Source organism: Mycobacterium sp. NGS34 (genome assembly GCF_059812845.1).
In genome coordinates this window covers 337,807-395,477 of the sequence record NZ_JCALDM010000006.1, presented here as the reverse complement: position 1 = coordinate 395,477, position 57,671 = coordinate 337,807, and the positions used below count along the sequence as shown (strand labels likewise).

Genomic DNA, 57,671 nt, shown 5'->3' with positions numbered 1-57,671 from the left:
GAGCACCGCGGTCAGGCGGGTGATGTAGTTCTCGGGGGCGAAAAACCGCCAGCCCCCGCCCAGATGCAGCCAGAACCGTCCGTCGATCTGAGCGCGCAGCTGCGCCAGATGGGCGGCGGGCTTGTCGCCGGATCTGCGACGGGCGAACTTGAGAAATTCGTAACGTTTCCGCAGCTGTGCACGGTCGGGAGCGGACAGGCCCGCATCGAGCACCAGGAAGCGCCCGACGCGTGACACATCGAGGCAGCAGTTCAGAAACGAGTTGATGGCCTGCTCGGTGGTCACGCGATCTGGTCCGGCGATCAGGCTAACGGTGACCTCGAACCCCTCAGCGGGACCTGCGGCCACGGACTGAACCAGGGCTTCGGGGTACGCTGCGGCCGCCTCGAGCATGGCCGGCACCGAAAAATCGCGGTTGGCCGCAATCCGTTGCCGATCAGGCTCGGGCAGGTCGGGCCGGGCCAGCAGGCGCCGACACAGGGTAAATGCCTCATCGTGCTTACCGATCCAGGATGCGCACACCGCCTGCTCATCGCTTGCGCGCCACGCGTAGACGTTCGCGTATCTGGGAACAAAGAGGTCCTCTTCGGGAAAGGGGATCTCGGCGGCGCGCTGGGCATACAGGTACGCGGACTTGTAGCACTGCTCGACGCGATACCGAAAGGCGATGGCATGCAACGCCTCAGCGCGCGTCGGCCGAAACTCCCACGCCTTGAGATAGGCCTCCTCAACATCCGGCCACGGCTCGCCGAGGTTCGACATCGACTCCGCGAGCCGATACATCGCCCAGTAGACCTCCTCATCGCAGCCGCCCATCTCGACCCGCCGCTCACACCACCGGCGCGCGTCGTCGAAATCCTCCATACGCGAGCAGGTCTCGGCCAGGAAAAAGACCGACCGCACATCCTCGGGGTTGCGTTTAACCTTGTCCAGCAACCAATCGCGCTCCTGCGCAGCCTTATGCATGAACAGGCTGTGGGTGAACAGTTGGCGGTCGCGGAGCTGATCATCTGCGCTGCGGTCTTTGCCTTCGTGGCGCGAAGGGATCCGCGGGGCATCGCGCGCAGCGGTCTGGTGGGTCTCACCCTCGAGGCCTTCTGACAGCGCGCGGTCCACGATCGCCGCCTGGTCGCGAGCAGAGAAAGCCTGGTAGCCCCGCTCGGCGAGGTCGCGTCGCGCGCGCTCGTCCCCGACGAGCTCCACACAGCGATCGACCAGTTCGTCGTAGTTGGCGAACGCGATGCCCGACTCTAGGTCGCGCTCCACTGTGGGATCGGCACCACGCTCGGAGACCACTGCGCGTCTATTGGCGAGCAGGTACGAAACACGCGTGATTTCAAAGATTTTCGCTTCCCAGTAGTGGATGTTGAGGACGACCTTCGAGCGTGCGATCCAGGCATCACGGCTCGCGCCATAGACCGCCGACAGCCATTTGACGCGAAGACCGCGGTCGTGCAGATCCCTGAGAACGGCGTATCGGCGTCCGTTGAGCGCGCCGTAGAACAGGACGTCGATGTCCTCGGCGGCTGGGGCGATCCGTGTCAGCTCGGGGACGTATCCGATCGGAACGTAGGTTGGTCGGGGCAGCCCCAGGGCCGCGAGGTACTCGATGTTGGCTTGGCTGTAGTCCCACGCCGGGTAGTGCCGGAAAAGGTCGACGAATGCAGGCATCGTCATCCACGGCAAGTCGTCACCGAGTTGCTCGAGGTTGTAGAAGATGGGGTTTTTTGGTGGCGCTAATGCGTACTGGACGAGGAGGTTTCCGCCGAGCACGATGGTGCAGCGCTCGTCGAGGTCTAGACGGTTGGTCAGCACCGAGTCATGGCCAAGCGCCAAAAGACCGTGGTGCAATGCCTCGGCGATCTCGTTGAAAGCTCCGCCGCTGATGTCTTGGTGGGAGGGAGGTGACACGATCGCGACCGCGACACGCATGGGTGCAAAGTACAGCACGAGGATTACGCTTGACCCCATTTAGTCAATAGGTATCGAACATCGCCGAGCCTCGATCCGCTCACTGAGAAGGTGTTTTCGCCCGACGTCCCTTCGCGGCCCGGGCCGAGGCTTTGGGCTGCTGCTGCACCGGTCGGGCCGCGGCCTTCTTCGCCACCCGCCCCGGAGCCTTGGGCTGCTGCTGCACCGGACGCGCCGCGGCCTTCTTCGCCACCCGCGCCGGAGCCTTGGGCTGCTGCTGCACCGGTCGGGCCGCGGCCTCCTTCGCCACCCGCCCCAGAGCCTTGGGCTGCTGCGCCGGAGCCTTGGGCTGCTGCACCGGACGCACCCCGGCCTTCTTCGCCACCCGCCCCGGAGCCTTGGCTTGCCGCGCGGCCCGGACTGCGGCCTTCTTCGCCACCCGCCCCGGAGCCTTGGCTTGCCGCGCGGCCCGGACTGCGGCCTTCTTCGCCACCCGCGCCGGAGCCTTGGCTTGCCGCGCGGCCCGGGCTGCGGCCGTCTTCGCCGCCCGGGCTGGAGCCTTGGGCCGCTGCCGGGGTGGGACTGCGGCGATGCAGAGAACCTCGTCGAGGCTGGCGGTCTGTAGCCCGAAAGCGGCCGCCCGCCAACCGAGTTCGGCGATGGGATCTGGGTCGCTGCCTCCAATGCTGCCGGCCCGATCCAGGCGTGCCGTGTGGAACATCGCCGGGCCGTTTGCCACCGCATCGGTGAGGACGTAGCGGCCGCCATAACTTTCCCGGCGGACCGCTGCCTCGGCCGCGCAGACGCCGGTCAGCTTGTCCGCATCGGCGAAGTTGATTCCCACCTGGAATACCTGCGGTTCGGATTCGAGCACCGCGATCAGGCGGGTGATGAGATTCTCGGGCGCAAAGAACCGCCAGCCCTGGCCCAGGTGCAGCCAGAACCGTCCCTGCGCCTGAGCGCGAAGCCGCGCGAGCTGTGTGGCGGCCGCGTCGCCGGGGCTGCAATCAACAAACTCGAGGAACCCATAGCGCTCACGCAGCAGCGCGCGGTCGAGGGCTGACAGGCCGGCGTCGACCACAAGAAAGCGCCCGAACCACAGTGGCAAATCGAGGCAGCAGTTCAGAAACGAGTTGATGGCCTGCTCGGTGGTCCCGCGGTCTGGCCCGGCGACCAGGCTAACGACCACCTTAGCCTCGCCCGGAGCGGCGGCCAGACGCTGCACCTGCGCGTCGGGATACGGTGACGCGGCCTCGAGCATGAACGGCACGCTGACGTCGCGGTTGACCGCGATCCGTTGCCGCTCAACGTCGGGGACGGCGGAGAGGGCCAGCAGGCGCCGACATAGCATGAACGCCTCCGCATGCTTACCGAGCTGGGCGGCACACACCGCCTGCTCGTCGATGGCACGCCAGGCGTAGACGTCTGCGCCGATGAACAAGAGGTCGGTATCGGGAAATGGGATTTGGGCGGCGCGCTGGGCAAACAAGTGGCCGGGCAGGTAGCGCTCATCTTCGCGATACCGCCGAGCGATGGCATACAGCGCCTCGGCCCGGGTCGGTCGAAATTCCCACGCCTGTAGGTAGATGTCCTGGACGACCTGCCACGGCCATTCGAGCCTCGTCACCGACTCCGCGAGCCGGAGCATCGAGTAATAGACCTCCTCCTCCCGGCCCTCCATCTCGATCCGTCGCTCATACCACTTGTGCGCGTTGACGAAATCTTCGAGATCGAAGTAGCTCTGCGCTAGATAGAACACCGCCCGCGCATCCTCGGGGTTGCGTTCGACCTCGGCCAGCAACAGGTCACGGTCACGCGCATACTTGTGCGCATCCCGACTACGGGCACCGAGGCGCCGAGATTCGACGTAGTAGTCGCCCTCGAGGCGCCCAACGACGCAGTCAGACTCCCATACGGCCGTCTCGTGGACGACGCCTTCGTAGCGGACGCGCACCCCGTCGCGGAACAGCTGCGGGCGCCAGTAGATGAAGGAGGCGTCTCCGAGGCGCATGCGGTAAATGTCGGCGCTTAGTTGCGCGAAGTCGGGTGTGCCCACGACGATGTCGTCGGCGTCGATGACCCAGATGTAGTCGCCGTGGCCTTGGGCGAGGCTCAGTGCCTCGGTGCGGTTGTGGCCGAAATTGCGCCATGGTCGTTTGTAGAGCACGCCTGGAATGCCCAGGCGTGCCATGTGTTTGCGGATCACGTCCTGGGTTCCGTCGGTGGAGCCGGTGTCGACGATCACCCACGAGCTGATGTAGGGAGCGACCGAATCAAGCGTCTCCGTGACGATGTCGGCTTCGTTTTTCACGATCATGTTCAGGCAGATCGTGGCGCGCACAGTCACTGGTCTGGACACCGCTCAGAGTTTACAGAGCAATCGCGTGTCGCGGATCGGGTTGCACGCGAAATAGCAGCGGCTGTAAATCATTGGTCGTGCTGTTGGGCGAACAGTGCACCGGATCCCAATCGATGTTGATGTTGCGGTTTTCTTGGCCTGGTCGAAACCGTCACCGTGTCCCCACGGTCCGGCAGGGTTGACACCAAATGCGATCCGATGAAGCTGTAGCCGCCCCCCACGACGACATTGGACGTATTGCTCCTTCGTTTCTATGGACGGATCGCTTTCCATTGCCGACCAACTACCGGCCAATGCCTTTGTAGACGAAGCCGGCGGCGCGCACCGCTGCCGGGTCGAAACTGTTGCGTCCGTCGAGGAATACGCAGTCGGGTGTCGCCAGATCCGCAAGCCGCACCAGCGGGATCTGGTGGAACTCCCGGTGCCCCGCAAGGACCACCAGGGCGTCGGCATCTTTGACCGCTGAATCGATATCTGCAGACAACGGGATCTTCGTCACCGTATGGGCCTCCTCGTCCGGTACCCGCGGATCGTGGACCGACAGCTGGCAACCGGACTCTTCGAGCAAGGCGACGACGTGCTTGGTGGGCGTGAGCCGGCAGTCGCCGGTGTTGTTCTTGAACGCGATACCCAGAACCGCGATCTTGCTGGTCTCGATGACCTTGTCCTGCTCGGCAAGGAGCTGTGTGAGCAACCCGTACGTGTACGCCGGCATCGTGTCGTTGACGGTCCTCGAAGTCCGCGGGATCACCAAGTCCAGACCGACGGACTGGCCCAGATGATTCACAAACCACGGATCCTTGGTCAGGCAGTAGCCGCCGACGCCCATGCTTGGTCGCAAGATGTTCGCATCGCGGCCACCCTTGGGCATCGTATTGGCCGCCTCGATCACTTGAAGGGCGTCCATCCCGAGTCGGTCGCACACCTTGGCCAGCTCGTTCGCTAGCGCGACGTTGAGGTCGACCCACAGGTTGTCGGCGAGCTTGACCATCTCGGCGGTCCGCGGATCGTCGACGACGACCGAGTCCACTCCGAGAGCGTGCCGCCACAGTGTGGAGCAGGCACGGGCGCTGCGCTCGTCGACTGCACCGACCACGACGGGGATCGATGTCAGCTCGCGGATGGCTTGCCCTTCGGCGAGCCGCTCGGGGCAGAACGCCAACCCGAAGTCGACGCCGGCCCGCAGCCCAGAGGTCTCCTCAAGGATCGGCCGAACGAGGTTTTCGGTGGTGTCCGGCGGCACCGTGCTCTTGAGGATGACGAGGTGGCCGGCACGCAGGTGCCCCCCCACGGCCTTCGCCGCCGCCTTGATGTCGTCGACGATGGGCTCGAAGTCCGGGCCTAGCGGCGTGCCCACGGTCACGATGACGAAGTCGTTGTCCGCGAGCGCACCAAAGTCGGTCGTGGCGCGAAGCCGACCGACCCGCACGCTGTTGGCGACGAGTTCACCGAGGCCCGGCTCAGGCACGGTGGTCTTGCCCAGGTTGATCTCGTCAACGACGGCCTGTCGCACGTCGATACCTGTCACGGGCCAGCCGCGATCGGCCAGCACCGCACCGATCACGGTGCCGATGTAGCCGAAGCCCACCACCGCGACGCCCGACCGCCTGCCACGCACCAGTAAGTCGATCTCAGCTTCGCTGCGCCCGAACACGCCTTCAGCCATCGCAGAACACGGCCCCTCAGCCACTCAAGTCACAGCCGCACCGGGTGAATAGCTACCCGGTCGCGCCGTGAGCGCCCTGAGCACCCTGTGCGCCCTGAGCACCCTGGACACCCAAGACGCCGCCGGGACCGCCGGGGCCGCCTTGACCGCCGATGCCGCCGGTACCGCCGGGAGCGTTAAGACCGCCGGGACCACCGGCGCCGCCCTGCCCGCCGGTACCGCCGTCACCGCCAGTGCCCGCGAAGAGCCCGCCGGCACCACCGGCACCGCCGGCACCACCCGAGCCACCGGGACTCCCGGCAACACCGGGACCAGTGCCGGCCGCACCGGCGGCGCCCGCCCCTCCGGGACCACCGGGACCGCCATGGCCCATGAAGAACCCGCCGGCACCGCCCATACCACCGGCACCACCAGTCGCACCAGCGAGAATGGCCGATCCGCCGGCACCGCCGGCCCCGCCGACACCGAACAACCACCCACCGCGGCCGCCGGCACCACCGGCACCGCCGGGACCGCCGAGGCCGCCGGCCCCGCCGTTACCGATCAGGCCTGCCGCCCCGCCAGCACCGCCCGCGTTGCCCGCTCCCGTGCTATTACCGCCGGCACCGCCATTGCCCAACAACCACCCGCCGGCACCGCCGGCAGTCCCCTGCACCCCCGAGGTCCCATTCGCGCCGTTACCGATGAGCGGACGCCCGGTCGCCGCCGTGCTCATCGCATTGATCGCAGCACCCGGCGCGCGGATCGCAGCTTCCACCATCTGGGCCGCATTGGCAGCCTCAGTACCCGAATACGCAGCCCCGGCGGCGGCCATCGTGCGTGTGAACTGGTCATGGAAGGCCGCTGCCTTCGCGGCCAGTGCCTGATACTCGTCCCCAACCTCGCCGAACACTGATGCGATCGCCGCCGACACCTCATCAGCCGCCGGGCCCGTCACCCCGGTCGTCGGAATTGCAGCCGCCGCATTGGCGCTGGCCAAGTTCGCGCCGATGTTGTCAAGATTTGCAGTCACCCACTGGACGACGGCGGGGTCAATGTAAAAAGGAGAGCTCATGGCATTCCACCCTCATTTTCATCGCCAGCCCTGCGGAAAGGCATAATGCGAGATCGCATTCGAGCAACCGAGTCGAAACGCTACCGCAGTCGGTCGGTCATCGAAATAGATTCCGTAACACTGGAAATGGTCGGGTTTAGGAACTGGATTGGGTCGGAATAATAAACTAGATTCGGTCCGAATTATTAACTGGATTCGGTCGGATTTATACCTAAAAATCTGGAATCTATCGCAATTATGAACTGGATTCGGTCGGCTTTATAACTGGACTCGGTCCGTTTAACGCTTCTTCCAGACCCGTTCGTCACTGTTAAACCTCGGAAGAGTAGGCGGGCCGGGCAAACAGCCTCAGCACGCCGTCGCGACAGTCCCGTCAGCGACATAGTTCAGTGCATGGCACGAACAACGTTGTCGCGCTGCGCTATTCGGTCGCGCTGTTGTCCCAACTGTTCGGCAATAGGGGGATGGCCGCGGCACCGTTGCATCCGTCGTCGGCCAGTGTTACCAGCCCGGCCGGACGGCCGGCGGCGGGCGTGACCGTTCCACCGACGAATCCGACTGGCCCGCCCCCTTGGCCCGAAGCCTCCGAGTCGTCGAGGTCCATGAACTCGTAGCGATGGGCGCGATCCTCGATCGTTGCGCCCCGGCGCCGGCGCCACCGTGTTCGGCCGTTCACCGCGGCCGCGGATGCCGCCGGCTCGTCGGCGCCCTCGGGCGCCGGTTCCTTCGAGCGACGACGCGCGCGAGCGGTGTCGCTGCCGCGCGCCGACAACCCGGACAGGCCGACCGCGTAGAGGACGTCGGAGAGGCCCGCGCTAACGCCCGTTGACGCCGACGGACCGAACCCCACCCCTGGCCCGCCAGTGGCCGGTCCCCCGCCGAGGGCGGACGTTGGGCTCGGCGCCGCGGGACCGGACACCGACGCGGCACTGCTCGCGCTCGCCGGGGCGGCGGCGGTCGCGGGGGCAGGCATCGAGCCAACCGGCGCCGCCACGGCCGTCGGCATGGAGCTGGCCACCGACACGGGGATCGCGATGCCGGTTGCCATCGCGGCGCCAGCCGCCACGCCCGCCGCGCCGGCGGCCGGAACGACGGCGGCCAGCGCCGGGGCAAGCGACACCGCCAACTGGATCGCCTGTTGCCCGAAGGGCCAGAAGATCATCAACGTGTGGAAGGTGGCCCAGGCGAGCGCGGAAGCCAGCGCCGGTGACATCCCGGGGATCTGCATCAGCGCCGAGGTGACGCCGTTGGCGAACGGGACGGCGGGAATCGGCCACCCCGCAGGATTCAGGTCCTTCGATACCGGCCACGCGAAATTTTTTGTGTATTGCTGCAGGAGCGCCGCGAGCTGGTCCTGCCAAGACACGCTGGTATTGGCCGCCGCTGCGGCGCTGTTCTCGCCGCCGGTCGCGACGACCTGCGGCGCCGGGGTCGCCGTCGGGACGGCGGCCAGGGCCGAGTCGGTGACGGCTTGGTAGGTGGTCATGGTTTCGGCGGCCTGTATCCACATCCGCGCGTAGTCCGCCTCGTTGACCGCAATCGGGATGGTGTTGATGCCAAAGAAGTTGGTTGCCACCAGCGCCGCGTGAACGGCGTGGTTTGCGGCGAGCTCGGCCATCGTGGGCATCGCGGCCAGAGCGGTCGTGTAGGCGGCGGCCGCCGTGTGATGCAGCGCGGCGGCGGCGGTGCTCTTCGCGGCGTTCTGCAGGAGCCAGCTCAAGTACGGCACATGGGCCGCCACGTACCGTTCGGCGCTGGGCCCGTCCCAGGCGCTTTGCGCGGCGCCCAACATCCCGATGACTTCGTCTGCCGCGGTTGCATATTCGGCGCCCATCGACGTCCACGCCTCCGCAGCGGCAAACATCGACCCGGGACCCGGTCCGCTGCTCAGCAATGCCGAGTGCACCTCAGGAGGCAAGGCGATCCAGATCGGGGCGGTCATCGGTGGGAGCTTTCGGGCAGGAACACGAATACCTCTTCAGTCGGCGGCGTGGCGGCAGGGGCTTGCCTCCAGTGGTCGGTTTGCCGGACGGTTTGGTTCCCAGCGTCTGTTCCGCCCAGGCCTTTGCGCACCGATCGGGCATGCGCAACGATGCAGGGATGCGGTGTGACGTTGCGCGTGAGGCGCTTTCTGCGCGGTTGGACGGAGAGCGTCCGCAGGTGCTCGCGCAGCAGGTCGATGCCCACCTGGATTCGTGTCGCTCCTGCCGGACGTGGTTGATCGGCGCGGCGGTGCAGAGTCGCCGGTTGGCGTCGATCGAGCCGGGCGAGGGGCCGGACTTGGTCGCAAAGATCATGGCCGGCCTCGATCAAGATTCTCCCGCGTATCACCGCTCGATGCGATGGCTGCGGTCGCGCTACCGGCGCTGGGGACTGATCGGCGTCGGTTTGTTCCAGGTGGCGATCGCCGCGGCCCAGATCGGCGGGATCGATTTCGGCATGGTGTCGAGCCACATGCACGGGGTGATGTCGGGAGAACACCTGATGCACGAGTCGACCGCGTGGTTGCTCGCGTTGGGTCTTGCCATGGTCGCCGCGGGGATATGGCCAATCACCGCGATCGGCGTGGCCGCGATCACCGGCGTGTATTCGGTGGCGCTGCTCAGTTACGTGGTGGTCGACGCCTTCGCCGGCGAGGTGACCGCGACGCGCATCGCCAGTCACATGCCCCTGCTGTTGGGTTTGGTGTTCGCGTTGCTGGTGGCGCGCGAACGCGCCCGGTCGGGCCGGAACCACGCGTCCGGCGCCGACGCGGACGATGACCGTCCGTCTCAGCCCGCGGAGTCCGGTCGGCGACACCGGCATCTCTGGCCCATCAACCGAGCCATCTCTACGACGACCCGTCGTAGACGAGGCGTGCCTGCCCAACTAAGGTGGTTGGCTATGACCGCGTCAAGCGACGACGAGGCCGTCACCGACCTCGCGTTGGCCGCCGCACGCGGGAACGAGCGAGCGCTCGAGGCATTCATCAAGGCGACCCAGCAAGACGTTTGGCGTTTCGTCACCTACCTGTCCGACGCGAGCGCCGCGGACGATTTGACGCAAGAGACCTTCCTGCGGGCGATCGGGGCGATCGAGCGGTTCTCCGGACGATCCAGCGCCCGGACGTGGCTGCTGGCCATCGCGCGCCGTGTCGTGGCCGATCACATCCGGCACGCTCAATCGCGGCCGCGGACCGCGTCCGGCGCCGACCCGGCTCAGTTCCTCAGAGGCGATCGCCACGCCCGGGGATTCGAAGACCTGGTCGAGGTGACCGCGATGATCGCGAACCTCACCACCGAGCAGCGGGAGGCGCTGTTGCTCACGCAGCTGCTCGGGCTGCCCTACGCCGACGCCGCGGCGGTCTGCGGCTGCCCGGTGGGAACTATCCGATCCCGCGTCGCCCGCGCTCGGGACGCGCTGCTGGCCGACGCCGAACGCGAAGACCTCACCGGCTAGTCCAGCCCCGCAACCCATTCGGCGGCCTCTTCCGCGGTGCCGACGGTTGCCACGCCGGCCGGAATTTGCGGTCTTGCAATCATGATCACCGGAATGTCGAGCGCGGCAGCCGCGTCCAGCTTGGCGCGAGTCATGTCCCCGCCGCTGTTCTTGGTGACCAACGCGTCGATGCGGTGCTCGCGCAACAGCGAGAGTTCGTCGTCGTAGCGATACGGCCCGCGCGACAGCAGCAGCCGGTGGTGACGCGGTAGCCCGGTGGTATCCGGCGCGGTGACCACCCGGATCAGAAACCATGCGTCGCTGTCGGCGAAGGCCGGGACGCTTGAACGGCCGGTAGTGAGGAATATCCGCGAATATTGTTGTTTGGCAACGACTTCTGCTGCTTCGACGTCCGAGTCGACGACGTGGGCCGCGCCGGTCGCCCAGGCCGGGCGCGCCAGCACCAAGTGCGGTAACCGTAATGCGGCGCACGCTTCGGCCGCGTGGGCCGTCATGGTCGCCGCGAACGGGTGGGTGGCGTCGACGACGGCGTCGATGTGTTCGTCCTGCAACCAGCGTTTTAATCCGTCCACGCCACCGAAGCCCCCGACGCGCACTGGGCCGACGGGTAGGGCGGGGTCGGGGACGCGGCCGGCGAGCGAACTGACGATGTCGACGCGCGGGTGCAGCGCTCTGGCCAGCGCGCGAGCCTCGCCTGTGCCGCCGAGCAGCAGGACCCGCATCAGTGCCGGCTCCCCCGGGTCCGCCCGGTGGAATACAGGTAGCTGTCGGTGAATCCCTCGGCCGCCAGGACATCGCCGACGATGATCACGGCGGTTTTAGTGATGTTGGCGTCGTGCATCTGGCCGGCGATGTCGCCCAGCGTTCCGCGCAGCACCGTCTGCTGCGGCCAACTCGCGAAAGCCACCACCGCGGCGGGTGTTTCGGGGCCGTAGCCGCCGTCGAGCAGTTGCGGGACGATGGCGTCGATCTGGGCGGCCGCCAGGTGCAGCACGAGAGTGCCGCCGGATTGAGCGAGGGTTTGTAGCTCCTCGCCGGGCGGCATGGGCGTCGAGAGGGTGGCGACCCGGCTTAGCGTCACCGTCTGCGCCACCCCGGGGACGGTGAGCTCGCGCTTCAACGCGGCCGCGGCGGCGGCGAAAGCCGGTACGCCCGGTACGATTTCGTAGTCGATGCCCAGCGCGTCGAGTCGGCGACATTGCTCGGCCAGAGCGCTGTATAGCGACGGATCACCGGAGTGTAGGCGTGCCACGTCATTGCCCGCCGCGTCGGCTTCGGCGATTTCGGTGACGATCTCGTCCAGCGTAAGAGGGCCGGTGTCAATGATTTTCGCGTCGGGCGGGCACAGCGCCAGCAGATCGTCGGGCATGATCGAACCGGCGTAGAGGCACGTTGCGCATCGTTGCAGCAGCCGCTGGCCGCGCACCGTGATGAGGTCGGCCGCGCCGGGGCCAGCGCCGATGAAGTAGACCGTCATTTCGTCATCGCCCATTGAGTGACCGGAAATTGGGGTCGCCATCCGGTGAAGCCGCCAACCGGCTCGCCCTGATAGTGCTGGAGGCGTCGCAGCTGGCCGCCGAATTGTGAATAACATTGTGTGAGAAGAGATTCTGACTCAGCGGTCACCGCGTTGACGACGAGCCGCCCCCCGCTTGGCAGTTTCTCGAGGCAGGCATCGAGCAGACCGGGTTGGGTCAGTCCGCCGCCGATGAAGATCGCCGACGGAGCTTCGGCGCCGTCGAAGCCCTCCGGCGCCTCGCCGCGGACGTCGATGTTGACACCGAATGCCGCGGCGTTGGCGACGATGTTGAGACGGCGCCACTCGTGGCGCTCGAACGCCAGCGCGCTGCAACCCCGCCAGCTCAGGCACCACTCGACGCTGATGCTGCCCGAGCCCGCGCCGACGTCCCAAAGCCGTTCCCCGGGTCGCGGCGCCAAGGCGGCCAGGGTCACCGCCCGCACGCCGTGTTTGGTGATCTGACCATCGTGGGCGAAAGCGTTGTCGGGATACGACGACATGCGTTCGTCGGGCAGGTAGTGGACGGCGATCACGTTGAGGTCGTCGACGTCGTGTGGCGCGGCAGCGGCCCATTGGCGCGCGGTGCCGTCGCGGCGGCGTTCGGTTGGGCCGCCGAGGTTTTCGAGCACGCTGAATTCGGAGTCCCCGCGTTCGTGCGCGTTGAGCAGCGCGGCCAGTTCCTTGGGGGTGGAGCCGTTTTTCGACAGTATGATTGCTCGGCCGCCGCGGCGCACCGCGGTGTGCGTCTGCGCCGTGACCAAGCTGATCACTTCCATTTCGTGTGCGTTCCAGCCCATCCGCGCGCACGCCAGCGTCACCGACGACACGTGCGGCAGCACCCTGACTTTTTCGGGCCCGTGCAACCGGATCAGCGTGCCGCCGATGCCGCGCAGGAGCGGGTCGCCGCTGGCGACGACGTGGATCTCGTCGTCAACGGGGAGAGTTTGCAGGGCCGGCATCATCGGTGACGGCCACTCCCGGCGCGGTGCCGCCACCGTGTCGTCGAGCAGGTCGAGCTGGCGCCGGGACCCGTAAATGACTGTGGCCCTGCGTAATTCGGCACGCGACGTTTCGGCGAGCCCGGCCATGCCGTCGGCGCCGATGCCGACAACGACGATCATCGCGGCATCCTGCGCCAGACGAACTGCGGCAGCAGCCGCATCACGAAGAACATCGGCCGTAGCGACCACGGGATCCACACGGTTCGTCGCCCTTTGGCCAACGCACGCGCGGTCGCGGCGGCCACTTGCTCCGGAGTGCTCGACAGCGGTGCGGGCCTCATGCCCTCGGTCATGCGTCCGATGACGAATCCAGGGCGCGCGAGGAGCAGCTTGACGCCGCTGCCATGCAGCGCGTCGGCCAGCCCGCTGGCGAAGCCATCCAGCCCGGCCTTCGCCGAACCGTAGACGTAGTTCGCGCGGCGCACCCGGACCCCAGCGACCGAGGAGAACACCACCAGCGAGCCGCGGCCGGCGGTGCGCATGGCCGCGGCCAGATGGGTCAGCATGCTGACCTCGGCGACGTAGTCGGTGTGCACGATGGCGACCGCGTGCGCGGCGTCGGTCTCGGCGCGGGCCTGGTCGCCGAGGATCCCGAAGGCCAGCACCGCGGTGCCAATGGGTCCGTGGTCGGCGATTATCGAGGCGACCAGCGGGCCGTGGCAGGCCAGGTCGTCGGCGTCGAACTCTGTGGTCTGCACCGACGCGGCGCCTGCGGCTTTGAGGGTGGCTATCTGGCCGTCGAGTTGGTCGGACCTGCGCGCGGCAAGCACCACCGTCGCCCCGGGGGCCAGCCGCCGCGCGAGCTCGATGCCGATTTCGCTGCGGCCGCCCAGGATTAGTACCGGACCGGCGCCCGTGTCGTCCACGGCTGCGATTATGACCTGCGCTAGCGTGAGCGGTGATGGCGAATACCACTACGCGGCTCACCGACGATGCGCTGGCTTTCCTGTCAGAACGCCACCTGGCCATGCTGACGACTCTTCGGGCCGACAATTCCCCGCATGTGGTCGCCGTCGGTTTCACCTTCGATCCCAAGACTCACATCGCGCGGGTGATCACGACCGGCGGCTCGCAGAAGGCGGTCAACGCCGACCGCGCCGGGGTGGCCGTGCTCAGTCAGGTAGACGGCGCGCGGTGGCTGTCGCTGGAGGGCCGGTCGAAGGTGAACAGCGATGCCGACGCCGTGCGTGACGCCGAGCTTCGGTACGCCCAGCGCTACCGGACCCCGCGTCCAAACCCCCGACGGGTCGTCATCGAGGTGCAAGTGGAGCGGGTGCTGGGGTCATCGGATTTGCTGGACCGGGGCGAGTAGTTTCGCTGGTGTCACTCAACCTCTTTCGGCATTAGCCCGCGAGGTGACGCTCTCCGGAAAACCCTCCAGAAGTACCGCATCCAGTTCGTCGTAGGACATCGGCAGAAGGTGGCTGTAAGGCATATCACCGAGTGTCATGATGAAGTAAGCGTCGGGATTACTGCGCAGCACATACTTAACCACCTGATCGCTTTCAACTTGCATATCTACGCGCGGATCAAGACCTACGGCGCGCCACTTGGGCCCGATCATTTCCATCCGATGCGCGCTTCTAAGATATGTTCCTACTTTGTAAATTATGAATTTACCAGCATCCTGAAACCGAGAAAAAATACCCTGTACGGATTCCGCTGGAGTTAAACGACGCTCGGTCGACGCATAAAGAACCCGATAGCCACCATTTTGTCCGGCTTCAATGACGTAAGCCCACCAGTCAGGATGCGGATACCCATATCGGAAATGGAGTCGTCCGTCCTCCCTGTCTGGCGGGTCCCAAGGCGCATTTCCCGTGTAGCTGCAGATCCACCGCCAGTTCTCGTAGCGTCTCAGCAACTCATCGATTTCAGGGCCTGCAATGTCCGTATCCATGTTGACTAAATCTTACACATTTAAAGTGACGGTGTCAGTTCGGTTCATCAGGCTCATCCGTTTCAGGTGGGGGCACATCGTCGGGCAGCCTGTCGGGTTCTGAAAGCATGCCAGCGTCTTTGAGCTCATCGACTGAGACGGGGAGACCAGTCGACTTGTCAATCACCACCCACTGCTCGCCTCCGCCCGGCTGCCCGAACGCATCCTTAGCGGGCCCGAATTGCACTTCCCAATTCTTACCCGGTGGGATTGGTTCACCCGTCCCCTCAAAGATATGGTACTGGTTTGCCAGGCCGGGCGGCGTTGCCCGTTCTGACAATGGGGTACCTTCTGGCGACAAGAACCCTCCGCCGTTGGGACCTAGACGGTCAAGTCGGAGATCCGTAGGAATGCGATCGGTCGTCATTGGTTCTGCCGCGAACCCATTGTCCGGTGCCTGAACATCCCAATCCCAACGAATATTGCCGTTTGGATCCCTGACAGTGAATTCTCGTTCAAAATCATCCAAAGTTCGTCCGGCCAGAGGTTCATAGCCATCCAACAAATTGTGCGGGACGCGCCCGTTCACCAATCGGTCAATCTCGGCACCTGGATGCTCTAGTACGCGTAACGCGTCCGCGGCAGGCAACGCATAATCGACACCCGGAACTTTTGTCCGGATTGGTGGACCCGGCGCATCGGCGTCAGCGTCAGGAGTTTCCCCGATAGCGTCATCTCTTTCGTGACTCCCGTGTTCGTTCATGGAGCCGTCATCAAGTCCATGTGGGCTTGGCCGACCCTCGCTGGGACCGTCGGAGCTGACGCCGCGTGGCGGACTCACATCACCCGGTCCATGGGGTGGCCCGCCGTCGGGTGGCGTCCCGTGTGAAGGTCCGCCCGGCGCTCCGCCCTCCCCCGGCCCGTGCCAGCCGCCCCCAGGCAGTTCGCTCGGATGACCTCCCGGAAGCGTTGAATGAGGCGTCGCAGACGAAAGCGACGGCGCCGGTGCCGATGAGTGCGCCGCGGCGGGTGCAACTTCAGCGGGTGCCCCACTAGGCGAGACCTGCAACGGAGCCGGCGAGTGATCCGCCAGTTGTGGAATGGTCGACGGCGCGCGTTCGGCCACTGCAGCGGGAACAGCTGGCGGATGCGATGCGGGTGCTGTTGCCGGTATGGGCTCACGTGGACCGCTGGCAGGCACCGAGACCGGATCATGCGGACCACTCGCCGGCGCTGATACCGGTTTGCGCGCACCGCCAGCGGGCTGGGGCAGCGGATCATGCGCGCCACCCGCAGGATCGTGCGGACCGCCCGCCGGTGCCGGCGCTGGCGGCGGTGGGCCACCGGGATCGTGCGGACCGTCCGGCGAGGCATGGGCCGGCGCCGGCGCGGCACCTGGCTCGCGAGGCGCACCCGGCGCGCCTTCCGGCGCGCGCGGCGCCGGCGCGACCGGCACGTCAACCGGCTTCGGAGGCAACGCGACGGGCTGGCCACCCAGAGGGGGCTCGATCTTGGGCAGCTTCCCGGTCACGCCTTCGAGGTCTTTGGCGAGGCTGCTGCCCGTCCCGGCGATATCGGCCAACGCGCTGCGAGGTCCCGCGACACCCGCAATCCCATCCACGGCCCGCCCGGCCGCACGTTCCGCCTGCGCTGCGGCCTCGGCGCCGCGCGCGGCGGTCCCGGCCCCATCGACCGCGGCGGCCGCTTCGCCACCTCCCGGTATCAGCAACGTTGCGACGTCGAAGACGTTCTCACCGAGCCCTAAGCCCGGCCGGGCCGTACTCCAATCATCAAGGTGCAGAAGGCCTTTGATCTGCTGCCAGTTCGACTCGACAAACTCCTGCGGGTTGGCCAGGCCATTGATCACGCTGCCTTTCCACATGCCCTTCCCGAGGCCCGCCCAGGTCTCGGCCGCGCCGTGCGGATCTAACGCGAACCACCGCGGGTCGAGGTCCGCGATCGACAGCGCCATCCCGACGGCGCCCTTCAACACCCCCTCGTTCGCATTGGCGAAAACGTCGAAAACCGTTGCCACCTGGTTGCCGACGGCATCACCCAGATATTGCTTGAGCTCCCCGCGCACGTACTTCTCGAGCTTGACGACCAGGCCGTCGACGACCCCCAAACCGATCTTGATCGCCTGTTCGGAGGCCCGGGCTTCTCCGCCGAGGTGGTGAAGCACGTCGTTGACGTCCTTGGCGATCTTCTTGATCTCATCGAGCGCATCGCCTTTGACGATCAACATCAGATCGTGCCCCAGGTCGGTCAGTGACCCCAGCCGGTTCAGCAGGTCGCGGATCGCGTTCTGGGCCCGACCCACCTTGTTGGCGAAATTGTCCAGGCCCGCGGCCAACTCTCCGCTCGCGTCGCTGATCTTGACAATGCAGTCGCGGATCTGCGACAAAGCGACATCGATCTTGCCGCCTTCGGGAATCTGATGCGCATCCATCAGCACCATGGCGGCGTTGAGGGAGTCGCGCATCCCTGCAGCCCCCGCGCTGAAGCCCCGCCACCGGGCCGCGGCGGCATGCATCCCCGCCACGTCACCGTCAGGCCACACGTCGTCGACGAACGACTGCACCACCGCCCACAGCAGCGGCGGCGGCTGGCCCGGCCCGAGCGTCCCGGGCGGGCCAGGCGGCGAGATGTTGGCCGGGTCGGGTGGCGCCTGTAAAACGCCCTCGCCGCCGCGAAGGTTAGATGCGGCTTCGGCATTCGAATAATTGGCCGCGCCTTGTTGAATCTTGGCGCCGCTCTGGCGGCACGCGTTGACCGCGGCGGCCGCGGCCTGCAATAGCTTCTCGGCCGCGTCCTGATACCCGAGGCCGAACACCTCGCCGGCCGCGTCATGGCCGGTGTTGGCCGCGAAACCCGCCGTCAACACCGTCAGATTGGCGGCCAGACCCTCTCCGGCGGCGACCACCACGCTGCCCACGGCGAACAGCGCCTGGGGATCGACGACCAAGGGCACCACGCGCCAAATTCTCGCCCAGGCCGACCTGTGCCGCTATTCACCCAGGTCAGCTCACTCGTCGATACGCAACGTGATCCGGTGCCGCCCCGCGGGCACCGCCACGGCGGACCCGGCGGGCTCACCGTCGAGTTGCACCGCCACCCCGTCGGGCAACCCACCGAGCGTGATCCGCGCGGCAGTGTCGCTGACCACGGTGATGGTCGACGACGGCAGCGCGGCCAGCCCGGCGCGCGCGACGTCGACGGTGAGGCCGCCGACCCCGATCAGGCGCAGCGTCAGATACGGCAGCGGCGCGACGGGCCGCCCGACTTGCCAGTCAAGCTCGCTGTACAGCCCCGGCGTCGGCTCGAAGTTCAGCACCACGCCTCGGTGGTGGCGAATCGTGTGCGTCGGGTCCGGCCGCGCGTACGACCGCGCGTCGACCTCGGCGACGGCCCCGCGCCGCGCGGTTACCGAGGGATCGGCGGTGAGCTCCGAGATCCACCACACCTGGTGCGGCCCGATACCCAGATCCGCCCGCACCAACTGCGGGTACCACGCGAACGTGATGTGTCCCGGATCGGCTTGGCGCAGACCGGTTCCCATGTGCGCGATCGGGTCCTCGAACTTGTCCTGCAGCACCCAGGCGATGTGATCCTCGAGCGGATACACGGTGAACCGATGGCGGTAACCCAGCCGGTCGAGTTCGAGCACCTGCTCGGCCGCCGACGCGAACGGCACCAGTTCGTCGACCAGCCCGTGGGCGATGACGTACGGCAGCCAACGGGCGTTCACCAGCAACTTCCACGTGTCGCCCTCCCGGGCGCAGTGCGAATCCAGGTCGAGGTCCGCCGGGATGTCGACGTCGGGAATCAGCCGCACCCCGCACGCCGGCGGCCCGGCCAGCACCACCGCCTGCGAGAACACCTCCGGATAGCTCAACCCGAGCTTGTAGGCCGCGTAGCCGCCCATCGAATAGCCCGATATGACAGTGCGATTGGGGTCGGTGCCCAGCTGCTCGGCGACCCGAGCCCACACCTCCCACACGTCGAGTTCTCCCGTGTCGAAGTACCAGGTCGACGGCCCCCGCGCCAACGGCGTGACCACCACCGAGTTGCGGCCCTCGCACACCTCGTGCAACAGCCGGGGGTCGATCGCCGCGAACTGGCTCTGTCCCAGCGCAAGCGAGTGCAGCAACAGCGTCAACGGCAGCGCGCGGCCCGGCGCGTACGTCGACGGCAGGCAGATCGAATAGGGCTGCACCCGGCCGAGGAACTGGGGCTTGGTGCTCAGGATGTCGTCGGCCGCGATGCCTTGTCCGAGCTCGACCGAGGACACGTACCACCTGGTCGACGGGCCGGTGACCACCGGCTCGGGCTCGGTTTCGCGCGCCGCGAGCCGGGCCCACGGCACCGTCACCGCGAACGCCGACACGTCGCCACCAGTCAAAGCCGCGGCCTGGGCCGAGTCCGACCAGAAGTTCAGGTGCGGCGGCTCCTGCTCATTGGTGCGAAACGCGACGTTGTAGACGTTGGGCTGCCCCGGCAGCGCACCCCGTTCGGCCGGCACGTCGGCGAACGCGTCCCCCGCCGAGTTGGCCAGCCCGGCGACCAGCCGCACCGTCCAGCTGCCAACAGGTTCCACCAGCGACCGCGGGACCTGCGCCAGAAACGATCGCGATTGCATGTCGACGCTGTGCTCGACCGGCGTCCTCACCTGGGTGGTCAGGTCGATCAACGCGGCGCCGCGCCCGGACACCAGCAGCGCGGTGTCGATGCCCGCCGAGCGCACGCCCGCGCCGGCCGGCCAGTCCGGGGCGGCCTGGCGGGCGGGGTCGGTGTCGAAGGTGAACAGCGCGATGGGCACCGCCGCGTCCACCAAGGTGTTCCAGTCGACCCGCCACCAGGTGTGCGTGTCGGTGAGCCCGATGGCGACGCGGAAGATGTCGGCGCCGTTGCGGGCGGCGGGCCCGTCGGGGTAGACGTAGGTGCCCCGCGGCGGCGCCTGGATTTTCAGGTCCCCGACCGGCACGCCCGTCGCGCCGTGGTCGTCGTAGAGGAAGTCGGTCCAGAACAGGGCCCCGTCGGCCAGCCGCCCCGCGCCGCAGGTGCGCGGAAACTGCTCCCCGAACGGCCAATTCGACGGCGCGGGCAGCCGCGGCTCGGGACGCCGGGCGGCCGGCGGCGCGCCCTCGGGCATCCCGTCGACGACGACGAGCTCGCCGGGCGGTGCCGGCGCGGGGGCCGGCGGGTGCAGCACCGCATCGGCGACATGGCGCGCGATGCGCAGCGGAAGCAGCGTGAGGTCCAGGATCGACACGCCGCCCAACCTACGCGGCGGCACCGTCATGCCAGCTAGGACGCGGGCACGACGATCAGTTCGTGCGGCCGGTTGTTGACGGCCAACGCGCCGTCCTCGGTGACAACGACGATGTCCTCGATCCGGGCGCCCCACCGGCCGGGAAAGTAGATGCCGGGCTCGACGGAGAAGGCCATGCCCGCGGCCAACGGCAGGTCGTTGCCGGCGACGATGTACGGCTCCTCGTGCACCGACAGCCCGATGCCGTGCCCGGTGCGGTGCACGAAAAACTCGGCCAGCCCCGCCTCGGCCAGCACATCGCGGGCGGCGGCGTCGACCTGCTCGGCGGTGACGCCGGGGCGGATCGTGTCGAGCGCGGCGCGCTGGGCTCGTTGCAGCACCGAATACTGTTGCGCCACATCGTCACTGGGCTCGCCGATGCTGTAGGTGCGGGTCGAGTCGGAATTGTAGCCGGGCTCGTAGGCTCCCCCGATGTCGACGACGACGACGTCGCCAGCCTGCAGTTCCCGATCCGAGTAGCCGTGATGCGGGTCGGCCGCGTGCGGTCCGGAGCCGACGATGATGAACGCCACCTCCGAATGCCCTTCGGCCACAATCGCTTCGGCGATGTCGGCGGCGACGTCGGCCTCGGTGCGGCCCGGCCGCAGAAACTCCGGCACGCGGGCGTGCACCCGGTCGATGGCCGCGCCGGCCTTGCGCAGCGCGTCGACCTCGCATTCCTCCTTGACCATCCGCAGCTCGCGCAGCACGTCGGTGGCCAGCACCGGCAGCACCCCGAGCACGCCGGCCAGCGGCAACACGTGCAGCGCGGGCATGGAATCTGTGACGGCGGTCGAGGCGGGCCCGCCGCCCAGCGCCTCGCTCACCAACCGGTACGGGTCCTCGCCGTCGACCCAATCCCGCACCGCCAGGCCCAGTTCCGCGATCGCCGACTCCTTGAGGGACGCCAGCTCCAGCCGGGGCACCACAATCGAGGCGTCCCCGCCGGCCGGCACCACCAGCGCGGTGAGCCGCTCGAGGGTCTGTGCCCGCGAGCCGACGAGGTAGCGCAGGTCGTAGCCGGGGGTGATCACCAAGCCGGTCAGGCCGGCGTCGGCGGTCGCCGCGGCGGCCGCGGCCAGCCGGCGCGCGTATACCCCCGCGTCGAATCGGTGAGAGTCCATGGCAGCCAGGTTAACGGCGCTGGCAGGATAGCCGGCATGCCTGCACCCGTCCTACTCCTCGACGGCGCCAGCATGTGGTTCCGCTCGTACTTCGGGGTGCCGTCGTCGGTCACCGCGCCCGACGGCCGGCCCGTCAACGCCGTGCGCGGCTTCCTCGACGCGATGGCCGTCGTGATCGGCCAGCAGCGGCCGGGCCGGCTGGCGGTGTGCCTGGACCTGGATTGGCGGCCGCAATTCCGGGTGGACCTGATCCCGTCCTACAAGGCGCACCGCGTCGCCGAGCCCGAGCCGCCAGGCCAGCCGGACATCGAGGAAGTGCCCGACGACCTGACCCCGCAGGTCGACATGATCATGGAGCTGCTGGACGCGTTCGGGATCCCGACGGCGGGCGCGGAGGGTTTCGAGGCCGACGACGTGCTGGGCACGCTGGCGGCGCGGGAACGCACCGACCCGGTCGTCGTGGTCAGCGGCGACCGCGACCTGATGCAGGTGGTCGCCGACGACCCCGTCCCGGTCCGGGTGCTCTACCTGGGCCGCGGCCTGACCAAGGCCACGTTGTTCGGGCCGGCCGAGGTGGCCGAACACTACGGCGTGCCGCGGGACCGGGCCGGGCAGGCCTACGCCGAGCTCGCGCTGCTGCGCGGCGATCCGTCCGACGGCCTGCCCGGAGTGCCGGGCGTCGGCGAGAAGACGGCGGCCACGCTGCTGGCCCAGCACGGTTCGCTGGAAGGGATCCTGGCCGCCGCCCACGACCCAAAGTCGAAGATGGCCAAGGGTTTACGGGCGAAGCTGCTGGGCGCGACCGACTACATCGAGGCCGCCGGCAAGGTGGTGCGGGTGGCCACCGACGCGCCGGTCACGCTGTCGACGCCCACCGACGCGCTGCCGCTGGCCGCGGCCCATCCGAAACGCACCGCCAAGCTGGCGACCGAGCTGGGGGTCGGGTCGCCGGTCGCCCGGCTGCAGAAGGCGCTCGACGCGTTGCCCGGCTGACCGTCCTACTGGGGCCGGCCGACCTCGTAAGTGCCTTTGTTGTCCTGGAACGTCACCGTCACGTGCTTCTTGGCGCCGTCGATGTTGACGTCGCAGTCGAACGTGCCGCCCTTCTTGACGACGGGGTCCTGGCCGTGGTTGCAGGAGACGTCCTTGACGTTCTTGGCGCCGTAGCCGTTGGTCTCGTCGGTCAGCACCTGCTGGACACCGGCCTGCGCCTTGTTGACGTCCAGCTTGGTGGTGACGAAAAACCCGGGCTGCCAGAAGCCGAGCACCAGCACGACGGCGATCAGCAGGAAGGCGATCACGCCGACCACGCCGCCGATCAGCGCCATCGAGCGCTTCTTCGGGGGCTGTTGGTCGTAGGGGCCGTACTGCTGCGGGTATTGGCCGGGCTGACCGTACTGACCCGGCTGACCGTATTGGCCGTACTGGCCCGGCTGGGCGGGCTGGCCGGGCTGGCCGGGCTGTCCATACTGACCCGGCTGGCCATAAGGGGTGTACTGGCCGGGCTGGGCGTATTGCGGGGGCTGCTCGCCGTACTGCTGGGGCTGGCCGTAGCCGGGCTGCTGGGGGTACTGCGGGTAGGCCTGCTCGGCCGGCGGCTGCTGATATTGCGGGTACTCGGCGGGCGGCGTGTAGGCCGGGGCCTGCCAGGTCTGCTCCTGGCCCGGCTGCTGCTGCGGCGGTTGCCAGGGGGTCGGCGCGACCTGGGTGGGCTCCGAGGACTGATCGCCGCTCTGACCGGGCGGTTGCCACTGGTGACCCGGGTCCGACCCCTGCGGTCCGCTCATCGTTTCTCCTCAGTTGCCTTGTGTCTCGCGCTATTAGCGCCTGTCAGCGCCCTGTAACGGTAGCTCGGGCCCAGCCTACCCGGCGTCAACTGCAACGACGCCGCGCCGAACGTCATTGATGGCGCGCTTGGCGGCCGCGCGCAGCTCCGGATCCGGCGCGGCGTTGCGAACCTGGTCCAACAGGTCGAGGACCTGGCGGCACCACCGCACGAAGTCCCCCGCCGATAAGGGCGAGCCGGCGCCGGCCACATCGGCGACGGCCAGCGCGGCGGCCAGGTCTCCCGTTCGGGCCCACCGGTAGATGACGTTGACGAAGCCGTCGTCGGGTTCGCGGCTGGGGGCGATCCGATGCGCCTGCTCGTCGGCGCGCAGCGCCATCGACAACCTCGAGGTCTGCTGCAGCGCCTGCCGCAACCGCTGAGTGGGCACCTCGGCGGCCAACGCCGCACCTGCGCCGTCCCCGCGGGACTCGTACAGCACCGACGAGACCACCGCCGCCAACTCGGCCGGCTTCAACCCCGCCCACGCACCGGTGCGCAGGCATTCGGCGACCAAGAGGTCGCTTTCGCTGTAGATGCGGGCCAGCAGCCGCCCGTCGTCGGTGACGTGGGGATCGGTGGCCGGACCCTGGATGAAGCCGCGCTCGGTGAGCAGCCCGACGATCCGGTCGAATGTCCGGGCCAACGAGTTCGTGGCGGCGCCGACCTTTTTCTCCAGTTGTGCGTTGTCGCGTTCGACGCGCAGGTAGCGCTCGGCCTCCCGCATCCGGGGCTCGAGGTTGGGCGCGCTGTGCGTCGGATGCCGACGCAGCTCGGCCCGCAACGACGCCAGCTCCGGGTCGTGAAACTCCCCGTCCCCGTCGCCGCGACCGCCGCGGCGGGTGGCCGGAACGGCCAGCCCGGCGGCCGCCGACCGCAGCGCCGACGCCAGGTCGCGGCGCACCCGCGGCTGGCGGTGTTCGACGCGCTTGGGCAACGGCATCGAGCCGACGGGCGCCGTCGCGCCCGAATAGTCGGCCGACGAAATCCTTCCCGCCCAACGGTTTTCGGTGAGGACCAGCGGGCGCGGATCGTCGCCGTCGCGCGCGGACTCCAGCACCACCGCCAGCCCGCCGCGCCGGCCGTGGGTGATCGTGATGATGTCGCCCCGGCGCAGCGCGGCCAGCGCATCGCTGGCGGCCTGCCGCCGCTGCAGCCGCGACGCGCGGGACTGCGCGCGCTCCAGCTCGGAGATCCGCGCGCGCAGCCGCGCGTATTCGAAAATCGGCGCGTCGCGACCGCCGAGCTCGGCGGCGATCTCGTCGAGCATCCGCTCGCCGCGCTCGATGCCGCGTACCAGCCCGACGACCGAGCGGTCGGCCTGGTACTGGGCGAACGATTGCTCGAGCAACTGGTGCGCCTGCTCGGGGCCCATGTGCTGCACCAGGTTGATCGTCATGTTGTACGACGGGGCGAACGAGCTGCGCAGCGGGAAGGTTCGGGTGGAGGCCAGCCCGGCCACCGCGGACGGTTCGGTGGTTTCCTCGCTGGGATTCCACAGCACCACCGCGTGGCCCTCGACGTCGATGCCGCGCCTGCCGGCGCGCCCGGTCAGCTGCGTGTACTCCCCCGGCGTGAGCGGCACGTGCTGCTCTCCGTTGAACTTGACCAGCCGCTCGAGCACCACCGTGCGGGCGGGCATGTTGATGCCCAGCGCCAGGGTTTCGGTGGCGAACACCGCCCTGACCAGGCCCGCGGTGAACAGCTCCTCGACCGTGTGCCGGAACGCCGGCAACATCCCGGCGTGGTGGGCCGCCAACCCGCGCAGCAACCCCTCGCGCCACTCGTAATAGCCGAGCACCGCCAGGTCGGCGTCGGCGAGGTCACCGCAGCGGTGCTCGATCACCTCGGCGATCTGCGCGCGCTCCTCCTCGGTGGTCAGCCGCAGCGGCGATCGCAGGCACTGCTGCACTGCGGCGTCACAACCGGCGCGGGAGAACACGAACGTGATCACCGGCAGCAGCCCCTGCGAATCCAGGATCCCGATCACGTCCGGCCGCGGGGGCGGCCGGTAGAAACGAGGCCGGCCGGAACCGGCCCCCCTTCGCCGGGGCTGCCAGTCCGACATCCGGTCCGCCTCGCGGCGATGGGCGATGTGGCGCACCAGGTCCGGGTCCACGCGCGGCTTGGCGGCGGCGTCCGGTGCCGCGTGCGAATAGTCGAACAGGTCGAACAGCCGCTTGCCGACCAACACGTGCTGCCACAGCGGAACGGGGCGGTGCTCGTCGACGACGACGGTGGTGTCGCCGCGGACGGTCTGGATCCAGCCCCCGAACTCCTCGGCGTTGCTCACCGTCGCCGAGAGGCTGACCACGCGCACCTCGTCGGGCAGGTGCAGGATCACCTCCTCCCACACCGGACCCCGCATCCGGTCGGCCAGGAAGTGCACCTCGTCCATCACTACATAGGAAAGCCCTTGCAGCGCAGGCGAATCGGCGTAGAGCATGTTGCGCAGCACTTCGGTGGTCATCACCACGACGGGCGCGTCGCCGTTCACCGACATGTCGCCGGTCAGCAGCCCGATCCGGTCGCGGCCGTAGCGCTCGCTCAGGTCGGTGTGCTTCTGGTTGCTCAGCGCCTTGAGCGGCGTGGTGTAGAAGCACTTGCCGCCCGACGCCAGCGCCAGGTGCACGGCGAATTCGCCGACCACGGTCTTGCCGGCCCCGGTCGGCGCGCACACCAGTACGCCGTGGCCGCGTTCCAGCGCCTCGCACGCGCGCCGCTGAAAGTCGTCGAGCGTGAAGCTCAGTTCGGCGGCGAACCGCGCCAGCTCGGGAAGCTCGGTCACGCCGCTGCCATGCGACGCCGACATCTAGGTGACGTCGTCATGTTGCCCGGCCGTGAAGGACGGCTCCGGTATCGGCCCCGGTATCGGCTCGGGCGGCTCGATGACCGACGCCTCGTCGTCGGGAATCGTGACCTGGGCTTGGCGCTTGGCCTTGCGCCTGTCGTGCAGGCGGGAGATCTGGATGGCGAACTCGAGCAGCACCGACAGCGCGATCCCGAGCGCCGTCATCGAAAACGGGTCGGACCCGGGCGTGAAGATGGCCGCGAAGGCGAACATGCCGAAGATCAGCCCGCGCCGCCAGGACTTGAGCCGCTCGTAGCTCAGCACGCCCACCGCGTTGAGCATGACGATCAGCAGCGGGAACTCGAAGCTGACACCGAAGACCACCAACAGGTTGATCAGGAAGCCGAAATACCGGTCCCCGGACAGGGCGGTCACCTGCACGTCGCTGCCGACGGTCAACAGGAATCCGAGCGCCTTCGACAGCACGAAGTAGGCCAGCACGGCGCCGACGACGAACAGCACGGCCGCGGGCACCACGAACCCGACCGCGAAACGGCGCTCCTTCTGGTAGAGCCCGGGCGTGATGAACGCCCACAGCTCGTAGAGCCACACCGGGCAGGCCAGCACCAGCCCGGCCGTCAGCCCCACCTTGAGGCGCAACATGAATTGGTCGAACGGGGCCGTGGCCAGCAGCCGGCACTGCCCGTCGGCGCTGATGCTCGCCCGCGCGGATTGCGGCAGCGAACAATACGGATGGCGCAGCCATTCGCCGAGGCTTTCCAGGCCGAAGAGCGAGTGCGAGTACCAGAAGAACCCGAAAATCGTGGTGATCAGGATGGCTGCCAGCGAGATCAGCAGCCGGGTGCGCAGCTCGGTCAGGTGGTCGACCAGCGACATCGTCGCGTCCGGGTTGGTGCGGCTGCGCCTGTTACGAGGGTTGAGCCGTTTCAGCAGGCCAGCGGTGCGCGCTGAAACCTTGAAACCTTTCACGGTGGTCTTTGCGGTCGGTCAGTGGCGCTCGGGCACCGCGGCGGCGCGGCTAGGCCGGGCGCGCTTCGGTGTGCCCCTGCTCGGTGGCCGCCGGCGGGTCGACCCGCTGCGACTGCACGGGCTGGGGGGTCTCGATCGAGGGAGTTTCAGACTTGCCTTCGGTCTGCATTTCCCGCATCTCGGACTTGAAAATGCGCATCGACTTGCCCAGCGAGCGCGCGGCATCGGGGAGCTTCTTGGCACCGAACAACAGGATCACTACGACAGCGAGGATCGCCCAGTGCCACGGACTAAGACTGCCCACTTTGATTACCTCCAGACGTCCACCCGATGCTACCGCAGCGACGGTCCCAGCTAGTCGGGCCGCGCCGCGACCTGGTAGGACTCCAGGGCCGCGGCCGCGGCATCCCGTACACGTCGGGCCAGCGACTCCGGTTCAAGCACCCGCACGGCCGAGCCGAAGCCCAGCACCAGGCGCGTCATCCAGTCCTCCGAGGCGTAGGTCATGACCGCCTCGCACGACCCGTCGGCCAGCTCAAGCACCTCCCGCATCGGGTAGTACTCGAACATCCACGAGGCCGCGGGCGCCACCCACAGCCGGGCCGCCGGCAGCGACGGATCGCCGTCGAACAGCGACGTGTCCGGCGGCGCGTGCAGCACCGGTTCCGGCGGGGCGGCCGGCTCGCCCAGCTCGGTGGCGTCGACGATCCGGTCGAAGCGGAACAGCCGAACCCCCTCGGCCTCCCGCGACCAGGCCTCCAAGTAGCTGTGGCCCCCGATCAGCAGCACGCGAATGGGGTCGACGACCCGGCTGGTCAGGGTGTCGTGCGAGGCGGAGTAGTAGTCGATGGCCAGCGCGCGCTTGTACTGCACCGCTGTGCGGACGGCGGCCGCGGCGCGGCTTTCGACCGGCGCCGGCTCCTCCACCGCGGCCACGGCCGCCGAGGCGTCGTGCCCGACGGCGCCCGCGGCGGCCTCGATCTTGGCGATCGCGCTGCGCGCCGCCTCCGGGTCGACCACGCCGGGGATGTCGGCCAGCGCCCGCAACGCCACCAGCAGGCCGGTGGCCTCCGGGGACGTGAGCTTGAGCGGCCGGTCGATGCCCGCGGAGAACGTCACCTCGATGGTGTCGCCGGAGAACTCGAAGTCGATGAGGTCACCCGGGAAGTAGCCGGGAAGGCCGCACATCCACAGCTGGTTGAGGTCCTCCTCCAGCTGCTTTTCCGACACCCCGAGGTCAGCGGCGGCCTTGGCCCGGGTGACCTTCGGGTTGGCCTGGAAATACGGGACCATGTTGAGCAGCCGAATTAGGCGCGTGGAAACGGGGGTCATATCCCGCGGACCTCCACATGCGCGCGCAACCGGGCCAGCACCTCGTCGCGCAGGGACTGCGGCTCGAGCAGCACGGCGTCGGCGCCATAGCCGGCGACGTCGCGCGCCAGCTGGTCGGCGGAGCCGATGCCGAGTTCGATCACCTCGCCGTCGCGGCCGGCCAGCTGTTGGGCCCCGATCGACGTCCCGGCGCGCCGCAGCGCGGTGGCCCGCCCGTCGGCGACCCACACCCGGGCCTGGCCCCCGGCCGGCCACTCGCTGACCGTCTGGGCCACGATCTTCCGCAGGTCGGCGCCGTCGGGCACGGTGACCGCGCCGGGCGGGCCGAAGGACGTGATGTCTGGCCCGATCCGGGACAGCCGGAAGGTGCGGGTGGCGTCGCGGTCGCGGTCGTGGCCGACTAGGTACCAGCGGCCCTTCTCGGTGACCACGCCCCACGGCTCGACCGTGCGCGTCGTGTAGGGCTCGGCCCGCGATGGCCGGTGCGGAAACTGCACCGCCTGCCGGGAACCGATGGCGGACAACAGGATTCCGAGCACCTCCTCCGATCCGCGCAGGCCCGGCACGCCCGCCGGCGACGCGATGGCCACCGGCGCGTCCGGGTCGACGTCCACGCCGGCGGCGCGCAGCTTGAGCAGCGCGCCCTGGGTGGCGGTGATCAGTTCGGGCGACTCCCAGAGCTGCGTGGCGACGGCCACTGCGGCCGCCTCGTCCGGGGTGAGGTCGACCGGCGCCAGCGCGTAGGCGTCGCGGTTGATCCGGTAGCCCTCGGTGGGATCCATGGCCGACACCCGGCCGACCTCCAGCGGGATGCCGAGGTCGCGCAATTCGTTCTTGTCGCGCTCGAACATCCGCGAGAACGCCTCGGCGCTGGGGCTGTCGGAATAGCCGGCGACGCTGGACCTGATCTTTTCGGCGGTGACGTAGCCGCGGGTGGACAGCAGGGCGATGACGAGATTAACCAGCCGCTCGACTTTCGAGGTCGCCATTTGTCCCAGGTTATTCGATGGGCCGCGGCGGGCGCTTCCGGCGCGCGCCGCTCGGCTACATGCTGGCGATCAGCCGCTTGACCCGCTCGTCGACCGCGCGGAACGGGTCCTTGCACAGCACGGTGCGCTGCGCCTGGTCGTTGAGCTTGAGGTGCACCCAGTCGACGGTGAAGTCGCGGCCCGCGGCCTGGGCGGCGCTGATGAACTCCCCGCGCAGCCGGGCGCGGGTGGTCTGCGGCGGGTTGTCGACCGCCTCGGCGATGTCCTCGTCGGTGGTAACGCGCGCGGCCAGCCCCTTGCGCTGCAGCAGGTCGAAGACGCCGCGACCGCGCTTGATGTCGTGGTAGGCCAGGTCCAGCTGGGCGATCTTCGGGTCGGACAGCTCCATGTTGTAGCGGTCCTGGTAGCGCTGGAACAGCTTGCGCTTGATCACCCAGTCGATCTCGGTGTCCACCTTGGCGAAGTCCTGGCTCTCGACGGCGTCCAGCTGCCGGCCCCACAGGTCGACGACCTGCTCGATCTGTGCGTTGGGCTCCCGGGTCTGCAGGTGCTCGACGGCGCGGCTGTAGTACTCGCGCTGGATGTCCAGGGCGCTGGCCTGCCGCCCGCCCGCCAGCCGCACCGGCCGCCGGCCCGTGACGTCGTGGCTGACCTCGCGGATGGCGCGGATGGGGTTGTCCAGCGAGAAGTCGCGGAACGGAACGCCGGCCTCGATCATCTCCAGCACCAGCGCCGCGGTGCCCACCTTGAGCATGGTGGTCGTCTCGCACATGTTGGAGTCGCCGACGATGACGTGCAGGCGCCGGTACTTCTCGGCGTCGGCGTGCGGCTCGTCGCGGGTGTTGATGATCGGGCGGCTGCGGGTGGTGGCCGACGAGACGCCCTCCCAGATGTGCTCGGCACGTTGGGAAAGGCAGAACGTGGCGGCCTTGGGGGTCTGCAGCACCTTGCCGGCGCCGCAGATCAGCTGCCGAGTGACCAGGAACGGCAGCAGCACGTCGGAGATCCGGGAGAACTCGCCGGCCCGCACGATCAGGTAGTTCTCGTGGCAGCCGTAGGAGTTGCCCGCGGAGTCGGTGTTGTTCTTGAACAGGTAGATGTCGCCGCCGATGCCCTCGTCGGCGAGCCGCTGCTCGGCGTCCACCAGCAGGTCTTCCAGCACCCATTCACCGGCCCGGTCGTGGGTGACCAGCTGCACCAGGCTGTCGCACTCGGCCGTGGCGTACTCGGGATGGCTGCCGACATCGAGGTAGAGGCGGGCACCGTTGCGCAAGAACACGTTGGAGCTGCGGCCCCACGACACCACCCGCCGGAACAGGTACCGGGCGACCTCGTCCGGAGACAGCCGCCGATGGCCGTGGAACGTGCAGGTGACACCGAACTCGGTCTCGATGCCCATTATTCGTCGCTGCACGTAATCGAGGGTACTGGTTGTCGCGCCGCAAAGGTGCAGAAGCCGCGCCCGGGGATGTAATCGGCGGATCTAGTCCGAGGACTCGCCCGTCGTCTCCGGCCCTTCGCCGCCCGACTTTGCGTCCTTGGATTTCGCGCCGCCCGACTTCTTCAGCAAGTTCTCCAGGGTCGGGCGATTGATCCGCCGAAACGCCCGCCGCGGCCGGTTGGCATCCAGGATGGCCACCTCGAGGCTGCTCACGTCGAGCCCGGGCTGGTCACCGTTGGATGCTTCCGCGCTGCCCGCCCGCAGCGCCGCGACCGCGATGCCCAAAGCCTCACGCAGGTGGGCGTTTTCGGCGTAAGAGTCCTTGAGCGCGGTGACGATCGGCTCGGTGGTGCCGCCCATCACCACGAAATGCGGTTCGTCGGCGATCGACCCGTCATAGGTAATGCGGTACAGCTCAGGCGATCTCGTCTCGCCGTAGTGCGCCACCTCGGCGACGCACAACTCGACCTCGTAGGGCTTGGCCTGCTCGGTGAAGATGCTGCCCAGGGTCTGCGCGTACACGTTGGCCAGCTGCCGGCCGGTGACGTCGCGGCGGTCGTAGGCATACCCGCGGGTGTCGGCGAACTGGATGCCGCCGCGGCGCAGGTTGTCGAATTCGTTGAACTTGCCCGCGGCCGCGAAGCCGACGCGGTCGTAGAGCTCGCTGATCTTCTGCAGCGAGCGCGACGGGTTCTCCGCGACGAACAGCACGCCGTCGGCGTAGGCGAGCGCCACCACGCTCTTGCCCCGGGCGATGCCTTTGCGCGCGAGCTCGCTGCGCTCGCGCATCGCCTGCTCGGGCGAGATGAAATACGGGAAGCTCACTTCTTCTTACCCCGCGGTTCGGCGTCGGGTCCGAAAGTGTCCGCCCGCGAGCGGCTTTCGATGACCTCCCGGGCCAGTGCGGCGATGCGGCTCTCCGGAACTTCGGCCGCTCCCTCGGCGCCGATGGTGACCGCCGTGGGGTAGATGCCGCGGACCAGGTCCGGGCCTCCGGTGGCCGAATCGTCGTCGGCGGCATCGTAAAGCGCCTCCACGATCACGCGCAGCGCCGAATCGACGTCGGACACTTGCGAATACAGCTTCTTCATCGACGACTTGGCGAAGATCGACCCCGATCCCACCGCCTGGTACCCCTCTTCCTCGATGTTCCAGCCGCCGGCGGCATCGAAAGACACTATGCGGCCGGCGCTTTCCTGGTCCGCCGCGTGGATGTCATACCCGGCCAGCAGCGGCAGCGCGACCAGCCCCTGCATCGCCGCGGCCAGGTTTCCGCGCACCATGATCGCGAGCCGGTTCACCTTTCCGGCAAACGTCAGCGGCACGCCCTCGAGCTTCTCGTAATGCTCGAGTTCCACGGCGTACAGCCGGGCGAACTCGACGGCGATCGCCGCGGTGCCGGCGATCCCGGTGGCGGTGTAGTCGTCGGTGATGTACACCTTCTTCACGTCGCGCCCGGCGATCATGTTGCCCTGCGTCGAGCGACGGTCACCCGCCATGACGACGCCGCCCGGGTATTTCAGCGCGACGATCGTGGTGCCATGCGGCAGCTGGTCCCCGGCGACGCCGCCTTGCGCGCCCCCGCTCAGGCTGGCCGGCAGCAACTCGGGCGCGTTGCGGCGAAGGTGGTCAGCAAACGACGACAGGTTGATAGCCGGATTCCCGGAGAGTGGGGAGTTGATGGACAGTCGATCGGCGAACGGCCAGGTCACTGTCCGCCCTTTTGGACATACGCGCGGACAAAATCTTCGGCGTTTTCCTCAAGGACGTCGTCAATCTCGTCAAGCAGGTCGTCGGTGTCTTCGGCTAGCTTTTCGCGACGCTCCTGGCCCGCGGCCGTGGCGTCGCCGAAGTCATCGTCGTCGCCGCCGCCACCACCACGCTTGGTCTGCTCCTGAGCCATCGCCGCCTCCTGCTTAGTTATCGGCCGCTCACACGCCCGTTGGTTCTCTCTACAGTACCGGTCAACACCGACATTGCCCGGTCGAAGGTCCGTCAGCTGGTCAGTTGTTCCACCAGTTCCACCGCGCTGTCCACGGAGTCCAGCAACGCCCCGACGTGGGCTTTGCTGCCGCGCAGCGGCTCCAGCGTCGGGATGCGCACCAGCGAATCGCCCCCGAGATCGAAGATCACCGAGTCCCAGCTGGCCGCGGCGATGTCGGCGCCGAACCTGCGCAGGCATTCACCGCGGAAGTAGGCGCGGGTGTCCGTCGGCGGGTTGTCGACGGCCTCGAGCACCTGGTGCTCGCTGACGAGGCGCTTCATCGAGCCGCGCGCGACCAGCCTGTTGTACAGGCCTTTGTCCAGCCGCACGTCGGAATACTGCAGGTCGACCAGGTGCAGCCGGGGCGCGGACCAGTTCAGGTTCTCGCGCTGCCGGAAGCCCTCGAGCAGCCGCAGCTTGGCCGGCCAGTCCAGCAGCTCGGCGCAGTCCATCGGGTCGCGCTCGAGCTTGTCGAGCACGTCGGCCCACGTCTCGACGACGTCGGCCGCGCGCGGGTCGGGGTCGCGGCTGTCAACCAGCTTGGCCACCCGGTCGAGGTAAATCCGTTGCAGCGCAAGGGCGGTCAGTTCGCGCCCGTCGGCCAGGGCCACCGCCACCCGCAGCGACGGATCGCGGCTGATGGCGTGGACCGCATGCACCGGGCGCGCCAACGCCAGGTCGCTCAGGTCGATCCCGTGGGCGGGGCCGTCCTCGATCAGATCGAGCACCAGCGCCGTGGTGCCGAGCTTCAAATACGTCGACGTCTCGGCCAGGTTCGCGTCGCCGATGATCACGTGCAGCCGGCGATACCGGTCGGCGTCGGCGTGCGGCTCGTCGCGCGTGTTGATGATGCCGCGCTTGAGCGTGGTCTCCAGCCCCACCTCGACCTCGATGTAGTCCGAGCGCTGGGACAGCTGGAAGCCGGGCTCGTCGCCGGCGGGCCCGATGCCGACCCGGCCCGAACCGGTGACCACCTGCCGGGACACCAGAAACGGGGTCAGGCCGGCGATGATCGCCGAGAAAGGCGTCTGCCGCGACATCAGGTAGTTCTCGTGGGAGCCGTAGGAGGCGCCCTTGCCGTCGACGTTGTTCTTGTACAGCTGCAGCTTCGCGGCCCCGGGCACGCTGGCGACGTGCCGCGCGGCGGCCTCCATCACCCGCTCACCGGCCTTGTCCCAGATCACCGCGTCCAGCGGGTCGGTGCACTCGGGTGCGGAGTATTCCGGATGCGCGTGGTCGACGTAGAGCCTCGCCCCGTTGGTCAGGATCATGTTGGCCGCGCCGACCTCGTCGGCGTCGACCACCGGCGGGGGCCCGGCCGAGCGGCTGAGGTCGAAGCCGCGGGCGTCGCGCAGCGGCGATTCCACCTCGTAGTCCCAGCGGGTGCGCTTGGCACGCTGGATGCCGGCAGCGGCCGCGTAGGCCAGGACCGCCTGCGTCGAGGTGAGGATCGGGTTGGCGGTCGGGTCCGACGGCGACGAGATGCCGTACTCGACCTCCGTTCCGATAATCCTTTGCATTACTTCAAGATAGGCCCGGTGACGATGTAGCCCCCGAGGCGGGGCCACGACGGGCCGCGCGATCCACTGCGGGCCAGCGACAATGCGGCCCGAATCGGGTGCGATAAGCGCCGTTTGGCGGCGCGATGCCACTAGGGTTTGCCCGCATGGGGCTTTCCCTTCGCCCGGCGCGCGGGACGGCGAACGCCGCGGCCGAAAGCTGGTTCCTGAACCGGGGTTTGCCGTCGGTGCTGACGAGGCGGTCGCGCTGGCGTCGGCTGTGGCCGCGGTCGGCGCCCATGCTCGCGGCCTACGCGACGCTGCAGGCCTGCGTGCTGCCCGTCTACCTCATCACCGGCGGGCGCGACGTGCACATCAACGGGGAGCCGACGACCTCCGAAGTGGTTCTCCTGACGATCATCGGGCTGGCCCTGCCGCTGATGACCATCGTGGGCTGGCTGGTGTCGCGGTCGCGCAGCGGCCGCACGCGCGCCGCCGTGTCGACCGTCGCGGTGCTGGTCGTGGCGTGCGTCGGGGCCATCGTCGGCGGGGTTGCGCAACTGGTGTCGGAAGCCGTCGTGGTGGCCGCGGTGCTGGTGCTGACCGGCTGCGGCGTCGGCTCGGTTGTCGGGTGGGCGGTGCGCATGATGCTGTCGCACCTGACGACGGTCGGCGCCCTGGCGGTCCGAGCCCTGCCCGTCGTGCTGCTGACCGCCTTGGTGTTCTTCAACACCTACGTGTGGCTCATGGCGGCGACGATCAGCGGGGAACGGCTGGGGCTGGCAATGGCGTTCCTCGTCGCCATCGCCGCGGCCTTCGTCGTCTCCGCCACCCACGATCGGGCCAGGCCGATGCTGCAGTCGACAGCGGCGCTGCCCAGGGACGCCGAAGGGCTTGCCGCCACACCCTTCGCGGCCATGCCGGATACGCCCGACTGCGCGCCGCTGAAACGATCCGAACGCCTCAACGTCGTCTTCGTCCTGGCGGCGTCGCAGCTGGCACAGATCCTGGTGGTGGCGGTGGTCACGGCCACCATCTACCTGATCCTGGGGCTGATCGTGCTCAGCCCGTCGCTGCTCAACGAATGGACCCACACCTACACCAGCACCGCGACGGTGCTGGGATTCACGCTGCCGGTGCCCGATTCGCTGATCCACATGACGTTGTTCCTCGGCGCGTTGACGTTCATGTACATCAGCGCCCGCGCGGCCGGCGACGCCGAGTACCGATCGACGTTCCTCGACCCCCTCATCGCCGACCTGCACACGACCCTGATCGCGCGCAACCGCTACCGCGGAGCAGTGGCCGCCCCGGCGTGTGAAGTTGACGCCGACCAGGGCAGTGATTAATTTCACAGGGTGTCTCGCCACCGCGCCGAAGAGGCCGAAGAGGAAGTGCACGAACCGGTGAGCGACCTGGCCGGGAAGCGTTACGGGGAAGTGCTTCTCGTGACTCCCGGCGAGGCCGGCCCGCAGGCTTCGGTTTACAACAGCTTCCCGCTCAACGACTGTCCCGCCGAGCTGTGGTCGGCCCTGGATCCGCACGCGATCGCCGCCGAAAACGGCGCGGCCGCCGCGCTGCTCAACGGCCCCCGCTACTGGCTGATGAACGCCATCGAAAAGGAGCGCCAAGGCCCGCAGGTGACGAAGACCTTCGGGGGCATCGAGATGATCCTGCAGGCCACCGTCCTGCTGTCCTCGATGAACCCCGCGCCCTTTTCCGTGAACAAGGTGAGCCGCCACACGGTTTTCGTTTTCAACGCCGGCGAAGAGGTCTACGAGCTCATCGATCCGCACGGGAAGCGCTGGGTCATGCAGACGTGGAGCCAGGTCACCGACCCCAACCTGAAGCGCGAAGACCTGCCCGGGTTGGCCAGCCGGCTCGAGCTGCCCGACGGGTGGAGCTATCAGGCGCGCGTGCTCACCGACGAACTGCGCGTGGACACCAGAAGCCAAGCCGCCCAGGTGTTGCAGGACAACCTGACCAACAGCTATTCGCTGGAGACCGCCTGACGGCTGCCGGCGTCGCGAACTGAGCGCCTACAGGTACTGGCCCAGGTTCGACTCGGTGTCGATGGCCCGGGACGCGCTCGACGACTTGCCCGTGACCAGCGTGCGGATGTAGACGATCCGCTCGCCCTTCTTGCCCGAAATCCGTGCCCAGTCATCGGGGTTGGTGGTGTTGGGCAGGTCCTCGTTCTCGGCGAACTCGTCGACGATCGAGTCGAGTAGGTGCTGAATGCGCAGCCCGGGTTGACCGGTCTCCAGCACCGACTTGATCGCGTTCTTCTTCGCCCGGTCGACGACGTTCTGGATCATCGCCCCGGAGTTGAAGTCCTTGAAGTACATGACCTCTTTGTCACCGTTGGCGTAGGTGACCTCCAGGAACCGGTTGTCGTCGATCTCGGCGTACATCCGCTCGACGACCTTTTCGATCATCGCCTTGATGCAGGCGGTGCGGTCGCCGTCGAACTCGGTGAGGTCGTCGGTGTGCAGGGGCAGCGACTCGATCAGGTACTTCGAGAAGATGTCTTGCGCCGCTTCGGCATCCGGGCGCTCGATCTTGATCTTCACGTCGAGGCGCCCGGGCCGCAGGATCGCGGGGTCGATCATGTCCTCGCGGTTGGAGGCGCCGATCACGATGACGTTCTCCAGCCCCTCCACGCCGTCGATCTCGGACAGCAGCTGGGGAACCACCGTCGTCTCGACGTCCGAGGAAACCCCGGTGCCGCGGGTGCGGAAGATCGAGTCCATCTCGTCGAAGAAGACGATCACCGGCGTCCCTTCCGACGCCTTCTCGCGGGCCCGCTGGAAGATCAGGCGGATGTGCCGCTCGGTCTCGCCGACGAACTTGTTGAGCAGCTCCGGGCCCTTGATGTTGAGGAAGTACGACTTCGCCTCGCGGGCGTCGTCGCCGCGCACCTCGGCCATCTTCTTGGCCAACGAGTTGGCGACCGCCTTGGCGATCAGGGTCTTACCGCAGCCGGGCGGGCCGTAGAGCAGCACACCCTTGGGCGGGCGCAGCGCGTACTCGCGGTAGAGCTCCTTGTGCAGGAACGGCAGCTCGACGGCATCGCGGATCTGCTCGATCTGACGCGTTAGCCCGCCGATGTCCTGGTAGCTGACGTCGGGCACCTCTTCCAGGACCAGGTCTTCGACCTCGGCCTTGGGGATGCGCTCGAACGCGTAGCCGGCCTTGGTGTCGACCAGCAGGGAGTCACCCGGGCGCAGCTTGCGCGGCTTGGTGTCGTCGTTGAGGGCGTCCGGAACGCCGTCCGGCAGGTCCTCGGCGACCAGCGGCTCGGCCAGCCACACGATGCGCTCCTCGTCGGCGTGGCCGACGACCAGGGCACGGTGACCGTCGTTGAGCACCTCGCGCAGGGTGGAGATCTCGCCGACGGATTCGAACGTGCCGGCCTCGACGACGGTCAGGGCCTCGTTGAGCCGGACCGTCTGGCCCTTGCGCAACGAACCGACCTCGATGTTGGGCGAGCACGTCAGGCGCATCTTGCGGCCCGAGGTGAACACGTCGACCGTGTCGTCCTCGTGCGACCCCAACAACACGCCGTAGCCGCTGGGCGGCTGACCGAGCCGGTCGACCTCTTCGCGCAGCGCCAACAGTTGCTGACGGGCCTCTTTGAGGGTTTCCATTAACTTCGAGTTACGCGCCGCGAGGGAATCGATGCGGGCCTCGAGCTGATGAACGTCGCGTGCGGATCGAGTGCCGCCGGCCGAACCAACCGCATGGTCCAGTTGCTCGCGCAGCACCGCTGCCTCACGGCGTAACTGTTCCAATTCGGCAGCATCGCCGCTGGACATGCCAGTTTCACGGGCATTGCCGAATGCTTCAGAACGCTCTGAGTCACCCATGTTGCGCTCCTTTCCCGCCCCGAAATGTGCGGTGGTACTTCAACGCTACCGGCGATTGCCGGTTGATGTGCGGAGTCAAATGCTCACGAAAAGTTAAGACTTTGGTTCCACTGGTAATCTCGGCCACGAATCTTGCCGAGCGAAAGGACGGCCGTGGCCCTAAAAGCCCTTGCCATGGGCTCCGCCGGCACCGTCTTCTTCGGCATGGCAGGCCCGGTGTGACTTCCATTGCACCCGTTGGCCCGACGGCGGGCGCGAACGCCTAGCCCCAGAACGAACCGGATGCCCCGACGGGTGTTCGTTGCGCTGAGCGCCGCGGTGGTGACGGCCGCTCTCGCCGGATGCGCGCACACCGGACCCAAGGTCGTGTCGTCCTCCTCCTCGGTGGTCCCGGTGACGTCGACCCCGCTGATCGTCGCCGCGCCCCCGACCGCTCCGCTGCCCCCACCCGATGCCCTGATCGACGTCCTGACCCGGCTCGCCGACCCTAACGTGCCGGGCGTCAACAAGGTGAACCTCGTCGAGGGCGCGACCGCCGACGGCGCGGGCACCCTGGACAAGTTCACCAACGCGCTGCGGGACAACGGCTACCTCCCGATGACCTTCACGGCGAACGACGTCGCCTGGTCGGACAAGAATCCGTCCCACGTGATGGCCACCGTCGCCGTCAAAACGGCGCAGGCGAACAACGGCAACTTCACCTTCCCGATGGAGTTCACCCCGTTCCAAGGCGGCTGGCAACTCTCCCGCCGGACCGCGGAAATGCTGCTGGCACTGGGTAACTCGGCCACCGGGACCCCGCCCGCCAACCCGCCGCCCAGCCCGGCGCCCGCCCCGGCCCCGGCTCCGCCGCCCGCTCCGCCCCCTGCAACGACGCCGCCGGGCTAGCCATGTGGATCGGCTGGCTCGAGTTCGACGTGTTGCTGGGCCCGGAGCTTGGGGTGCGATCCCTCAAACAGAAGCGGTCGGTCGTTCGTCCCGTCGTGGCGGAGCTGCAGCGCAAGTTCAGCGTGTCGGCCGCCGAGACCGGCGCGCAGGACCTGTATCGACGCGCGGGCATCGGCGTGTCCGTGGTGTCCGGCGACCGCGGCCACGTGGTCGACGTGCTGGATGCGGCCGAACGCCTGGTCGCGGCGCATCCCGAGTTCGAGCTGCTGTCGGCCCGGCGGGGCCTGCACTGCAGCGAGGACTGAGGGTCTACCCGTCGCGGCCCGGCCGCTTGCGGCCCAGCGGCGCCGGGGCGACGACGCCCGGCGCGAGCCGTCGCGTGAATATCAGGAACGCCGTGTGCCCACGCATCGAGTGCTGCGGCCGGACGGCCAGCCCGACGACGTTCCAGCCGCGTTGCAACGTCTCCCACGCCCGGGGCTCGGTCCAGCACTGGTGGGCCCGCAGCGCCTCCACCGTTCGTGACAGCTGGGTGACGGTGGCGACGTAAATCATCAACACCCCGCCGGCGATCAACAGGCGCGCCGCCGTGTCGAGCACCTCCCACGGCGCCAGCATGTCGAGCACGGCGCGGTCGAAGGAGCCGTCGGGCATTTCGGAGTCCACCAGGTCGCTGACGATCAGTTCCCAGTTGCCGGGTTCCCCGTCAAAGAACACCGATACGTTGCGGCGGGCGTGGTCGGCGTGGTCGGCGCGCTGCTCGTAGGAGACCACCCGCCCCTCGGGCCCGACGGCGCGCAGCAGCGAGCAGGTCAGCGCGCCGGATCCGGCCCCGGCCTCCAGCACCCGGGCCCCCGGGAAGATGTCGCCCTCGTGCAGGATCTGGGCGGCGTCCTTGGGGTAGATCACCTGCGGCCCGCGGGGCATCGACATCAGGTAGTCGATGAGCAGCGGGCGCAGCACCAAGTAGTCGGCGCCGTTGCTGGATTTGATCACGCTGCCCTGCTCCAGCCCGATCACGGCGTCGTGTGGGATCGACCCGCGGTGGGTGTGGAACTCCGCGCCCGGGGTGAGCGTCATCGTGTAGTGCCGCCCCTTGGCGTCGGTGAGTTGGACCCGTTCGCCAACGCTGAATGGGCCGGTCGCGGACACGCCGTCTAGCGTGCCAGCCGACGCGCCGCGGCCGGTGCTTGGGGGTTGTCGGCGCCCGGTTCTACGCTGCGGACATGACCGACCAGCCGGAGGGACGCGCCAGACCAGCTTCCAAACCCGCGCTGTCACCGTCGCGCGCGGCGGACTTCAAGCAGTGCCCGTTGCTGTATCGCTTCCGGGCGATCGACCGGCTGCCCGAGGCGCCGTCGACCGCTCAGCTGCGCGGTTCGGTGGTGCACGCCGCCCTCGAGCAGCTCTACGGCCTGCCCGCCGAGCTGCGCGGCCCCGACACCGCCACGTCGCTGGTCGAGCCCGCCTGGGACCGGGTGATCGCCGCCGAGCCCGACCTGGCCGGCGACATGGACCGCGAACAGCGAACCGAACTGCTGGCGGAGGCCCGCGCGTTGCTCACCGGCTATTACCGGCTGGAGGACCCGACGCGGTTCGACCCGCAAAGCTGCGAGGAGCGCGTCGAGGTCGAACTCGCCGACGGCACGTTGCTGCGCGGCTTCATCGACCGGATCGACGTCGCGGCCACCGGCGAGCTGCGGGTGGTGGACTACAAGACCGGCAAGGCGCCACCGGAAGCGCGGGCGCTGGCCGAGTTCAAGGCGATGTTCCAGATGAAGTTCTACGCGGTGGCGTTGCTGCGTTCCCGTGGCGTGCTCCCCACCCGGCTCCGCATCATCTACCTGGCCGACGGCCAGGTGCTGGACTACGCGCCCGAGCACGACGAGCTGCTGCGCTTCGAGAAGACGCTGATGGCGATCTGGCGCGCCATCCGGTCCGCCGCGCCGACGGGCGACTTCCGCCCCAGCCCGTCGCGATTGTGTGATTGGTGCCCGCATCAGCAGCTCTGCCCGACCTTCGGCGGAACCCCGCCGCCCTACCCGGGCTGGCCGGATGTCGTTGCGGCGCAACCCGTCTCGCATCAGACCGAACCGGCGGCATAATGCATCGGGTAACGACGAAACCGTCGAAGACGCGGATTTCGCCCCGAGTGCGGTATCCTGTCTAAAGCGTCGGCGACCCAGCAGGTGGCCGGCGAGTCGTGATCGATTCTTTGTTTTCTTTTGCTCAGATCCCTGCGGGGCACCGAGTCCAAGACGACTAGGCGCACCTGCGGAAGCTCGAGTCGCGGCGACCGATATTGCCAAACCGGCAATCTCGTCACCATCGAAGCTTTTAGGGACATTGAAATATGCTGGAAGACAAAACTTTTGCTCATCTGGGTGTGAGCCGGCCATTGGTTGACGCGCTCGCCGCCCAAGGCCTGCGCTACCCGTTTCCGATACAAGTGCAGACCTTGCCGGACACGCTTGCCGGCCGTGACGTGTTGGGTCGTGGCAAGACGGGTAGCGGCAAGACGCTCGCGTTCTCGATCCCGCTGGTCAGTCGGCTTGATGCCGGTGACCGTCAACCGGGCCGGCCCACGGGGCTGGTACTGGCACCGACCCGAGAGCTGGCGACCCAGATCGCCGCGACCATCGAGCCCCTCGCCAAGGTGCGGGGCCTGCGCGTTGCCACGATCTTCGGCGGGGTCTCGCAGAGCAGGCAGACCGCGGCGCTGAGGGCGGGTGTCGACATCGTCGTCGCGTGCCCGGGCCGCCTTGACGACCTGATGAAGCAACGCGTGATCAAACTGGACGCCGTTCAGGTCACGGTCATCGACGAGGCCGACCACATGTCCGACCTTGGCTTTCTCCCGACCGTCACCCGCATCTTGGCGGCCACCCCGGCCAAGGGCCAGCGGATGCTGTTTTCGGCCACCCTGGACGGTGCCGTCGACACCTTGGTCAAGCGATTCCTCACCGATCCGGTGACGCGGTCGGTGGTGGAAGCGACGTCGTCGGTTCCCGAGATGACGCACCACGTCTTCTGTGTCGACGGGATCGAAGCCAAGAAGGAGTTGGTGCACCGGTTGGCCGCCGGCGACTCCCGGCGAATCCTCTTCATGAGGACCAAGCATCAGGCGCGAAAGCTGGCCCGCCAGCTCACCCAATCGGGCATTGCGTCGGTCGAACTGCACGGCAACCTTTCCCAACCCGCACGCGACCGAAACCTGGCGGCGTTCGCCGCCGGCCACGCCCGGGTGCTGGTGGCGACCGACATCGCCGCGCGCGGCGTGCACGTGGACGACATCGAACTGGTGGTGCACGTGGACCCACCCGCCGAGCACAAGGCCTACCTACACAGGTCCGGCCGCACGGCCCGGGCCGGCGCCTCCGGCGACGTCGTCACCATCGTGCTGCCCGAGCAGCGCCGGGAAACCGAGTCCATGATGCGCAAGGCGGCCATTCGCGCGGTTCCGCAGAAGGTCAGCGCGGCCTCCCCCGCCATCCACGCCCTGGTGGGCGAGGTCGGGCCCCGCACGGCCGTCGCGCCCGCGGCGGCGACCCGCCAACATCGCCAGCCCATCGCGGTGCCCTCCAACCGCCCCTCCGGATCGCGTAGCAGACGCCGCCGATCTCAGCGCCCCGCAGCGACCACCCACAACCATTAGGGGAATCATGGCCGAACAGCAGATCCATCCTTCGAAGATTCGCGTCGGCGACGTCATCGGCACGGCGAAGCGCACTGATCTCCGCTATACGGTCAAGATGATCGGCGGTCCGCAGACAAGCCCACAGCGGTGGACGTTCTTCGGCCGCGACTCCCAGGGCCAGCAGCAGACGAGCTCGTTCGGCGAGGACGACGTCGTCCGCAGATACGCCAAAGCGCCGTAGGCCTGCCCGATCACTCGAGCGGCGACATCTCCTGCAGCATTGTGGGAATCAGCTCGCTGACGGTGGGGTGGATGTGCATCGTGCGCGACAGCGTCGTGTACGGCGCCTTGGCCGACATGACATCCAGAATGGCGTGAATCGCCTCGTCGCCGCCGACGCCGAGGATGGCGGCGCCCAGGATCTCGTCGGTTTCGGCGTCCACCACCACCTTCATAAAGCCTTGCGTCTCACCCTTTTCCACCGCACGGCCGACCCGCGTCATCGGCCGCTTGCCGACCAACGCCTTGCGCCCGGACGCGCGGACCTGGCTCACGCTCATCCCGGCGCGCCCGAGCGGCGGGTCGATGTAGAGCGCGTAGGTGGTGATGCGGTCGCTCACCCGGCGCGGATCGTTGTCGAGCAGGTTGGCGGCGACGATCTCGAAATCGTTGTACGAGGTGTGGGTGAACGCGCCCTTGCCGTTGCAGTCGCCCATCGCCCAGATGTGGTCGACGTTGGTCTTGAGCTGGTCGTCGACGACGATGTAGCCGCGGGCATCGGTCTGCACGCCTGCCGCCTCCAGACCCAGGTCGTCGGTGTTGGGTCGGCGCCCCACCGCCATCAGCAGATGGCTCCCGGCGATGGGCTCGGCGCCGGCTCGCGGCTTCAGTTCAAAACCATTGTTCGTCTTGGTGATTCGCACGTCATCGGCGCCGACGACGATGTCGATGCCCTCGGCCTCCAGGATCTCCCTGACCGTCGCGGAGATGTCCTCGTCCTCGCGGGACGCCAGCCGCGGGCCGCGCTCGACCACGGTCACCCGCGCCCCGAAGCGCCGGTACATCTGCGCGAACTCCAGCGCGATGTAGCTACCCCCGACGATGACGAGATGCGCTGGCAGCGTGTCGAGTTCGAGGATCGACACGTTGGTGAGGTAGTCGATGCCGGACAGTCCCGGGAGGTCGGGCACGACGGCGCGCCCGCCGACGTTGAGGAAGATCCGCTCGCCGTGCAGCAGGTTCCCGTCCACGTTGATGGTGTGCGGGTCCTCGAAGCGGGCGTGACCGCGAATGAGCGTGCAGCCCTCCATGCCCTCCAGCCAGCTTTCGACGCCCTCGCGGTCGCCGAGCATGATTTCGTCTTTGCGCGCCTTGACTTTCGCCATGTCGACGCTGACCGGACCGGTCCCCACGCCGTATTCGGCGCCCCGGCGCGCCAGGTGGGCGGCGTGCGCGCTGGCCACCAGGGTCTTGGTCGGGATGCATCCGGTGTTGACGCAGGTGCCGCCGATCAGCTTGCGCTCGATGATCGCGATGCGCTGCCCGGCCGCGGTCAGCCGGCCCGCCAGCGGAGGCCCGGCCTGCCCGGCGCCGACGATTATCGCGTCGAAGCGCTCCGTCACTTAACCGCCGTCAGGATGTATTCCGTCAGCACGTGACCCGTCACCGCGACGATGGCGAACCCGCCCAGGATGGCGACCGCGTCCTCGAGCAGCGCGATCGGCAGGTCCTTGCCGGCCACGGCGGCCAGCCGTTTGCGCGCCTGGTAGCCGCCGAACGTGCCGAGCACCGCCCCGATGATGCCCGCGCCGAGCGCGGAAAAGGTCCAGTGCGGCCACGCGCCCAGCGCGGCGCCGGCCAACCCGCCCGTGAGGATCCGCGCGGCGAAGATCGGCGGCGCCGTGCGGGCCGGCGTCTTGGGCAGCTTGTCGTTGACCAGTTCCCCGATCGCCAGAACGGTGAAAATAATGGCGGTGATGATGTTGCCCATCCACGACGCCCACGTGCCGTGCAGGTCGATCCAAGCGAGGTAGGCGCCCCAGGCGACGACGGCGGGAGCCGTCAGCGAACGTAACCCGGCGACGACGCCGATCAGTAAAGCCAGCAGCAGAATTAGCGCGTGTGTCACGAAGACCCTCCTGGGGACTAGACAGCCCGGCAACGGTGAGGGATGACGGCCCATGGGATAACGCGGGCGACAGCCCTACGCCGGACGCTAACACAGCCGCGACGTTGGCACCCGTTCGATCAGAACCGGCAGAACCTGATGTCGGACGCCAGGATCGCCTTGGCGCCGATGGCGGCGAGCTCGTCCATGATCTCGTTGACGCCGCGGCGGGGCACCAGGGCGCGGATCGCCACCCAATCCGGATCGGCCAGCGGCGCGATCGTCGGCGACTCCAGGCCCGGCGTGATCGAGGTCGCCTTGTCCAACACCGTACGCGGGCAGTCGTAATCGAGCATCAGGTATTGCTGGCCGAACACCACACCCTGGACCCGCGCGACCAGCTGATCGCGCACCGCTTTCGTCGCGCCGTGGCCGTCCTCGTCGACCCGCTCGATCAGCACCGCCTCCGAATCGCACAGCGGCTCACCGAAGGCCACCAGGTCGTGCAGGCTCAGGGTGCGCCCGGACCCCACCACGTCGGCGATTGCGTCGGCCACGCCGAGCTGCACCGAGATCTCCACCGCGCCGTCGAGCCGGATGACCGTTGCCTCAATGCCCTTCTCCGCCAAGTCTTTTCGGACCAGGTTCGGGTAGGCGGTGGCGATCCGCTTACCGGCCAGGTCGGCCGTCGTCCAGTCGCGCCCGGCCGGCCCGGCGTAGCGGAAGCTCGACGACCCGAAACCCAGCGCCAGGCGTTCGCGCACCGGCGCGTCGGAATCCCGCACCAGGTCCCGCCCGGTGATGCCGAAATCCAGCTCGCCCGAACCCACATAGATCGCAATGTCTTTGGGCCGCAGGAAGAAGAACTCGACCTGGTTGACGGGGTCGATGACGGTGAGGTCCTTGGAATCGGTGCGGCGACGGTAGCCGGCCTCCGAGAGGATCTCGCTGGCCGGCTCGCTCAGCGTGCCCTTGTTGGGAACCGCGACCCTTAAGAAAGCCCCCTGCATGCTCACAGCTTCCGGTAGACGTCGTCGAGGGACAGCCCGCGCGCGATCATCAGCACCTGCGTCCAGTACAGCAACTGGCTGATCTCGTCGGCCAGCGCGTCGTCGGGTTCGTGTTCGGCGGCCAGCCACACCTCGCCGGCCTCCTCCAGGATCTTCTTGCCCAGCCCGTGGATGCCGCCGTCCAGCGCGGCGACCGTGGCGCTGCCGGCCGGCCGGGTGCGGGCGCGATCGCCGAGTTCGGCGAACAGATCCTCGAAGGTCTTCACGGCCAGCGATTGTGTCACGTGCCGGTCGGCGAAGTCACGGCGGTTTCTGGTGGCCTCCCCCGCGAGCGACCGCAAACTGTCGCGATTCGCGGCGTGTCGCCGTACAAACACGGTCGCTCGCGGGAGAGACGTCCGCGAGCGTCAGTCCTCGGGGTTGTAGCCGAGATTGGGGGCGAGCCAGCGCTCGGCTTCCTGCAGGGTCCAGCCCTTGCGCTTCGCGTAGTCGGCGACCTGGTCCTGGGCCAGCCGGCCGATCACGAAGTACTGCGACTGCGGGTGCGAGAAGTACCAGCCACTGACGGCCGCGCCGGGCCACATCGCCATCGACTCGGTCAACTCGATGCCGGTCCGCTCCTTGACGTCCATCAACTTCCACAGCGTCACCTTCTCGGTGTGCTCCGGGCAGGCCGGGTAGCCGGGGGCGGGGCGGATTCCGACGTACTTCTCGTCGATGAGTGCGTTGTTGTCGAGCTGCTCGTCGGGCTGGAATCCCCAGAACTCCTTGCGGACCCGTTGGTGCATCCGTTCGGCGAACGCCTCCGCAAGCCGGTCGGCTACCGACTCCAGCAGGATCGCGCTGTAGTCGTCGAGGGCCGCCTTGAACTCGGCGATCTTCTCCTGGCTGCCCAGCCCCGCGGTGACGGCGAAGGCGCCGACGTAGTCGGCCAGACCGGTGTCCTTCGGCGCGATGTAGTCGCCCAGCGACCGGTTCGGGATGCCGTCGCGGTGCTCGCCCTGCTGGCGCAGGTTGTGCAGCGTGGTCAGCACCTCGGTGCGGGTGTCGTCGGTGTAGACCTGGATGTCGTCGCCGACCGCGTTCGCCGGGAAGAACCCGATCACGCCGTTGGCCGTCAGCCACTTCTCCTTGATCAGGGTGTCGAGCATCTCCTGGGCGTCGTCGTACAGCTTGCGGGCGGCCTCGCCCGAGGCCGGGTTGTTGAGGATGTCGGGGAAGCGGCCCTTCATCTCCCAGGCGTTGAAAAACGGCTGCCAGTCGATGTATTCGCGCAACTCGGCGAGGTCGTAATTCTCGAACTCCCGCACGCCGATCCCCACGGCGGGCACCGGCGGGGTGTAGCCGTCCCACTCGATCGGCGTCCGGTTGGCGCGGGCCTTCTCCAGCGTCAGCATCGGCCGCTCGTTCTTCTGGGCGTGCCGTTCGCGCAGGGATGCGTAGTCCTTCTCGGTGGCCTCCAGCAGGGCGGGACGCTGCTTGTCGTCGAGCAGCGCGGCGGCGACCGGCACCGAGCGCGACGCGTCCTTGACCCAGACCACCGGACCGCTGCGGCGCGGCGACACCTTGACGGCCGTATGCGCGCGCGAGGTGGTCGCGCCGCCGATGAGCAGCGGAATCTCCAGCCCCTCGCGTTCCATCTCGGCGGCGAAGTTGACCATCTCGTCCAGGGACGGCGTGATCAGGCCGGACAGCCCGATGATGTCGGCGTCGTGCTCCCTCGCCGCGTCGAGGATCTTGCTCGCGGGCACCATCACGCCCAGGTCGATCACCTCGAAGTTGTTGCACTGCAAGACGACTCCGACGATGTTCTTGCCGATGTCGTGGACGTCGCCCTTGACCGTCGCCATGATGATCGTGCCGTTGGTGTCCTTGGTTTTAGCGCCGGTGGTGGCGCCCGACTCTTCCTTCTCGGCCTCGATGAACGGCAGCAGGTACGCGACAGCCTTCTTCATCACCCGGGCCGACTTCACCACCTGGGGCAGGAACATCTTGCCCGAGCCGAAGAGGTCGCCGACGACGTTCATGCCGTCCATCAGCGGGCCCTCGATCACCTCGATGGGGCGACCACCGGCGGCGGCGATCTCGGCGCGCAATTCCTCGGTGTCGGCGTCGACGTGCGCGTCGATGCCCTTGACCAGGGCGTGCGTGATCCGCTCGCGGACCGGCAGGCTGCGCCACTCGGCCGCCGCAGGGTCCTCGGACTTCTCCGACTTGTTGAACCGTTCGGCGATTTCCAGCAGCCGTTCGGCCGCGTCCTCGCGACGGTTCAGCACGACGTCCTCGATGCGGTCCCGCAGCTCGGGGTCGATCGAGTCGTAGGGCACCAGCGCACCGGCGTTGACGATGCCCATGTCCAGGCCGGCCTTGATGGCGTGGAACAGGAACACCGAGTGGATAGCCTCGCGGACGGGGTTGTTGCCCCGGAACGAGAACGACACGTTCGAGATGCCGCCGGAGATGTGAACGCCCGGAAGGTTTTCCTTGATCCAGGCGCAGGCCTCGATGAAGTCGATCCCGTAGGTCGCGTGCTCCTCGATGCCGGTCGCCAGCGCGAAGCAGTTCGGGTCGAAGATGATGTCCTCGGGCGGGAAGCCGACCTCTTCGGTCAGGATCCGGTAGGCGCGCCCGCAGATCTCCTTGCGGCGCTCCAGGTTGTCGGCCTGCCCCTGTTCGTCGAAGGCCATCACGACGACGGCGGCGCCATACTTGCGGCACAGCCGGGCCTCGCGGACGAACTTCTCCTCACCCTCCTTCATCGAGATCGAGTTGACGATCGGCTTACCCTGCACGTTCTTCAGGCCCGCCTCGATGACCTCCCACTTGGAGGAGTCGATCATCACCGGGACGCGGCTGATGTCCGGCTCGGCCGCGATCAGCTTGGTGAACCGGTCCATCGCGGCGACCCCGTCGATCATGCCCTCGTCCATGTTGATGTCGATGACCTGCGCACCGACCTCGACCTGCTGCAGGGCGACCGACAGCGCGGTGTCGTAGTCCTCGGCCTTGATCAGGTTGCGGAACCGGGCCGAGCCGGTGATGTTGGTGCGCTCCCCGATGTTCACGAACAGCGACTCGTCGGTGATGTTGAGCGGCTCGAGGCCCGAGAGCCGGGTGGCCACCGGGATCTCGGGCACCTGTCGCGGCGCTTTGCCCTCGACGACCTTGGCGATCTCGGCGATGTGCGGCGGCGCGGTTCCGCAGCAGCCGCCGACCAGGTTGACCAGGCCGGCCCCGGCGAAGTCGGCGATGTAGCCGGCCTGACGCTCCGGGGTCTCGTCGTACTCGCCGAAGGCGTTGGGAAGACCGGCGTTCGGGTAACACGAGACGAACGTGTCCGCGATCCGCGCCACCTCGGCGATGTAGGGCCTCATCTCCGGCGCGCCCAGGGCGCAGTTGAGGCCGACCGCGATCGGCTTGGCGTGCCTGATCGAGTTCCAGAACGCCTCGGTGACCTGACCGGACAACGTCCGCCCGGACGCGTCGGTGATGGTGCCGGAGATGATCACCGGCCAGCGGCGCCCGCGCTCCTCGAACAGCGTCTCGACGGCGAACACCGCCGCCTTGGCGTTCAGCGAGTCGAAGATCGTCTCGATGATGATCAGGTCGGCGCCGCCGTCGACGAGGCCGTTGACGGATTCGAGGTAGGCGGCGACCAGCTGGTCGTAGGAGACGTTGCGGGCTCCGGGGTCGTTGACGTCCGGCGAGATCGACGCCGTGCGCGTCGTCGGCCCGATGGCGCCGGCCACGTAGCGGGGCTTCTCCGGGGTGCTGTACTCGTCGGCCGCCTTGCGGGCCAGCGCGGCGCCGGCGTAGTTCAGCTCGTAGGCCAGGTCCGCCATGTCGTAGTCGGAGAGCGAGATCGCGTTCGCGTTGAACGTGTTGGTCTCGATGATGTCGGCGCCCGCCTCGAGGTACTCGCGGTGGATGCCCTCGATGATCTGCGGCTGCGTCAGGGTGAGCAGGTCGTTGTTGCCCTGCAGGGCCGTCGGCCACTCGGTGAACCGGTCGCCGCGGTAGCCGGCCTCGTCCGGGCGGTCCCGCTGAATCGCCGTGCCCATCGCGCCGTCGATCACCATGATCCGTTGGCGCAGCGCAGCCGTCAGTTCGTCGGTGCAGTCGGGGCGGATGTTCGGCGCGAAGTCTGTCTTGACGGCGTTCACGTGCGTTCCTTCCGTTACGGAAGGCGTCCTTGACTCTGCCGAGCGTGGCGGATACCGGCGCGGGCCGGACAACCGTTGCAACGCCTCTCGACCAGAAAAGTCTACGTCGTCCCCCGATCGACGTCTGGACGCCTAACTCGTCGCCGCGATCGACACCTGGCGACAGTCACCCCACAAGGATAGTCGGGCTATGGAATAGGCCCGGCGGTTTACAGCGCTCTGACAGGCTTGGCCCGTATCAGGCCGAAGGTCGGCGGCAAAGGCCGTACGCTGATTCTGTGACCCTGCCGGATCGTGGCCCGTTTGACCGTGCGCTGCCCGAACTGCACAACACCATCGTGGTGGCGGCGTTCGAGGGCTGGAACGACGCCGGCGACGCGGCCAGCGATGCGCTCGAGCACCTGGATGCCATCTGGGAGGCCGACCCGATCATCGAGATCGACGACGAGGCCTACTACGACTACCAGGTCAATCGCCCGGTCATCCGGCAAATCGACGGGGTCACCCGGGAGCTGGTGTGGCCGGCGATGCGGATAACCCACTGCCGGCCCCCGGGCAGCGACCGCGACGTGGTGCTGATGCACGGCGTGGAGCCCAACATGCGCTGGCGCACGTTCTGCGCCGAGCTGCTGGCCATCGCCGACAAGCTCAACGTTGACACCGTCGTCATCCTCGGGGCCCTGCTGGCCGACACCCCGCACACCCGGCCGGTGCCGGTGTCGGGCGCGGCCTACTCCCCCGAATCGGCGAAACGCTTCGGCCTCGAGGAGACCCGCTACGAGGGCCCGACCGGCATCGCCGGGGTGTTCCAGGACGCTTGCGTGGCCGCCGGCATCCCCGCGGTGACGTTCTGGGCCGCGGTGCCGCACTACGTGTCCAACCCGCCGAACCCGAAGGCGACGGTGGCGCTGCTGCGCCGCGTCGAGGACGTGCTCGACATCGAGGTCCCGCTGGGCGACCTGCCGGCGCAGGCCGAGGAGTGGGAGCAGGCGATCACCGAGATGGCCGCCGACGACGAGGACCTGGCCGAATACGTGTCGTCGCTCGAGCAGCGCGGCGACGCCGAGGTCGACATGAACGAGGCGCTGGGCAAGATCGACGGCGACGCGCTGGCCGCCGAATTCGAGCGCTACCTGCGCCGGCGCCGCAAATAGTCCGCCAACTACTCAGACACCGAACCGCGCGCTTCGCGCAGGGACTCGACGTTGAACGCGGACAGCGAGCGGCCGAGCGCGGCGGCCTCGGCGTCCATTCGGGGCAACAGCTTGTCGGTAATGCTGCGGATGGGAAATTCGCCGGCGGGGGTGGACAGCACCGGCTTGAGCCAGCGCAGCAGCCCGACCCACGGCGGGCAGAAGATCCTGCGCCGACGGCCCTCGATGCCCTTGACGAGCGCGTCCGCGCACTCGTCGACGGTGGTGGTCTTGTTGAGGGGCCACGGCAGCTTCGTGATCATCTCTCCGAAGGAGGGAATGTCGGCCTTGCTGTCGCGGACCAGGGCGGTGTCGATCCAGGACATGTGCGCCGAGCCGACACTCACGCCGAGGTTGGCGACCTCGAGCCGCAGCGCGTTGGCGAGGATCTCGTTGCCGGCCTTCGTGGCGTTGTACGGCGCCAGCCCCGGGGCCGCCGCGTATGCGGCCAGCGACGAAACCACCAACACGTAGCCGCGCCGGTCGATCACCGACGGCAGCGTGGCGCGCACGGTGTGGAAGATGCCGAGCAGGTTGACGTCCAGCACCCGCTTGACCGCCTCCGGGTCGACGTGCAACAGCGATCCGTAGCTGGCGATGCCGGCGTTGGCCACCACGACGTCGATCCCGCCGAAGCGCTCGACGGCCTTGGCCGCCGCGGCCTGCATGGTGGCCAGATCGCGCACGTCGGCGACCGCGGTCAGCACACGGTCCTCGCCGAGGTCGGCGGCGAGGACCGCCAGTTCGGCCTGGTCGAGGTCGGTGAGGACCAGCCGGGCACCCTTGTTGCGCAGGCGGCGGGCGACCTCGGCCCCGATCCCGCGGGCACCGCCGGTGATGAAGACAACCTTGTCCTGCAGCGACATCATGGGCGAAACGTACCCCTTAGGCACGTCCGCGTCGATTAGCGGCTTTCCGCCAGGCCTGCCGTCTTCTGCCCAGCGAGGAACTCTCGTGTTCGATGCCTATTTGCCCGGGTTTTGCGCTCATGCCTGGACGGCGTCAGGGCTGTCGGCGGCAGCGTATTTCGCGATGAGCTCTCGCTTGTAGAGCTTGCCGGCGTCAGTCCGCGGCAACTGGGCCTCGAAATGCAGGGCCCGCGGACACTTGTAGTGCGCCAGACGATCGCGAAGCCACGCGCTTAGCTCGTCGGCGAGTGCGGTGGTCGCAATGGCGGGATCGACCAACTGCACCACGGCGGTCACAGACTGGCCCATCACCGGATCCGGCACGCCGAACACTGCGGCGTCGACCACGAGTGGGTGACTGACGAGAAGGTTCTCGGTCTCCTGCGGATAGATGTTCACCCCGCCGGAGATGATCATGTGGTTGCGGCGATCGGTGAGATACAGGTAGCCCGCGTCGTCGAGATAGCCGACGTCGCCGACGGTGACCCAGCCGCGGGGACTTCGAGCCGCCGCCGTCTTCGCTTCGTCGTTGAGGTACTCGAACGGATAACCGCCCTCGTAATAGATGTCACCGACCTGGCCGGGTCCGAGCTCGACGCCCTCGTCGTCGAGGATGTGCGGCGTACCGAGCATGGGCTTGCCCACCGATCCCGGGTGGGCAAGCCACTCCTCGGCGCGGATGAACGAGATACCCGCCCCTTCCGATGACCCGTAGTACTCGTCGACTATCGGCCCCCACCAGTCGATCATCTGGCGTTTGATCTCCGGTGGACACGGCGCGGAGGCGTGGACGACTCGTCGCAATGTCGATAGGTCGTAGCGGCTGCGGGTTTCTTCAGGCAGCCGCAGCATCCGCACAAACATCGTCGGCACGAACTGGGCGTGCGTCACACCGTAGCGCTGTATGCAATCCAGGGCCTGTTCGGCATCGAACTTTTGCATGAGAACCGTTGTCGCGCCGGCGGCTTGCGCGGCCATGGTCCACATCGCAGGCGCGGTGTGGTAAGTGGGGGCGGGACTCAAGTACACCGAGTCGTTTCTCACCCCGAGCGCCTCAAAGACGGGTGTCGACGAACTCGACACACCGGAGCCTCGTGGATTCAGCGGGCGGCGGATCCCCTTCGGACGGCCGGTGCTGCCCGCGGAGTACTGCAGCAGCTGGCCGTCGCACTCATCGGCGACAGGTGTCGATGGCTCCTGGGCGACGCAGTCGGGATAGCGCTGCCACCCGGCCAGGTCGTCGTCGGCTATCAGCGCGATCGGTGGCAGCCCGGCCGCGACGTGGGCGGACAGTTCCCGGCAGGCATCACGCATCGCCCGTGAGGAGATGATGGCCTTGGCCGCACTGTCTGCCACGATGTAGGCGATCTCGCCGTGGCTCAGATGGGTATTGACCAGCGTGTAGTACAGCCCGCTCCGCCTGGCCGCCCACATCGCGGCGTGGATGTGTTCGTTGTTCTCCATCAAGACAGCGATGGTGTCCCCGGCGACGAGACCCGATCGTCGGAGGAAATGGGCGAGTCTGTTCGCGCCGGCCTCGAGGCTCGCGAAGCTCACCACGGTGCCGGAAGGATGAAGAATCACAGCAGGTTTCGCGGAACCTGCGTGATCACGCAGCTGCATACGACACCCTTAACCTCCGTGCGATCGGGCGCGTTGCGAGCGCATTACCGGGTGACGTCGCGGAACGCCTGCACAAGCGGCGACAGGACCTCGACCGCTCGATCGCCGTCCTCGGGCACCGCGACGGTGAAGCGGACATCGGTGACGCCTGCGGCGACCAGTGCCGGCACCGACGCGACCGACGCCGAATAGTCGAGTGTTCCGTCATCGGCCTTCACGGCACGCGCGGCGCCTTGAATCTGGAGGTCGCTGGGATCGCGACCGTGGGCCATAACCTTGTCTTTCATCGCCGCGATTGCGGTTGGTAGGTCGGCGAACGCCGAACCCCAAGGAATCCAACCGCTGCCGAACCGTGCGATTCGCCGTGCGACTGCGTCGTTCACCGTTCCGCTGATCCAACACGGCAGGCCGCCGGGTTGCACCGGCTTCGGCATCTGGTGGATCGCGTCGAAGGACAATTCGGGCGACTGATAGGACGCGCGTTGCTCCGTCCACAACGTCGTGCAGACCTCCAGCGTGTGATCCAGCAGTCGCCCGCGATGAGCGAAAGACAGTCCGGCGGCGACGTATTCCTCTCGTTGCCAACCCACCCCAACCCCGAGATCGACGCGGCCCTCGGAAAGCACGTCCAGTGTCGCGAGCTGTTTGGCCAGGACCGCGGGCCGCCGCAGGGCTGCCAGCAGGATCGACGTCCCGAGCCTGATTCGCTTGGTGGTTGCCGCGATCGCCGTCAGGACCACAAGGGGTTCCAGCCAGCTTCCGTCCGGGCCGGTGGGCTGGCGACCGCCGGTCGCGCCACCCACCGACGGGTCGGCGTAGGCCCCCAGGTTCTCGCCGAACACCACGTGATCGGAAACCACGACACGGTCGATGCCGGCAATGTCCATCGCCTGTGCCGATGCCAGCATCGCGCGCCAATCATGTTGAGGGCCATCGGTGAAAGTTCGCAGATATAGGGAGATTTCAGGGCTGCGGGTCCTCATCCTGTTGTCTTCCTCCAAGGCTGATCCCAATGATCGGTCGCCGCCACTTGGTCGAGCGGCTTGCGCCGCACCGGGTGGTGCCGGCCCTGGGGCCAGCCCACCGTAAGCAACGTCGCGATCTTCCAGTCGTCCGGAACTCCGACCATCGCCCGCAGTTGGTCCTCGCAGGACCCGTGCCACAGTGTGATCGCCGCCCCGAGGCCTTGCGCGCGGGCGGCCAGCAGAAAGTTCTGCACGGCGGGAAAGATCGAGCCGCCCTGCTGTAGTTCGGTGGTTCCCCGCTGCGGATGGACACAGAACAGCAACAGCACCGGCGCGGCGCCACCGACGCGCATGTGCTCGGCCATCGTTCGCAGCACGCGCGATTTGGGGTCGTCCGCCTCGTCCTCCGGCATCGAAAACCGATAGAACTCGGTCATCACGTCCCACGTCCGGTGGGCCGCCGCCGTGATCACGTCGCGGACGCTACTTGATCTGAGTACGACGAACTTCCACGGCTGCTGATTACCGCCGGACGGAGCCCAACTCGCCGCGCGCAGACAAGTATCGATCACGTCGTCCGAGACGGGTTCGTCGCGATAACGACGGACGGCCGACGCGGTACGCATGACCTCCCAGAGGTCCGCCGACGTCCGCGCGACATGCTGCGCGCTCACGGGCTCACCCTCGCAGGCAGCACACCCCGCCAGGTTCCGCCGCACACGGGACCGGTGACCAGAGGCAGATCGAGGGTGGAGAGCAAACCGGGTGGGGCGGCCATCACGGCGGGGATGGCGTTGAGTTCGCGCATGACAGTCGCGTAGGTCAGGCCGCGCATGTTGTTCCCACGGCCATGCATGTCGATGTCGACGGTGTAGGTGGGCAGACCGTCGACGACGACCCGGTAGCCACCGTGCGGTGACGGGTGCCGCGGCCAATCCGGCGCGGAAGCTTCGCCCATGCGAGTGATGTGTTCCAGCACGACGCGCTCCTCGCCGTCTACGATGCCGGCAAGCTTGAACCGCATACCTCCCATCGTGCCCGGCTCGATCCAGCCCGACGCCACCTCGTATCGCTCAGTGGCCAGCCATTTCTCGATGGATGTGTCGACGTGGTCCAGTGGGAGTCCGATGCCGTCGGCGACCAGATGGACGACGGGTGCCCACAATGCGGCCAGTCGCTCCGGGTCGAATAGAGGCGCCGGATGGTCCGGCGCATGTCCAAACCCCATGAAATCGAACATGATGTCGGGTTGATCGATCGGGCCGTAGTCGAGAATCTCGAGCATGGTGATGCTGTCGACACGACTGCTGAACCCCGTCATCGTCAGCGCGATCACGTCGTTCGCCCACCCGGGGTCGACACCGCTATTGAAGAAGCTGGAGCCGCCCTCCGCGCAAGCGGCCTCGAGCAGCTCGACGGTTTCCTTGTCGGCCGCCGGTGGATAACACATGGGCACCAGGGAAGTACACACCACATCCTTCCCCGCGCGGAGGCAGCGCGCTATGTCCTGCGCCGCTTCGCGGTAGCGATAGTCACCCGAGGCGAAATAGGCCACCACGTCCACATCCGCCGACAACGCGGCATCGATATCCCGCGTGGCGATGATGCCGGTCGCCGGCATTCCGCACAGCTCTCCCGCGTCCCTGCCGTCCTTCGCCTCCGAGTGCACCACCACCCCGGCCAACTCCAGGCCCGGGTGTGCGATGAGCGCGCGCAACGCCCCAACGCCGACCTGCCCCGGACCCCAAAGAATTACCTGCGGCTTTCGCTGACCGACCGCCATCCGCACCCCTTCCGGCCGTGCTCGGCCACAGCGTGAGAACATATCTTCTCATATTGAGATAACACCATTACCGGGCACGGCCGAGAAAGCAGGAGTCAGTGGTGAGCGATTACAAATTCTTGAAGTGGGAGACCTTCGACGACGGCATGATCATTCGGATCTCGCTGAACCGGCCCGACCAGCGCAACGCCCAAAACCGGGGCATGCTCGTCGAACTCGATGATGCGTTTGCCCGCGCCGAAGCCGATGACGCCGTCCGCGTCGTCATCCTCGCCGGCGAGGGCCCGATGTTCTCGTCCGGCCACGATATCGGCTCCAAACAGGCGCGCGCCGAGTTCAGCCCGGGCCCGGAACAGCACCGCACTGTGACGATCAACGGCGGTACACGCGACGGCGCGGAGAGAACGATGCTGCAGGAATGGCACTACTTTTTCCAGAACAACCTGCGATGGCGCAACCTGCGCAAGATCACCGTAGCGCAGGTACACGGCGACGTATTCTCGGCAGGACTCATGCTGATCTGGGCGTGTGATCTCATCGTCGGAAGCGAAGAGGTGCGCTTCGCCGACGTAGTCGGTACGCGGTTGGGGATGTGCGGAATGGAGTACTTCGGCCATCCTTGGGAGTTCGGCCCGCGGCGCACGAAGGAGCTGATGCTGACCGGCGACGCGATCGAGATCGAAGAGGCCTACCGGCTCGGCATGGTCAGCAAGATCTTCAAGCGCGACGAACTCGCCGAGAGCACCCTCGAGCTGGCGCGGCGAATCGCCAAAGTGCCGACCATGGCGGCCCTGCTGATCAAGGAATCCGTGAACCAGTCCGTCGACAACATGGGCTTTTACAACGCGCTGCAATCATGTTTCGCGTTGCACCAACTCAATCACTCTCATTGGGCCCAGATCCGCGAAGACAAGCTTCCCACCGCCGGCGAGGAGCAGGGCGTCCCCAACTGGCGCACCGCTCCCCCGGTTGTCCTGGCGGTCAAAGACCAGGTCCGGTCCGACGCGTGACCACGGTCGCGTCTTCTGGTCAATCCGCACCACAACCCATGGAGGTAACCATCCCCGGCCACCTCTTCGGTCAGCTGCCCTTCTACGACGTCGTCGACAACGACGAGTCGGTCGTCGTTGACCTGCACAACCGACCGGACCTGGTGAACTACCGGGGCGCCCTACAGGGTGGTTTGGTCGCCACGCTGATCGATGTGGCCGGGGGCCGACTTGCGGTCAAGTACGCGGGTGAGGGCAGCGGCGCGGGCACCGCGGACATGTCCGTCCATTTTTTGGCGCCGATCGTGCAGGGCCCCGCGCGTGCGAGTGCGTCGCTGGTCCGCGCGGGAAAACGCATGATCGTCGTTGCCGTCGACGTTTTCGATGTGGGACGAGACCGGCTCGCGGCGCGGGCGACGCTGA

Annotated in this window: 49 protein-coding genes and 1 pseudogene (2 of these 50 only partly in view); 14 read left to right on the top strand and 36 right to left on the bottom strand. The window is 67.8% G+C overall.

Translation table 11 applies throughout. From position 1 onward, the window contains the following. From AC5Y7V_RS18020 to AC5Y7V_RS18000, 5 genes are all read right to left on the bottom strand, one after another. Window positions 1-1,932, bottom strand: partial view of a hypothetical protein gene (locus AC5Y7V_RS18020; RefSeq protein WP_499881368.1) — the 5' portion only. 297 nt of this gene lie to the left of the window's left edge; 1,932 of the gene's 2,229 nt are visible here — the first part of the coding sequence; its start codon is at window positions 1,930-1,932; its stop codon lies beyond the left edge, outside the window. 79 nt (window positions 1,933-2,011) lie between these two features. Then, window positions 2,012-4,252 carry a tetratricopeptide repeat-containing glycosyltransferase gene (locus AC5Y7V_RS18015; RefSeq protein ID WP_499881367.1) on the bottom strand — a complete coding sequence of 747 codons (2,241 nt, stop codon included), beginning with the start codon at window positions 4,250-4,252 and terminating at the stop codon, window positions 2,012-2,014. A 301-nt stretch (window positions 4,253-4,553) separates the two neighbouring features. Beyond that, on the bottom strand, window positions 4,554-5,936 hold the full coding sequence (locus AC5Y7V_RS18010; protein WP_499881366.1) for a nucleotide sugar dehydrogenase: 1,383 nt from the start codon (window positions 5,934-5,936) through the stop codon (window positions 4,554-4,556). A 52-nt stretch (window positions 5,937-5,988) separates the two neighbouring features. Then, window positions 5,989-6,990, bottom strand: coding sequence for a PE family protein (locus AC5Y7V_RS18005; RefSeq protein ID WP_081665517.1), 1,002 nt, complete (start codon window positions 6,988-6,990; stop codon window positions 5,989-5,991). A 421-nt stretch (window positions 6,991-7,411) separates the two neighbouring features. After that, a complete protein-coding gene (locus tag AC5Y7V_RS18000) occupies window positions 7,412-8,932 on the bottom strand; it encodes a PPE domain-containing protein (protein WP_499881365.1) in 1,521 nt (506 codons plus the stop codon). Between AC5Y7V_RS18000 and AC5Y7V_RS17995 the strand changes: the two are divergent. Then, a pseudogene (locus AC5Y7V_RS17995) lies at window positions 8,884-9,720 on the top strand (DUF2275 domain-containing protein); the annotation flags it as partial. The gene AC5Y7V_RS18000 and the pseudogene AC5Y7V_RS17995 sit on opposite strands and share 49 nt — an antisense overlap. 153 nt (window positions 9,721-9,873) lie before the next feature. Further along, a complete protein-coding gene (gene sigC, locus AC5Y7V_RS17990; RefSeq protein WP_499881423.1) occupies window positions 9,874-10,428 on the top strand; it encodes an RNA polymerase sigma factor SigC in 555 nt (184 codons plus the stop codon). Here sigC and AC5Y7V_RS17985 read toward each other — a convergent pair. Genes AC5Y7V_RS17985 through dprE2 form a run of 4 tightly spaced genes read right to left on the bottom strand, consistent with a single transcriptional unit; the run spans window position 10,425 to window position 13,814 of the window. Continuing rightward, window positions 10,425-11,150 carry a cobalt-precorrin-6A reductase gene (locus AC5Y7V_RS17985; RefSeq protein WP_499881364.1) on the bottom strand — a complete coding sequence of 242 codons (726 nt, stop codon included), beginning with the start codon at window positions 11,148-11,150 and terminating at the stop codon, window positions 10,425-10,427. The two genes, sigC and AC5Y7V_RS17985, sit on opposite strands and share 4 nt — an antisense overlap. Then, window positions 11,150-11,905 (bottom strand): precorrin-4 C(11)-methyltransferase, encoded by a 756-nt coding sequence (gene cobM / locus AC5Y7V_RS17980; RefSeq protein ID WP_499881422.1) that lies wholly within the window; start codon window positions 11,903-11,905, stop codon window positions 11,150-11,152. The genes AC5Y7V_RS17985 and cobM overlap by 1 nt, the downstream gene beginning before the upstream one ends. Then, the gene (gene cbiE, locus AC5Y7V_RS17975) at window positions 11,902-13,068 is read right to left on the bottom strand and encodes a precorrin-6y C5,15-methyltransferase (decarboxylating) subunit CbiE (protein WP_499881363.1); all 1,167 of its coding nucleotides are present in this window, start codon (window positions 13,066-13,068) and stop codon (window positions 11,902-11,904) included. The genes cobM and cbiE overlap by 4 nt, the downstream gene beginning before the upstream one ends. Beyond that, window positions 13,065-13,814, bottom strand: a complete 750-nt coding sequence (gene dprE2, locus AC5Y7V_RS17970) for a decaprenylphospho-beta-D-erythro-pentofuranosid-2-ulose 2-reductase (RefSeq protein WP_499881362.1) — start codon at window positions 13,812-13,814, stop codon at window positions 13,065-13,067. Before dprE2 ends, cbiE begins: the two co-directional genes overlap by 4 nt. A gap of 35 nt (window positions 13,815-13,849) precedes the next feature. Between dprE2 and AC5Y7V_RS17965 the strand changes: the two genes are divergently transcribed. Further along, complete coding sequence (locus AC5Y7V_RS17965) at window positions 13,850-14,260, top strand: F420-dependent biliverdin reductase (RefSeq protein ID WP_066913250.1); 411 nt, start codon at window positions 13,850-13,852, stop codon at window positions 14,258-14,260. A gap of 15 nt (window positions 14,261-14,275) precedes the next feature. Here the strand turns inward: AC5Y7V_RS17965 and AC5Y7V_RS17960 are convergent, their stop codons facing one another. From AC5Y7V_RS17960 to AC5Y7V_RS17945, 4 genes are read right to left on the bottom strand one after another with little or no spacing between them, the layout of a single operon-like run. Next, window positions 14,276-14,848 (bottom strand): hypothetical protein, encoded by a 573-nt coding sequence (locus AC5Y7V_RS17960; RefSeq protein WP_499881361.1) that lies wholly within the window; start codon window positions 14,846-14,848, stop codon window positions 14,276-14,278. A 34-nt stretch (window positions 14,849-14,882) separates the two neighbouring features. Next, window positions 14,883-17,801 carry a TNT domain-containing protein gene (locus AC5Y7V_RS17955; RefSeq protein WP_499881360.1) on the bottom strand — a complete coding sequence of 973 codons (2,919 nt, stop codon included), beginning with the start codon at window positions 17,799-17,801 and terminating at the stop codon, window positions 14,883-14,885. A 51-nt stretch (window positions 17,802-17,852) separates the two neighbouring features. Further along, entirely contained in the window at window positions 17,853-20,129 is a 2,277-nt protein-coding gene (locus AC5Y7V_RS17950) for an alpha/beta hydrolase-fold protein (protein WP_499881359.1), read from the bottom strand. Window positions 20,130-20,134: 5 nt separating this feature from the next. Then, entirely contained in the window at window positions 20,135-21,262 is a 1,128-nt protein-coding gene (locus tag AC5Y7V_RS17945; RefSeq protein WP_499881358.1) for a M24 family metallopeptidase, read from the bottom strand. 36 nt (window positions 21,263-21,298) lie between these two features. On the opposite strand from AC5Y7V_RS17945, the gene AC5Y7V_RS17940 reads away from it, so the two are divergent. Further along, a complete protein-coding gene (locus tag AC5Y7V_RS17940) occupies window positions 21,299-22,255 on the top strand; it encodes a 5'-3' exonuclease (protein ID WP_499881357.1) in 957 nt (318 codons plus the stop codon). A 5-nt stretch (window positions 22,256-22,260) separates the two neighbouring features. Here the strand turns inward: AC5Y7V_RS17940 and AC5Y7V_RS17935 are convergent, their stop codons facing one another. The 11 genes from AC5Y7V_RS17935 to dop all read right to left on the bottom strand — a co-directional run bounded on the left by AC5Y7V_RS17935 (window position 22,261) and on the right by dop (window position 34,134). Then, window positions 22,261-23,049 carry a DUF4333 domain-containing protein gene (locus tag AC5Y7V_RS17935; protein ID WP_499881356.1) on the bottom strand — a complete coding sequence of 263 codons (789 nt, stop codon included), beginning with the start codon at window positions 23,047-23,049 and terminating at the stop codon, window positions 22,261-22,263. 75 nt (window positions 23,050-23,124) lie between these two features. Next, entirely contained in the window at window positions 23,125-25,875 is a 2,751-nt protein-coding gene (locus tag AC5Y7V_RS17930) for a DEAD/DEAH box helicase (protein WP_499881421.1), read from the bottom strand. A gap of 24 nt (window positions 25,876-25,899) precedes the next feature. After that, entirely contained in the window at window positions 25,900-26,868 is a 969-nt protein-coding gene (tatC, locus tag AC5Y7V_RS17925) for a twin-arginine translocase subunit TatC (protein ID WP_499881355.1), read from the bottom strand. Window positions 26,869-26,917: 49 nt separating this feature from the next. Then, window positions 26,918-27,172 carry a Sec-independent protein translocase subunit TatA gene (gene tatA / locus AC5Y7V_RS17920; RefSeq protein WP_066932188.1) on the bottom strand — a complete coding sequence of 85 codons (255 nt, stop codon included), beginning with the start codon at window positions 27,170-27,172 and terminating at the stop codon, window positions 26,918-26,920. A gap of 50 nt (window positions 27,173-27,222) precedes the next feature. Continuing rightward, on the bottom strand, window positions 27,223-28,200 hold the full coding sequence (locus AC5Y7V_RS17915) for a helix-turn-helix transcriptional regulator (RefSeq protein ID WP_499881354.1): 978 nt from the start codon (window positions 28,198-28,200) through the stop codon (window positions 27,223-27,225). Beyond that, window positions 28,197-29,189, bottom strand: coding sequence for a helix-turn-helix transcriptional regulator (locus AC5Y7V_RS17910; RefSeq protein ID WP_499881353.1), 993 nt, complete (start codon window positions 29,187-29,189; stop codon window positions 28,197-28,199). The genes AC5Y7V_RS17915 and AC5Y7V_RS17910 overlap by 4 nt, the downstream gene beginning before the upstream one ends. A 55-nt stretch (window positions 29,190-29,244) precedes the next feature. After that, window positions 29,245-30,603, bottom strand: coding sequence for a Pup--protein ligase (gene pafA, locus AC5Y7V_RS17905; RefSeq protein ID WP_499881352.1), 1,359 nt, complete (start codon window positions 30,601-30,603; stop codon window positions 29,245-29,247). 69 nt (window positions 30,604-30,672) lie between these two features. Beyond that, the gene (prcA, locus tag AC5Y7V_RS17900) at window positions 30,673-31,455 is read right to left on the bottom strand and encodes a proteasome subunit alpha (protein WP_499881351.1); all 783 of its coding nucleotides are present in this window, start codon (window positions 31,453-31,455) and stop codon (window positions 30,673-30,675) included. Beyond that, the gene (gene prcB, locus AC5Y7V_RS17895) at window positions 31,452-32,342 is read right to left on the bottom strand and encodes a proteasome subunit beta (protein WP_499881350.1); all 891 of its coding nucleotides are present in this window, start codon (window positions 32,340-32,342) and stop codon (window positions 31,452-31,454) included. Before prcB ends, prcA begins: the two co-directional genes overlap by 4 nt. Further along, on the bottom strand, window positions 32,339-32,533 hold the full coding sequence (locus AC5Y7V_RS17890; protein WP_066932182.1) for a ubiquitin-like protein Pup: 195 nt from the start codon (window positions 32,531-32,533) through the stop codon (window positions 32,339-32,341). The genes prcB and AC5Y7V_RS17890 overlap by 4 nt, the downstream gene beginning before the upstream one ends. Window positions 32,534-32,625: 92 nt before the next feature. Next, complete coding sequence (gene dop / locus AC5Y7V_RS17885) at window positions 32,626-34,134, bottom strand: pup deamidase/depupylase (protein WP_499881349.1); 1,509 nt, start codon at window positions 34,132-34,134, stop codon at window positions 32,626-32,628. Window positions 34,135-34,280: 146 nt separating this feature from the next. Here dop and AC5Y7V_RS17880 point away from each other — a divergent pair, with 146 nt between their 5' ends. Together AC5Y7V_RS17880 and AC5Y7V_RS17875 are read left to right on the top strand one after the other, a co-directional pair. Then, window positions 34,281-35,462, top strand: a complete 1,182-nt coding sequence (locus AC5Y7V_RS17880) for a hypothetical protein (protein ID WP_499881348.1) — start codon at window positions 34,281-34,283, stop codon at window positions 35,460-35,462. A gap of 45 nt (window positions 35,463-35,507) precedes the next feature. Beyond that, window positions 35,508-36,125, top strand: a complete 618-nt coding sequence (locus AC5Y7V_RS17875) for a hypothetical protein (RefSeq protein WP_499881420.1) — start codon at window positions 35,508-35,510, stop codon at window positions 36,123-36,125. 27 nt (window positions 36,126-36,152) lie between these two features. Here the strand turns inward: AC5Y7V_RS17875 and arc are convergent, their stop codons facing one another. Next, complete coding sequence (arc, locus tag AC5Y7V_RS17870; RefSeq protein ID WP_499881347.1) at window positions 36,153-37,982, bottom strand: proteasome ATPase; 1,830 nt, start codon at window positions 37,980-37,982, stop codon at window positions 36,153-36,155. 282 nt (window positions 37,983-38,264) lie between these two features. Here arc and lppK point away from each other — a divergent pair, with 282 nt between their 5' ends. Further along, the gene (gene lppK / locus AC5Y7V_RS17865) at window positions 38,265-38,870 is read left to right on the top strand and encodes a lipoprotein LppK (protein WP_499881346.1); all 606 of its coding nucleotides are present in this window, start codon (window positions 38,265-38,267) and stop codon (window positions 38,868-38,870) included. Window positions 38,871-38,872: 2 nt separating this feature from the next. Further along, window positions 38,873-39,175 carry a DUF503 domain-containing protein gene (locus AC5Y7V_RS17860; protein ID WP_499881345.1) on the top strand — a complete coding sequence of 101 codons (303 nt, stop codon included), beginning with the start codon at window positions 38,873-38,875 and terminating at the stop codon, window positions 39,173-39,175. A gap of 4 nt (window positions 39,176-39,179) precedes the next feature. On the opposite strand, the gene trmI is transcribed toward AC5Y7V_RS17860, so the two are convergent. Then, window positions 39,180-40,022, bottom strand: coding sequence for a tRNA (adenine(58)-N(1))-methyltransferase TrmI (trmI, locus tag AC5Y7V_RS17855; RefSeq protein ID WP_499881344.1), 843 nt, complete (start codon window positions 40,020-40,022; stop codon window positions 39,180-39,182). Between the two features lie 74 nt (window positions 40,023-40,096). On the opposite strand from trmI, the gene AC5Y7V_RS17850 reads away from it, so the two are divergent. From AC5Y7V_RS17850 to AC5Y7V_RS17840, 3 genes are all read left to right on the top strand, one after another. Further along, entirely contained in the window at window positions 40,097-40,975 is an 879-nt protein-coding gene (locus AC5Y7V_RS17850) for a RecB family exonuclease (RefSeq protein WP_499881343.1), read from the top strand. 248 nt (window positions 40,976-41,223) lie between these two features. Next, on the top strand, window positions 41,224-42,525 hold the full coding sequence (locus AC5Y7V_RS17845; protein WP_499881342.1) for a DEAD/DEAH box helicase: 1,302 nt from the start codon (window positions 41,224-41,226) through the stop codon (window positions 42,523-42,525). 7 nt (window positions 42,526-42,532) lie between these two features. Beyond that, window positions 42,533-42,748 carry a hypothetical protein gene (locus tag AC5Y7V_RS17840; protein ID WP_499881341.1) on the top strand — a complete coding sequence of 72 codons (216 nt, stop codon included), beginning with the start codon at window positions 42,533-42,535 and terminating at the stop codon, window positions 42,746-42,748. A gap of 10 nt (window positions 42,749-42,758) precedes the next feature. Here the strand turns inward: AC5Y7V_RS17840 and AC5Y7V_RS17835 are convergent, their stop codons facing one another. From AC5Y7V_RS17835 to metH, 5 genes are all read right to left on the bottom strand, one after another. Further along, a complete protein-coding gene (locus tag AC5Y7V_RS17835) occupies window positions 42,759-44,129 on the bottom strand; it encodes an FAD-containing oxidoreductase (RefSeq protein ID WP_499881340.1) in 1,371 nt (456 codons plus the stop codon). Next, a complete protein-coding gene (locus AC5Y7V_RS17830; protein WP_499881339.1) occupies window positions 44,126-44,635 on the bottom strand; it encodes a DUF4126 domain-containing protein in 510 nt (169 codons plus the stop codon). The genes AC5Y7V_RS17835 and AC5Y7V_RS17830 overlap by 4 nt, the downstream gene beginning before the upstream one ends. 119 nt (window positions 44,636-44,754) lie before the next feature. Next, window positions 44,755-45,624: an ATP phosphoribosyltransferase gene (gene hisG / locus AC5Y7V_RS17825; protein WP_499881338.1), complete on the bottom strand. Its 870-nt coding sequence runs from the start codon at window positions 45,622-45,624 to the stop codon at window positions 44,755-44,757. Window positions 45,625-45,626: 2 nt separating this feature from the next. Next, a complete protein-coding gene (locus AC5Y7V_RS17820; protein WP_499881337.1) occupies window positions 45,627-45,908 on the bottom strand; it encodes a phosphoribosyl-ATP diphosphatase in 282 nt (93 codons plus the stop codon). Between the two features lie 123 nt (window positions 45,909-46,031). Continuing rightward, complete coding sequence (gene metH, locus AC5Y7V_RS17815) at window positions 46,032-49,787, bottom strand: methionine synthase (protein ID WP_499881336.1); 3,756 nt, start codon at window positions 49,785-49,787, stop codon at window positions 46,032-46,034. A gap of 278 nt (window positions 49,788-50,065) precedes the next feature. On the opposite strand from metH, the gene AC5Y7V_RS17810 reads away from it, so the two are divergent. After that, window positions 50,066-50,941 (top strand): PAC2 family protein, encoded by an 876-nt coding sequence (locus tag AC5Y7V_RS17810; protein ID WP_499881335.1) that lies wholly within the window; start codon window positions 50,066-50,068, stop codon window positions 50,939-50,941. Window positions 50,942-50,949: 8 nt separating this feature from the next. Here the strand turns inward: AC5Y7V_RS17810 and AC5Y7V_RS17805 are convergent, their stop codons facing one another. The 5 genes from AC5Y7V_RS17805 to AC5Y7V_RS17785 form a co-directional block, all read right to left on the bottom strand. Continuing rightward, window positions 50,950-51,849, bottom strand: coding sequence for an SDR family oxidoreductase (locus AC5Y7V_RS17805; RefSeq protein ID WP_499881334.1), 900 nt, complete (start codon window positions 51,847-51,849; stop codon window positions 50,950-50,952). Between the two features lie 117 nt (window positions 51,850-51,966). Continuing rightward, window positions 51,967-53,511: a fatty-acid--CoA ligase FadD4 gene (gene fadD4 / locus AC5Y7V_RS17800; RefSeq protein ID WP_499881333.1), complete on the bottom strand. Its 1,545-nt coding sequence runs from the start codon at window positions 53,509-53,511 to the stop codon at window positions 51,967-51,969. Between the two features lie 44 nt (window positions 53,512-53,555). Beyond that, window positions 53,556-54,494: a TIGR03619 family F420-dependent LLM class oxidoreductase gene (locus AC5Y7V_RS17795; protein WP_499881332.1), complete on the bottom strand. Its 939-nt coding sequence runs from the start codon at window positions 54,492-54,494 to the stop codon at window positions 53,556-53,558. Continuing rightward, complete coding sequence (locus AC5Y7V_RS17790; RefSeq protein ID WP_499881419.1) at window positions 54,491-55,102, bottom strand: nitroreductase family protein; 612 nt, start codon at window positions 55,100-55,102, stop codon at window positions 54,491-54,493. The genes AC5Y7V_RS17795 and AC5Y7V_RS17790 overlap by 4 nt, the downstream gene beginning before the upstream one ends. A gap of 44 nt (window positions 55,103-55,146) precedes the next feature. Beyond that, window positions 55,147-56,259 (bottom strand): NAD(P)H-dependent amine dehydrogenase family protein, encoded by a 1,113-nt coding sequence (locus AC5Y7V_RS17785; RefSeq protein ID WP_499881331.1) that lies wholly within the window; start codon window positions 56,257-56,259, stop codon window positions 55,147-55,149. 101 nt (window positions 56,260-56,360) lie between these two features. On the opposite strand from AC5Y7V_RS17785, the gene AC5Y7V_RS17780 reads away from it, so the two are divergent. Continuing rightward, window positions 56,361-57,269, top strand: coding sequence for an enoyl-CoA hydratase (locus AC5Y7V_RS17780; protein WP_499881330.1), 909 nt, complete (start codon window positions 56,361-56,363; stop codon window positions 57,267-57,269). Window positions 57,270-57,307: 38 nt separating this feature from the next. Beyond that, a protein-coding gene (locus tag AC5Y7V_RS17775; protein ID WP_499881329.1) for a PaaI family thioesterase crosses the window boundary here: on the top strand, window positions 57,308-57,671 show its 5' portion. The gene runs 47 nt beyond the window's last position; 364 of the gene's 411 nt are visible here — the first part of the coding sequence; its start codon is at window positions 57,308-57,310; its stop codon lies beyond the right edge, outside the window.

Excerpts from the sequence above, each read along its gene's own strand:
- fadD4 (WP_499881333.1), bottom strand. The coding sequence starts at position 53,511 with ATGCAGCTGCGTGATCACGCAGGTTCCGCGAAACCTGCTGTGATTCTT.
- AC5Y7V_RS17845 (WP_499881342.1), top strand. The coding sequence starts at position 41,224 with ATGCTGGAAGACAAAACTTTTGCTCATCTGGGTGTGAGCCGGCCATTG.
- AC5Y7V_RS17910 (WP_499881353.1), bottom strand. The coding sequence starts at position 29,189 with ATGGCGACCTCGAAAGTCGAGCGGCTGGTTAATCTCGTCATCGCCCTG.
- AC5Y7V_RS17985 (WP_499881364.1), bottom strand. The coding sequence starts at position 11,150 with ATGCGGGTCCTGCTGCTCGGCGGCACAGGCGAGGCTCGCGCGCTGGCC.
- AC5Y7V_RS17965 (WP_066913250.1), top strand. The coding sequence starts at position 13,850 with ATGGCGAATACCACTACGCGGCTCACCGACGATGCGCTGGCTTTCCTG.
- AC5Y7V_RS17785 (WP_499881331.1), bottom strand. The coding sequence starts at position 56,259 with ATGGCGGTCGGTCAGCGAAAGCCGCAGGTAATTCTTTGGGGTCCGGGG.
- AC5Y7V_RS17960 (WP_499881361.1), bottom strand. The coding sequence starts at position 14,848 with ATGGATACGGACATTGCAGGCCCTGAAATCGATGAGTTGCTGAGACGC.
- AC5Y7V_RS17915 (WP_499881354.1), bottom strand. The coding sequence starts at position 28,200 with ATGACCCCCGTTTCCACGCGCCTAATTCGGCTGCTCAACATGGTCCCG.
- cobM (WP_499881422.1), bottom strand. The coding sequence starts at position 11,905 with ATGACGGTCTACTTCATCGGCGCTGGCCCCGGCGCGGCCGACCTCATC.
- AC5Y7V_RS17890 (WP_066932182.1), bottom strand. The coding sequence starts at position 32,533 with ATGGCTCAGGAGCAGACCAAGCGTGGTGGTGGCGGCGGCGACGACGAT.
- AC5Y7V_RS17860 (WP_499881345.1), top strand. The coding sequence starts at position 38,873 with ATGTGGATCGGCTGGCTCGAGTTCGACGTGTTGCTGGGCCCGGAGCTT.
- AC5Y7V_RS17940 (WP_499881357.1), top strand. The coding sequence starts at position 21,299 with ATGCCTGCACCCGTCCTACTCCTCGACGGCGCCAGCATGTGGTTCCGC.
- AC5Y7V_RS17805 (WP_499881334.1), bottom strand. The coding sequence starts at position 51,849 with ATGATGTCGCTGCAGGACAAGGTTGTCTTCATCACCGGCGGTGCCCGC.
- AC5Y7V_RS18005 (WP_081665517.1), bottom strand. The coding sequence starts at position 6,990 with ATGAGCTCTCCTTTTTACATTGACCCCGCCGTCGTCCAGTGGGTGACT.
- AC5Y7V_RS18000 (WP_499881365.1), bottom strand. The coding sequence starts at position 8,932 with ATGACCGCCCCGATCTGGATCGCCTTGCCTCCTGAGGTGCACTCGGCA.
- AC5Y7V_RS18010 (WP_499881366.1), bottom strand. The coding sequence starts at position 5,936 with ATGGCTGAAGGCGTGTTCGGGCGCAGCGAAGCTGAGATCGACTTACTG.
- AC5Y7V_RS17880 (WP_499881348.1), top strand. The coding sequence starts at position 34,281 with ATGGGGCTTTCCCTTCGCCCGGCGCGCGGGACGGCGAACGCCGCGGCC.
- AC5Y7V_RS17945 (WP_499881358.1), bottom strand. The coding sequence starts at position 21,262 with ATGGACTCTCACCGATTCGACGCGGGGGTATACGCGCGCCGGCTGGCC.
- lppK (WP_499881346.1), top strand. The coding sequence starts at position 38,265 with ATGCCCCGACGGGTGTTCGTTGCGCTGAGCGCCGCGGTGGTGACGGCC.
- AC5Y7V_RS17950 (WP_499881359.1), bottom strand. The coding sequence starts at position 20,129 with ATGACGGTGCCGCCGCGTAGGTTGGGCGGCGTGTCGATCCTGGACCTC.
- dop (WP_499881349.1), bottom strand. The coding sequence starts at position 34,134 with ATGCAAAGGATTATCGGAACGGAGGTCGAGTACGGCATCTCGTCGCCG.
- arc (WP_499881347.1), bottom strand. The coding sequence starts at position 37,982 with ATGGGTGACTCAGAGCGTTCTGAAGCATTCGGCAATGCCCGTGAAACT.
- AC5Y7V_RS17850 (WP_499881343.1), top strand. The coding sequence starts at position 40,097 with ATGACCGACCAGCCGGAGGGACGCGCCAGACCAGCTTCCAAACCCGCG.
- AC5Y7V_RS17840 (WP_499881341.1), top strand. The coding sequence starts at position 42,533 with ATGGCCGAACAGCAGATCCATCCTTCGAAGATTCGCGTCGGCGACGTC.
- hisG (WP_499881338.1), bottom strand. The coding sequence starts at position 45,624 with ATGCAGGGGGCTTTCTTAAGGGTCGCGGTTCCCAACAAGGGCACGCTG.
- AC5Y7V_RS17795 (WP_499881332.1), bottom strand. The coding sequence starts at position 54,494 with ATGAGGACCCGCAGCCCTGAAATCTCCCTATATCTGCGAACTTTCACC.
- AC5Y7V_RS17935 (WP_499881356.1), bottom strand. The coding sequence starts at position 23,049 with ATGAGCGGACCGCAGGGGTCGGACCCGGGTCACCAGTGGCAACCGCCC.
- sigC (WP_499881423.1), top strand. The coding sequence starts at position 9,874 with ATGACCGCGTCAAGCGACGACGAGGCCGTCACCGACCTCGCGTTGGCC.
- cbiE (WP_499881363.1), bottom strand. The coding sequence starts at position 13,068 with ATGATCGTCGTTGTCGGCATCGGCGCCGACGGCATGGCCGGGCTCGCC.
- AC5Y7V_RS17790 (WP_499881419.1), bottom strand. The coding sequence starts at position 55,102 with ATGCGTACCGCGTCGGCCGTCCGTCGTTATCGCGACGAACCCGTCTCG.